57 protein-coding genes and 2 tRNA genes (2 of these 59 cut by a window edge) are annotated in these 57,210 nt (G+C 68.1%); 27 read left to right on the top strand and 32 right to left on the bottom strand.

Annotated elements, in window-relative coordinates; all coding sequences use genetic code 11:
- From RWH45_RS10230 to RWH45_RS10245, 4 genes are all read right to left on the bottom strand, one after another.
- Positions 1-515, bottom strand: the beginning of a protein-coding gene (locus tag RWH45_RS10230; protein WP_315994799.1) for an FUSC family protein. 595 nt of this gene lie to the left of the window's left edge; the window shows 515 of its 1,110 coding nt (coding positions 1-515); the start codon lies at positions 513-515; the stop codon falls past the left edge of the window.
- A complete protein-coding gene (ygfZ, locus tag RWH45_RS10235; protein ID WP_315994800.1) occupies positions 512-1,600 on the bottom strand; it encodes a CAF17-like 4Fe-4S cluster assembly/insertion protein YgfZ in 1,089 nt (362 codons plus the stop codon). The genes RWH45_RS10230 and ygfZ overlap by 4 nt, the downstream gene beginning before the upstream one ends.
- 1 nt (position 1,601) lies before the next feature.
- The gene (locus RWH45_RS10240; RefSeq protein ID WP_315994801.1) at positions 1,602-2,201 is read right to left on the bottom strand and encodes a heme-binding beta-barrel domain-containing protein; all 600 of its coding nucleotides are present in this window, start codon (positions 2,199-2,201) and stop codon (positions 1,602-1,604) included.
- A 131-nt stretch (positions 2,202-2,332) separates the two neighbouring features.
- The gene (locus RWH45_RS10245; RefSeq protein WP_315994802.1) at positions 2,333-2,623 is read right to left on the bottom strand and encodes a hypothetical protein; all 291 of its coding nucleotides are present in this window, start codon (positions 2,621-2,623) and stop codon (positions 2,333-2,335) included.
- A gap of 117 nt (positions 2,624-2,740) precedes the next feature.
- Here RWH45_RS10245 and RWH45_RS10250 point away from each other — a divergent pair, with 117 nt between their 5' ends.
- From RWH45_RS10250 to RWH45_RS10265, 4 genes are read left to right on the top strand one after another with little or no spacing between them, the layout of a single operon-like run.
- Positions 2,741-3,433: a winged helix-turn-helix domain-containing protein gene (locus RWH45_RS10250; RefSeq protein ID WP_315994803.1), complete on the top strand. Its 693-nt coding sequence runs from the start codon at positions 2,741-2,743 to the stop codon at positions 3,431-3,433.
- 56 nt (positions 3,434-3,489) lie between these two features.
- Entirely contained in the window at positions 3,490-5,658 is a 2,169-nt protein-coding gene (locus RWH45_RS10255) for an RNA degradosome polyphosphate kinase (protein ID WP_315994804.1), read from the top strand.
- Positions 5,655-6,593: an NUDIX hydrolase gene (locus RWH45_RS10260; RefSeq protein WP_315994805.1), complete on the top strand. Its 939-nt coding sequence runs from the start codon at positions 5,655-5,657 to the stop codon at positions 6,591-6,593. Before RWH45_RS10255 ends, RWH45_RS10260 begins: the two co-directional genes overlap by 4 nt.
- Complete coding sequence (locus tag RWH45_RS10265; RefSeq protein WP_315994806.1) at positions 6,590-7,108, top strand: 4'-phosphopantetheinyl transferase family protein; 519 nt, start codon at positions 6,590-6,592, stop codon at positions 7,106-7,108. Before RWH45_RS10260 ends, RWH45_RS10265 begins: the two co-directional genes overlap by 4 nt.
- 61 nt (positions 7,109-7,169) lie before the next feature.
- Here RWH45_RS10265 and RWH45_RS10270 read toward each other — a convergent pair whose 3' ends face one another.
- Positions 7,170-8,468, bottom strand: coding sequence for a M1 family metallopeptidase (locus RWH45_RS10270; RefSeq protein WP_315994807.1), 1,299 nt, complete (start codon positions 8,466-8,468; stop codon positions 7,170-7,172).
- On the bottom strand, positions 8,465-12,409 hold the full coding sequence (locus RWH45_RS10275; RefSeq protein ID WP_315994808.1) for a Pls/PosA family non-ribosomal peptide synthetase: 3,945 nt from the start codon (positions 12,407-12,409) through the stop codon (positions 8,465-8,467). Before RWH45_RS10275 ends, RWH45_RS10270 begins: the two co-directional genes overlap by 4 nt.
- 159 nt (positions 12,410-12,568) lie before the next feature.
- Here RWH45_RS10275 and RWH45_RS10280 point away from each other — a divergent pair, with 159 nt between their 5' ends.
- The 4 genes from RWH45_RS10280 to pstB all read left to right on the top strand — a co-directional run bounded on the left by RWH45_RS10280 (position 12,569) and on the right by pstB (position 16,768).
- The gene (locus RWH45_RS10280; RefSeq protein ID WP_315994809.1) at positions 12,569-13,696 is read left to right on the top strand and encodes an extracellular solute-binding protein; all 1,128 of its coding nucleotides are present in this window, start codon (positions 12,569-12,571) and stop codon (positions 13,694-13,696) included.
- 156 nt (positions 13,697-13,852) lie between these two features.
- Entirely contained in the window at positions 13,853-14,890 is a 1,038-nt protein-coding gene (gene pstC / locus RWH45_RS10285; protein ID WP_437127333.1) for a phosphate ABC transporter permease subunit PstC, read from the top strand.
- A complete protein-coding gene (gene pstA, locus RWH45_RS10290) occupies positions 14,887-15,969 on the top strand; it encodes a phosphate ABC transporter permease PstA (protein WP_315994810.1) in 1,083 nt (360 codons plus the stop codon). Before pstC ends, pstA begins: the two co-directional genes overlap by 4 nt.
- Before the next feature lie 19 nt (positions 15,970-15,988).
- A complete protein-coding gene (gene pstB, locus RWH45_RS10295; RefSeq protein ID WP_264631205.1) occupies positions 15,989-16,768 on the top strand; it encodes a phosphate ABC transporter ATP-binding protein PstB in 780 nt (259 codons plus the stop codon).
- A gap of 69 nt (positions 16,769-16,837) precedes the next feature.
- Here the strand turns inward: pstB and RWH45_RS10300 are convergent, their stop codons facing one another.
- The 4 genes from RWH45_RS10300 to sigK form a co-directional block, all read right to left on the bottom strand.
- A complete protein-coding gene (locus tag RWH45_RS10300) occupies positions 16,838-17,722 on the bottom strand; it encodes an aminodeoxychorismate lyase (protein ID WP_315994811.1) in 885 nt (294 codons plus the stop codon).
- A 534-nt stretch (positions 17,723-18,256) separates the two neighbouring features.
- Positions 18,257-18,895 (bottom strand): DNA-directed RNA polymerase subunit beta, encoded by a 639-nt coding sequence (locus RWH45_RS10305; protein WP_315994812.1) that lies wholly within the window; start codon positions 18,893-18,895, stop codon positions 18,257-18,259.
- Between the two features lie 64 nt (positions 18,896-18,959).
- Positions 18,960-19,772, bottom strand: coding sequence for an anti-sigma factor (locus RWH45_RS10310; RefSeq protein ID WP_315994813.1), 813 nt, complete (start codon positions 19,770-19,772; stop codon positions 18,960-18,962).
- Positions 19,769-20,371 (bottom strand): ECF RNA polymerase sigma factor SigK, encoded by a 603-nt coding sequence (gene sigK, locus RWH45_RS10315; RefSeq protein ID WP_315994814.1) that lies wholly within the window; start codon positions 20,369-20,371, stop codon positions 19,769-19,771. The genes RWH45_RS10310 and sigK overlap by 4 nt, the downstream gene beginning before the upstream one ends.
- Positions 20,372-20,670: 299 nt before the next feature.
- Here sigK and RWH45_RS10320 point away from each other — a divergent pair, with 299 nt between their 5' ends.
- Positions 20,671-21,345: a fasciclin domain-containing protein gene (locus RWH45_RS10320; protein ID WP_315994815.1), complete on the top strand. Its 675-nt coding sequence runs from the start codon at positions 20,671-20,673 to the stop codon at positions 21,343-21,345.
- A gap of 110 nt (positions 21,346-21,455) precedes the next feature.
- Here RWH45_RS10320 and RWH45_RS10325 read toward each other — a convergent pair whose 3' ends face one another.
- Positions 21,456-22,484, bottom strand: a complete 1,029-nt coding sequence (locus tag RWH45_RS10325; protein WP_315994816.1) for an ABC transporter substrate-binding protein — start codon at positions 22,482-22,484, stop codon at positions 21,456-21,458.
- A gap of 47 nt (positions 22,485-22,531) precedes the next feature.
- On the opposite strand from RWH45_RS10325, the gene RWH45_RS10330 reads away from it, so the two are divergent.
- The 6 genes from RWH45_RS10330 (at position 22,532) to RWH45_RS10355 (ending at position 25,880) form a co-directional block, all read left to right on the top strand.
- Entirely contained in the window at positions 22,532-23,584 is a 1,053-nt protein-coding gene (locus RWH45_RS10330; RefSeq protein WP_315994817.1) for a FecCD family ABC transporter permease, read from the top strand.
- Positions 23,581-24,579 carry a FecCD family ABC transporter permease gene (locus RWH45_RS10335; RefSeq protein ID WP_315994818.1) on the top strand — a complete coding sequence of 333 codons (999 nt, stop codon included), beginning with the start codon at positions 23,581-23,583 and terminating at the stop codon, positions 24,577-24,579. The genes RWH45_RS10330 and RWH45_RS10335 overlap by 4 nt, the downstream gene beginning before the upstream one ends.
- A gap of 40 nt (positions 24,580-24,619) precedes the next feature.
- A tRNA-Lys gene (locus tag RWH45_RS10340) sits at positions 24,620-24,695 on the top strand.
- A 139-nt stretch (positions 24,696-24,834) separates the two neighbouring features.
- Positions 24,835-25,017, top strand: a complete 183-nt coding sequence (locus RWH45_RS10345) for a hypothetical protein (RefSeq protein ID WP_315994819.1) — start codon at positions 24,835-24,837, stop codon at positions 25,015-25,017.
- A 30-nt stretch (positions 25,018-25,047) separates the two neighbouring features.
- A complete protein-coding gene (locus RWH45_RS10350) occupies positions 25,048-25,539 on the top strand; it encodes a hypothetical protein (RefSeq protein ID WP_315994820.1) in 492 nt (163 codons plus the stop codon).
- A 200-nt stretch (positions 25,540-25,739) separates the two neighbouring features.
- The gene (locus RWH45_RS10355) at positions 25,740-25,880 is read left to right on the top strand and encodes a hypothetical protein (RefSeq protein ID WP_315994821.1); all 141 of its coding nucleotides are present in this window, start codon (positions 25,740-25,742) and stop codon (positions 25,878-25,880) included.
- Positions 25,881-25,973: 93 nt separating this feature from the next.
- Here the strand turns inward: RWH45_RS10355 and RWH45_RS10360 are convergent, their stop codons facing one another.
- Together RWH45_RS10360 and RWH45_RS10365 are read right to left on the bottom strand one after the other, a co-directional pair.
- Entirely contained in the window at positions 25,974-26,786 is an 813-nt protein-coding gene (locus RWH45_RS10360) for a GIY-YIG nuclease family protein (RefSeq protein WP_315994822.1), read from the bottom strand.
- An 11-nt stretch (positions 26,787-26,797) separates the two neighbouring features.
- Positions 26,798-28,108 carry a site-specific DNA-methyltransferase gene (locus RWH45_RS10365; protein WP_315994823.1) on the bottom strand — a complete coding sequence of 437 codons (1,311 nt, stop codon included), beginning with the start codon at positions 28,106-28,108 and terminating at the stop codon, positions 26,798-26,800.
- Between the two features lie 105 nt (positions 28,109-28,213).
- On the opposite strand from RWH45_RS10365, the gene RWH45_RS10370 reads away from it, so the two are divergent.
- From RWH45_RS10370 to RWH45_RS10390, 5 genes are all read left to right on the top strand, one after another.
- Complete coding sequence (locus tag RWH45_RS10370) at positions 28,214-29,113, top strand: DNA adenine methylase (RefSeq protein WP_315994824.1); 900 nt, start codon at positions 28,214-28,216, stop codon at positions 29,111-29,113.
- 3 nt (positions 29,114-29,116) lie between these two features.
- Positions 29,117-30,346 carry an HNH endonuclease gene (locus RWH45_RS10375; protein WP_315994825.1) on the top strand — a complete coding sequence of 410 codons (1,230 nt, stop codon included), beginning with the start codon at positions 29,117-29,119 and terminating at the stop codon, positions 30,344-30,346.
- 82 nt (positions 30,347-30,428) lie between these two features.
- On the top strand, positions 30,429-32,162 hold the full coding sequence (locus RWH45_RS10380; protein WP_367575549.1) for a diadenylate cyclase: 1,734 nt from the start codon (positions 30,429-30,431) through the stop codon (positions 32,160-32,162).
- A gap of 178 nt (positions 32,163-32,340) precedes the next feature.
- A complete protein-coding gene (locus tag RWH45_RS10385) occupies positions 32,341-32,850 on the top strand; it encodes a hypothetical protein (protein WP_315994827.1) in 510 nt (169 codons plus the stop codon).
- Between the two features lie 369 nt (positions 32,851-33,219).
- Complete coding sequence (locus tag RWH45_RS10390; protein WP_315994828.1) at positions 33,220-35,307, top strand: KAP family NTPase; 2,088 nt, start codon at positions 33,220-33,222, stop codon at positions 35,305-35,307.
- 329 nt (positions 35,308-35,636) lie between these two features.
- Here RWH45_RS10390 and RWH45_RS10395 read toward each other — a convergent pair whose 3' ends face one another.
- The 10 genes from RWH45_RS10395 to RWH45_RS10440 all read right to left on the bottom strand — a co-directional run bounded on the left by RWH45_RS10395 (position 35,637) and on the right by RWH45_RS10440 (position 43,944).
- Positions 35,637-36,419 carry a TIR domain-containing protein gene (locus RWH45_RS10395; RefSeq protein ID WP_315994829.1) on the bottom strand — a complete coding sequence of 261 codons (783 nt, stop codon included), beginning with the start codon at positions 36,417-36,419 and terminating at the stop codon, positions 35,637-35,639.
- A 30-nt stretch (positions 36,420-36,449) separates the two neighbouring features.
- Positions 36,450-36,899: a helix-turn-helix domain-containing protein gene (locus tag RWH45_RS10400; RefSeq protein ID WP_315994830.1), complete on the bottom strand. Its 450-nt coding sequence runs from the start codon at positions 36,897-36,899 to the stop codon at positions 36,450-36,452.
- A 142-nt stretch (positions 36,900-37,041) separates the two neighbouring features.
- Positions 37,042-38,235 (bottom strand): low temperature requirement protein A, encoded by a 1,194-nt coding sequence (locus tag RWH45_RS10405; RefSeq protein WP_315994831.1) that lies wholly within the window; start codon positions 38,233-38,235, stop codon positions 37,042-37,044.
- A gap of 93 nt (positions 38,236-38,328) precedes the next feature.
- Positions 38,329-38,865, bottom strand: a complete 537-nt coding sequence (locus tag RWH45_RS10410) for a hypothetical protein (RefSeq protein WP_315994832.1) — start codon at positions 38,863-38,865, stop codon at positions 38,329-38,331.
- A 157-nt stretch (positions 38,866-39,022) separates the two neighbouring features.
- Positions 39,023-39,970 carry a hypothetical protein gene (locus tag RWH45_RS10415; RefSeq protein ID WP_315994833.1) on the bottom strand — a complete coding sequence of 316 codons (948 nt, stop codon included), beginning with the start codon at positions 39,968-39,970 and terminating at the stop codon, positions 39,023-39,025.
- Positions 39,971-40,107: 137 nt separating this feature from the next.
- Complete coding sequence (locus RWH45_RS10420) at positions 40,108-40,713, bottom strand: ATP-binding cassette domain-containing protein (protein ID WP_315994834.1); 606 nt, start codon at positions 40,711-40,713, stop codon at positions 40,108-40,110.
- Positions 40,704-41,816, bottom strand: a complete 1,113-nt coding sequence (locus tag RWH45_RS10425; protein WP_315994835.1) for a peptidoglycan-binding domain-containing protein — start codon at positions 41,814-41,816, stop codon at positions 40,704-40,706. The genes RWH45_RS10420 and RWH45_RS10425 overlap by 10 nt, the downstream gene beginning before the upstream one ends.
- Positions 41,764-42,390: a hypothetical protein gene (locus tag RWH45_RS10430; protein ID WP_315994836.1), complete on the bottom strand. Its 627-nt coding sequence runs from the start codon at positions 42,388-42,390 to the stop codon at positions 41,764-41,766. Before RWH45_RS10430 ends, RWH45_RS10425 begins: the two co-directional genes overlap by 53 nt.
- Before the next feature lie 11 nt (positions 42,391-42,401).
- Complete coding sequence (locus tag RWH45_RS10435) at positions 42,402-42,662, bottom strand: hypothetical protein (RefSeq protein WP_315994837.1); 261 nt, start codon at positions 42,660-42,662, stop codon at positions 42,402-42,404.
- Between the two features lie 340 nt (positions 42,663-43,002).
- A complete protein-coding gene (locus RWH45_RS10440) occupies positions 43,003-43,944 on the bottom strand; it encodes a LysR family transcriptional regulator (RefSeq protein ID WP_315994838.1) in 942 nt (313 codons plus the stop codon).
- Between the two features lie 120 nt (positions 43,945-44,064).
- Between RWH45_RS10440 and RWH45_RS10445 the strand changes: the two genes are divergently transcribed.
- From RWH45_RS10445 to RWH45_RS10460, 4 genes are all read left to right on the top strand, one after another.
- Positions 44,065-45,048, top strand: coding sequence for a putative oxygenase MesX (locus tag RWH45_RS10445; protein WP_315994839.1), 984 nt, complete (start codon positions 44,065-44,067; stop codon positions 45,046-45,048).
- Positions 45,049-45,068: 20 nt separating this feature from the next.
- Positions 45,069-46,097 (top strand): methionine synthase, encoded by a 1,029-nt coding sequence (locus RWH45_RS10450; RefSeq protein WP_315994840.1) that lies wholly within the window; start codon positions 45,069-45,071, stop codon positions 46,095-46,097.
- Positions 46,098-46,233: 136 nt separating this feature from the next.
- Positions 46,234-47,274 (top strand): aldo/keto reductase, encoded by a 1,041-nt coding sequence (locus tag RWH45_RS10455; protein ID WP_315994841.1) that lies wholly within the window; start codon positions 46,234-46,236, stop codon positions 47,272-47,274.
- Positions 47,275-47,366: 92 nt separating this feature from the next.
- On the top strand, positions 47,367-47,552 hold the full coding sequence (locus RWH45_RS10460) for a hypothetical protein (protein ID WP_136586667.1): 186 nt from the start codon (positions 47,367-47,369) through the stop codon (positions 47,550-47,552).
- A gap of 7 nt (positions 47,553-47,559) precedes the next feature.
- On the opposite strand, the gene RWH45_RS10465 is transcribed toward RWH45_RS10460, so the two are convergent.
- Both RWH45_RS10465 and RWH45_RS10470 read right to left on the bottom strand, forming a co-directional pair.
- The gene (locus tag RWH45_RS10465; RefSeq protein ID WP_315994842.1) at positions 47,560-48,258 is read right to left on the bottom strand and encodes a hypothetical protein; all 699 of its coding nucleotides are present in this window, start codon (positions 48,256-48,258) and stop codon (positions 47,560-47,562) included.
- A 76-nt stretch (positions 48,259-48,334) separates the two neighbouring features.
- The gene (locus tag RWH45_RS10470) at positions 48,335-48,823 is read right to left on the bottom strand and encodes an Lrp/AsnC family transcriptional regulator (RefSeq protein WP_315994843.1); all 489 of its coding nucleotides are present in this window, start codon (positions 48,821-48,823) and stop codon (positions 48,335-48,337) included.
- Between the two features lie 80 nt (positions 48,824-48,903).
- On the opposite strand from RWH45_RS10470, the gene RWH45_RS10475 reads away from it, so the two are divergent.
- The 3 genes from RWH45_RS10475 (at position 48,904) to RWH45_RS10485 (ending at position 52,755) form a co-directional block, all read left to right on the top strand.
- Positions 48,904-49,833 (top strand): DMT family transporter, encoded by a 930-nt coding sequence (locus RWH45_RS10475; protein ID WP_315994844.1) that lies wholly within the window; start codon positions 48,904-48,906, stop codon positions 49,831-49,833.
- Positions 49,834-49,927: 94 nt separating this feature from the next.
- Positions 49,928-51,514, top strand: coding sequence for a molybdopterin-dependent oxidoreductase (locus tag RWH45_RS10480; RefSeq protein WP_315994845.1), 1,587 nt, complete (start codon positions 49,928-49,930; stop codon positions 51,512-51,514).
- A 116-nt stretch (positions 51,515-51,630) separates the two neighbouring features.
- Entirely contained in the window at positions 51,631-52,755 is a 1,125-nt protein-coding gene (locus RWH45_RS10485; protein ID WP_315994846.1) for an ATP-binding protein, read from the top strand.
- On the opposite strand, the gene RWH45_RS10490 is transcribed toward RWH45_RS10485, so the two are convergent.
- From RWH45_RS10490 to RWH45_RS10520, 7 genes are all read right to left on the bottom strand, one after another.
- Positions 52,744-53,322, bottom strand: coding sequence for an isochorismatase family protein (locus RWH45_RS10490; protein ID WP_315994847.1), 579 nt, complete (start codon positions 53,320-53,322; stop codon positions 52,744-52,746). The genes RWH45_RS10485 and RWH45_RS10490 overlap by 12 nt on opposite strands.
- 258 nt (positions 53,323-53,580) lie before the next feature.
- Positions 53,581-53,976 (bottom strand): hypothetical protein, encoded by a 396-nt coding sequence (locus tag RWH45_RS10495; RefSeq protein ID WP_315994848.1) that lies wholly within the window; start codon positions 53,974-53,976, stop codon positions 53,581-53,583.
- Between the two features lie 54 nt (positions 53,977-54,030).
- Positions 54,031-54,564 (bottom strand): hypothetical protein, encoded by a 534-nt coding sequence (locus tag RWH45_RS10500; protein ID WP_315994849.1) that lies wholly within the window; start codon positions 54,562-54,564, stop codon positions 54,031-54,033.
- Positions 54,565-54,687: 123 nt separating this feature from the next.
- Positions 54,688-54,760, bottom strand: a tRNA-Thr gene (locus RWH45_RS10505).
- A 65-nt stretch (positions 54,761-54,825) separates the two neighbouring features.
- On the bottom strand, positions 54,826-55,497 hold the full coding sequence (gene deoC, locus RWH45_RS10510; protein ID WP_315994850.1) for a deoxyribose-phosphate aldolase: 672 nt from the start codon (positions 55,495-55,497) through the stop codon (positions 54,826-54,828).
- Positions 55,498-55,553: 56 nt separating this feature from the next.
- Positions 55,554-57,095, bottom strand: a complete 1,542-nt coding sequence (locus tag RWH45_RS10515) for an alpha/beta hydrolase (protein WP_315994851.1) — start codon at positions 57,093-57,095, stop codon at positions 55,554-55,556.
- Positions 57,092-57,210, bottom strand: the end of a protein-coding gene (locus RWH45_RS10520; protein WP_315994852.1) for a DNA polymerase III subunit delta'. The gene runs 1,060 nt beyond the window's last position; 119 of the gene's 1,179 nt are visible here — the last part of the coding sequence; its start codon lies beyond the right edge, outside the window — the gene reads right to left on this strand; the stop codon is at positions 57,092-57,094. Before RWH45_RS10520 ends, RWH45_RS10515 begins: the two co-directional genes overlap by 4 nt.

Here is a 57,210-nt window from a genome sequence, read left to right on the forward strand (position 1 = left end):
CGTGGGATGAGGGCCGTCACCGCCAGCGCCGCGACACCGCCGACCGCCCCGTCCACGAGGCGCAGGAACGGCGCGCCCGAGACGAGCACCAGCGCGATGAGCGACTGCACCACCGCGGCGAGCGCGAACCCCGGCTGCGGCGAGAGGAAACGCGCAACGACGAGTGTGACGGCCATCGCCACCGCGATCTGCCACCACCCGGCGCCCGCCACGAGCAGCACCACCTCGGCGATGAGGATGCCGACGAGCATGCCCAGGACGGTCTCCGCCACTCGCCATGGTCTCGCGTCGCGCACCAGACCGAGGCTCGATACGGTCACGGTGGCGGCGAGCAGGGGCACGGGATGGCCGAGCACGAAGTGCGCGAAGGCGAAAGCGGCCGTCGCGGCGACGACGATCTGCGCGATCGCGGGCACCGACTCGCGTACACGATGCAGCCGGCGCGACAGCGTCGACCGCCAGCGTGAACGAGGGACGACGACCCCGACGGTCGTCGACGACTCGTCGGTGCTCATTCCGTGGCGCGGCGGCGGCCCAGGCGCGGCAGTCGCGGGACCGCGGCGGTCGCTCCGGCATCCGCCGGGACGACCGTCTCGGCGGATGCCGCGAGCGGGCCGTCGGCGGTCATGACGACCAGGGGCACGTCCTCAGGAGCGGTGCGCTTCACGAGGGCGAGGGCGATCGGCCCCTCCTCGTGGTGGACGGCGACCGACGTGATGGTCCCGATCACTGCGTCGCCGGCGCGCACCTCATCGCCCCGAGCGGGCAGGATGTTGTCGCTGCCGTCGAGCTGCAGGGCGACCACACGGCGCGGCGGATGACCGAGGTTATGCACCTTGGCCACCGTCTCCTGCCCGCGGTAGCAGCCCTTCGACAGGTGCACGGCCGTGCGCAGCCAGTCCATCTCGTGCGGCAGCAGCCGCTCGTCGGCGTCGACACCCACGCGCGGGCGCCATGCCGCGACACGCAGCGCCTCGACGGCATCGAGACCGGCCAGCGCGACCTCGCCGCGCACGGCGGCATCCACCAGACGCGCGTACTCCTCGGCATCCAGGATCGCCTCGGACCAGTCGCGCTCGGCACCCGGGTGCGGCTCGACCCGGGCGTAGGCCCACCCGCCGGGAGAGACCTCCGGCCACGGGTCGACCCACACGGGTGCGACCGTCGTCAACGCCGCCACGGCTGCGCGCGTGCCACCCACGACGAACAGGTCGTCGGAGCGATCGCGCACCTCCACGCGCAGGCGGAAGCGCATACGGGTCAGCCACGCCGCGAGGGCCTCGGCGTCCGTCGCGTCCACGAGCAGCCACGTGGTCTCGCCGTCGTCGACCACCGCGGCCGCGTGCTCGACACGACCCTGCGGATCGAGGATGAGCAATTCGGTCGAGACGCCGGGAGCGAGGTGAGTCAGGGCCTGCGACGACAGCGAGTCCAGCCAGCTGCGGCGGTCCTCACCACCGACCGAGATGACGCGACGGTCGCCGAGGGGGGCGAGGGCCTGCCCAGATGCGAGCTTGCGCTGCTCCGTGACGGGCGAGCCGACGTGGCGGAGACCCCGCTCGTCGGCGACGGCACCGGGGACGTCCGTGAGCGCGCTCACGTCACTCCGCCCGCGCGAGACGGGCCGAGGCGTGCGATCCGAGCTCGCGCCCGAGGGCGGCGATGTCCCACGCCCAGAGCAGGTGGTTGTCGACGAGACCGTAGAGGCGCGTGGCGGCCGTGTAGGGCTTGGCGCCGGCGGTGCGCACGACCGCGTCGGTCGCGAGGTCGATCCGCGGGCCCTTCACCTGCCCGACGTAGAGCTCGAGCACGCCGTCGGCGTGCGCCAGGCTGACCTCGATGTCGAAGCCGCCGTCGGCGTTGCGCAGGGCTTCCACGTCGTCGGCGGAGCGCTCGGCAGCTGCGGCGGTCGCCGGCAGCAGCGCAGGGCCCGCATCGGCGTCGGAAGCGGGGCGCGCCAGACGCCAGTACCCGATCTCGGAGACGAGGGGGCGACGTTCGTTTCCGTCGAGCAGCCAGGCGTCGGCCGAGTAGTTGAGGAAGGCGCCTCCGTCGTGGCTGAAGCTCACGCGATGCGCGAACTCACCGGAGAAGGTGCGACCGCCGGCCTCGTAGTCGATGACGCCGGTGCCCTCCCAGACGCCGACGAGCCACGACAGGGGGACGAGGTCGGCCGGGAGGTCTGTCGGGATCTCGATCACGAGAGCGCTCAGCGCTGGCCGCGATAGAGGTTCCAGATGACCGTTCCCGACACGAAGGCGATCGCCAGCGAGGCGAGGCCGAGAAGTCCCACGAAGAACAGTTCGAGCGCGAGGAGGTCCATACGTCGATCTTAGAGGGCGGCGAGCTCGGCCAGCGCGAAACCGGCCGTGATGACGCCGAGGACGACGAGTGCGCCGAGGCTGCTGAGCGCCATCCGCTGGATGAACGCCTGCGACCGGCCGTACCAGAGCTGCACGGCGAAGGCGGCGATGATGCAGCCGCCCAGCGCGACGCTGATCCACTGGGCGCGCCATTCCGCCGGGACGAACAGCCCGATCGCCACGCCGGCCAGAGCGGCCAGCACCCAGATGGCGACGATCCCGCCGAAGGTGCGCCGCGGAGCGAGGTCGGGAGTGGACATGCCCCCCATCATCGCCCAGGAGGCGTCGTCGGCGCACGCGAAGCGCCGGTGACGGTGCGCCGCGGCGCGTCACCCTAAGATGATCGGGTGCGCGGCAGGCCGCGCGGGGAGGTCCACTTGGCTCAGCTTCTCGTTCTCAGCTCCGCCCCCGGCGGCGGTGCGGCGCTGCCCGCGCTCGAATTGCTGAGCCACCGCGTGCGCCAGATCCCCGCCGAGGCAGCGCAGCTGATCAACGCCCCCAGCGCCGACGTCATCTTCATCGACGCCCGCTTCGACCTTGTCGGCGCGAAGTCGCTGTGCAAGATCATGTCGACCACCGGCGTCGAGGCCCCGCTGGTCCTCATCGTGACGGAGGGCGGGCTCACGGCCGTCTCGACCGACTGGGGCATCGACGACGTCGTGCTCGTGGGTGCCGGCCCGGCAGAGATCGACGCGCGCATCCGCCTCGCCATGGGGCGCCGCACCGTCGACCAGGTCTCCACGCGCATCCAGACCTCCGGCATCACGATCGACGAGTCGTCGTACTCGGCGAAGGTGCACGGCAAGCCGCTCGACCTCACCTACAAGGAGTTCCAGCTCCTGCACTTCTTCGCCACGCACCCCTCCCGCGTCTTCACGCGCGAGCAACTGCTCAGCGAGGTGTGGGGCTACGACTACTTCGGCGGCACCCGCACGGTCGACGTGCACGTGCGACGCCTGCGCGCCAAGCTCGGCGATCTCGAGCAGCTCATCGGCACCGTGCGCAACGTCGGCTACCGCTTCAACGTCTATGAGGACGACGCGCCCGCCACGGCATCCGCCCCGGCCTGAGACGCGCGGAACCGCCCGTTCACTCCCGTGTCACCGACCCCTGCAATGATGTGGGGATGATGGAACACGACGCGCTGGATGCCGGACTCGGCGACGCCGACGACGACGACTTCGACGAGGCGGTCGAAGCCGAGGACGACCAGCTCCCCGACCACCGGTACCTCGACCGCGAGGTGAGCTGGCTCGCGTTCAACCAGCGTGTGCTCGAGCTCGCCGAGGACCCGACCGTCCCGGTCCTGGAGCGCGCGAACTTCCTGGCCATCTTCGCCAGCAACCTCGACGAGTTCTTCATGGTGCGCGTCGCGGGTCTCAAGCGCCGCATCGTCACGGGGCTCGCCGTCCCCACCAACGTCGGTCGCGCCCCGCTCGACGTCCTTGCCGACATCTCCGCCGAGGCTCACCGCCTGCAGCTGCGTCACGCCGCCGCATGGACCGAGAAGGTGCGCCCCGCCCTCGCCGGGGCCGGCATCGAGGTCGTGACCTGGGACTCGCTCGACGACGACACCGCCGCGCGCCTGACCGAATACTTCCAGCGCAACGTGTTCCCGGTGCTCATGCCCCTCGCGGTCGACCCGGCGCACCCGTTCCCCTACATCTCGGGGCTCTCGCTCAACCTCGCCATCCGCATCCGCAACGCCCGCACCGGGCGCCAGGAGTTCGCCCGCCTCAAGGTGCCGCCGATGCTGCCGAGGTTCGTCGAGGTCGCCGGCGACGGCCCGGGGGTGCGCTACCTGCCCCTCGAGGAGCTCATCTCGAACCATCTCGGCGACCTCTTCCCGGGAATGGAGGTGCTCGACCACCACGCGTTCCGCCTCACCCGCAACGAGGACATGACGATCGAGGAGGACGAGACCGAGAATCTCATCCAGGCCCTCGAGGCCGAGTTGCTGCGTCGCCGCTTCGGCCCGCCCATCCGTCTCGAGATCACCGAGGACATGGATGACGTGACCCGGGCGCTGCTGCTGAGCGAACTCGACATCACCGAGCAGGAGGTCTACCGCCTGCCCGGGTCGCTCGATCTGCGCGGCCTGTTCGATCTCTCGCGGATCGACCGCCCCGACCTGCACTACCCCCCGCACGTTCCCAAGACCGCCCTGGCCTTCCAGCCGCCGGAGCAGAACGGGCGCGCCGACCTCTTCGGGGCGATCCGCAAGGGCGACGTGCTCGTGCACCACCCCTACGAGTCGTTCGCGACCAGCGTGCAGGCCTTCCTCGAGCAGGCCGCGCGCGACCCGCACGTGCTCGCCATCAAGCAGACGCTGTACCGCACCTCGGGCGACAGCCCGATCGTGCAGGCGCTCATCGACGCCGCGGAGGCCGGCAAGCAGGTGCTCGCGCTGGTCGAGGTGAAGGCGCGCTTCGACGAGGCGAACAACATCGTCTGGGCCCGCAAGCTCGAGAAGGCCGGCGTGCACGTCGTCTACGGACTCGTGGGCCTGAAGACCCACTGCAAGCTCGCCCTCGTCATCCGCGAGGAAGAGGGGCGTCTGCGCCACTACAGCCACGTCGGCACCGGCAACTACAACCCCAAGACGAGCCGCATCTACGAGGACTTCGGTCTGTTCACGGTCGACGACCAGGTCGGGCGCGATCTCACCCGCCTGTTCAACGAGCTGAGCGGCTACGCGATCGAGAAGAAGTTCAAGCGGCTGCTCGTCGCGCCCCTGCACCTGCGCAAGGGCCTGCTGCGCCACATCGAGAAGGAGCGGCAGAACGCCCTCGCCGGCAAGCCGTCGGGCGTGCGCATCAAGGTCAACTCGATGGTCGACGAGCAGATCATCGACGCCCTGTACCGGGCCAGCCAGGCCGGCGTCCCGGTCGAGGTGTGGGTGCGCGGCATCTGCTCGATCCGGCCCGGCGTCCCGGGGATGAGCGAGAACATCACGGTGCGCTCGATCCTCGGCCGTTACCTCGAGCACTCGCGCATCTTCTCGTTCGCGAACGACGGGGATCCGCAGATCTTCATCGGCAGCGCCGACATGATGCACCGCAACCTCGACCGCCGCGTCGAGGCTCTCGTGCGCGTGATCGACGAGAACCAGCTGCGCGAGCTGACGACCCTGTTCGATCTGGCCATGGACGACGGCACCAGCTCGTGGCACTTGGGGTCGGAAGGCGAGTGGACGCGTCACAGCGTCGACGCCGAGGGCGCCCCGCTGATCGACCTGCAGGAGCACACCATGGCGCTCGTGCAGCGCAAACGACGCGCCCGGACGGCCCGGTGACGGAGACGGCCGTCTACGCCGCGGGCGGTGTCGTGTGGCGGGTGGTCGAGGGGAAGCTCCGTGTTCTCCTCATCCACCGCACCAAGTACCGCGACCTGACGCTGCCCAAGGGCAAGGTCGACCCCGGCGAGACCCTCGCCGAGACCGCCGTGCGCGAGATCCGGGAGGAGACCGGCATCCGCGTGGCCCTCGGCGTGCCCGTGGGGGTGTCGCGATACCGGATGCCGAACGGCCGGACGAAGATCGTGCACTACTGGGCGGCCGAGGCGACCGACGCGGCCGTGCGCACCTCCAGCTTCGTGCCGAACAAGGAGGTCGCGGCGATCGAGTGGATGAGCCTGAAGAAGGCACGGAAGAGCCTCAGCTACCCCGTCGATGTCGAGATCCTCGACGAGTTCCAGCGCTTGGTCGACGAGCGTGCTCTGCCGACCTTCCCCATCGTCGTCCTCCGACACGCCAAGGCGCGCTCGCGCGACGACTGGGACGGCGCCGACGACGCGCGTCCCCTCACCCCTCGCGGTCGGCGGCAGTCGCAGGCGATCGTGGGACCGCTGCTCGCGTTCGGCGTGCGGCGGGTCATCTCGAGCCCCGCCGAGCGGTGCGTCCGCACCGCGACGCCCATCGCGCAGGCCATCGGCCAACGCGTGCAGTTCTCCGCGTCGATCAGCCAGGACGCGTGGGAGGAGGGACGCGCCGACGCGCGGTCGGTCATCGGCCAGCGGGTGCGGTCGCGCAAACCCGTCGTGCTCACCAGCCACGGCCCCGTTCTCCCCGACATCCTGCATGAGCTCGCGCTGGCCACCGGCACGATGAGCGGGTCGTACCTGGGCAGCGCCTCGGCGCTCGAGCCGGCCGCGTTCTCGGTCGTGCACGTGCCGGTGGAGCACCCGGGCGCGGGAATCGTGGCGATCGAGACGCACGAGCCGCAGGTGTGACGCTCCCCGCCGGGCTCACCGTCGCCTGGGGCGAGGTCCCCGCGGGCGTCGCCCGTCGCGCGGTGTCGCGGCGCCTCCTAGGCCGGCTCCTGCCCGAGGCGCGCTTCGTCTCGCGGTGCCCGGCCTGCGCGGGCGACCACGGTCGCGTGCACGTGGAGGGGGCGGATGCCACGGTCTCGGTGTCGTACGCACCGGGATGGGCGGTCGTCGCGATCATCCGCGAGCGCACGCGGCTCGGTGTGGACGCTGCTCCCCGTGAGGTGCGCGGGTTGGAGCGGGTGCGACCGGACGCGACGGCGCAGGCCATCGATTGGGCCCGCGTCGAGGCGGTGCTCAAGGCGGACGGCCGAGGACTCGCGGTCGACCCGGCGCGGGTCGAGGTCCGCTCGGACGGCACCGCCTGGACCGCGACCATCCGGCCCGGCGCTCTCGACGGCGCGACGTCGTCCGTCGTCTGGCGCGGCTGGGACCTCGACGCCCCCGATGGACTCGTCGCGGCGGTCTCCCTGTCCTGAGGCGATCGCGCTATCGAGCCCCACGACGTGATCGCCCGAGAGGGCGCGGCGCGCGACCCGCTCAAGGACGAGGGGGAAGCGCCCGGTGGTCGATCCATCGCGACAGCACCGTCGCGGCATCCCCTCCCCCGGCAGCCTCCACGGCGCGGCGAAAGTCGTCGGTCGTCACGAGGCGGTGACGATGCTCGGCCGTCCACGCTCGCAGCAGGTCGAAGAACGCGGCGTCACCGACCTCGCGCCGAACCGCGTGCAGGGCCATCGCGCCACGTTTGTAGACGCGGTCGTCGAACATGTCGTCGGGACCGGGGTCGACCAGCAGCAGGTCGCGGGGCTTCGCCACCAGACCCGCGTAGTTCTCGGCGACGCAGGTCTCGACGTCGGTGCCGCCGGACTCCTCCGACCACAGCCACTCCGCGTAGCAGGCGAAGCCCTCGTTCAGCCAGATGTCGCTCCAGCGCGCGAGTCCGACGCTGTTGCCGAACCACTGGTGGGCGAGTTCGTGGGCGACGAGCCGCTGCGCAGCGGGGACGAGGTGGTTCATGCCGAAAACGGCGAGCCCCTGTGCCTCGAGCGGGATCTCCAGCTCGTCGGCCGTCACGACGAGGCTGCACGCCTCCTGAGGATAGGGGCCGAACAGCCGGTCGAACAGCCGCAGCATGTCGGGCACCGTCGCGAATGCCCGATCCGCGGCCGACGTCAACGCGGGCGGAGCCGTGACCGACACGGGCGGGATGACGCCGTCGCCGCTGCCGACGAGCGGACGCGTCCGGTACCGACCGACGTGGACCGCCGCGAGATAGGTCGCCGTGGGCACGTCGGAGGTGAAAGTCGTCGTCACCCGTCCGCCTCGGCGGGCGGTCGCTCCCGCCACCCCGGTGGCCGCGACCGCGTAGCCGTCGTCGACGGTGATCTCCATCCGCATGCGCGCCCGGGCATCGGGGCGGTCGTTGCACGGGAACCACGTGGGGGCACCGATCGGCTGCCCCGCGACCAGGGCGCCGTCGGTCAGCTCCTCCCAGCCCACCGTGCCCCACCGCGAGCGTCGAGGGGCGGGGGCACCACCGTATGTCACCTCCACCGCGAAGCGCTCCCCCGGCGCGATCGTGCGGCCGGGGGTGACGCGCAGCACGCGCGGTCCCGCGGCGAAACGCGCGGGGGCGCCGTCCATCCGGACGCGTCCGGTCCGCAGGCCGACGAGGTCGAGCTCGAGCGACGACAGGGACTCCCGGGCGATGCCCACGATCGTCGCCACCCCGTCGAGGCGGTTGGTGCGGACGCGATAGGTCAGAGAGAGGTCGTACGACTCGACGTCGTACGACCTGTCTCCGCTCTGCGGGGCGTAGGAATCGGCGCCGCTCACGTCGTCGACTGGTAGGCGCGCACCTTCACCGCGCGCCAGGGGCCGATGGGATTGCCGCTCCACCGCGAGCCGACGGGGACGGTCTCCCCGCGCATGACCAGCGAGGCCGGACCGACGGTCGCGTGCGCGCCCAGGGTCGAGGCGGGCAGCACCACGCTGTGAGGCCCGAGGGTCGCCCCGGGCTCGAGCTCGACGGTGTCCATGCTCATGATTCGATCATGGAAAAGGTGCGTCTGCACCACGCAGCCGCGATTGACCGTCGACGCGTCGCCGAGCGTCACGAGATCGGGCTCCGGCAGCCAATAGCTGTCACACCACACGCCCCGGCCGATGCGCGCGCCCAGGCTGCGCAACCAGACCGCAAGGGCCGGCGTCCCGGCCGCCGCGCGGGCGAACCAGGGTGCGGCGACCATCTCGGTGAAGGCGTCCGACACCTCGGTGCGCCAGACGAAGCTCGACCACAACGGCTGCTCCCCGGCCCGGATGACGCCGACGATGGCCCACTTCGCCGCGGTCGACATCCCGGCCGCCACCGCACCGGCCGCGAGCATCACGACCCCCGACAGCAGCAGCGTCCACACGGGGCCGAGGCCCTCCCACAGCGCGGCGAGCGCGAAGATCACGCCGAGGCCGATGCCGCACGTCACGACCACCGGAACGAAACGGCACAGCTCCCACAGCGTGCGGGCCAGCCGGAGCCGCGCCGTCGGCCGGTACGTGCGCGACTCGTCGCCCTCCGCGGACAACCGTCGCAGGCGCACCGCGGGCGAACCGAGCCACGACGACCCGGCCTTCGCTTTGCGCGGCGCGGCCGACAGCACGGCCACGAGCCCGTCGCGCGGCACGCGGTGGCCCGGAGCCGCCATCCCCGAGTTGCCCAGGAATGCGCGCTTCCCGATGCGCACGGGCCCGAGTCGCAGCCACCCGGCGTGCAGTTCGTAGGAGGCGACCATGGTGTCGTCGGCGAGGAACGCACCGTCCTCGATGCGGGTCATCGACGGGATGAGCAGAACCGTGGACGCCTCGACGTCGCGACCGACGCGCGCGCCCAGCATCCGCAGCCAGACGGGGGTGAACAGCGACGAGTACAGCGGGAAGAGGATCGTGCGCGCGGCATCCAGGAGGCGCTCGATCGTCCAGGCCTGCCACGCGACGCGGCTGCGCACGGGATGCGTCCCCTCTACGAGACCGAGCGAGAGCAGCCGCACGAGCAGCACCACGGATGCCGCGAACACGAGGCCGGTGACCGCGACGGCGGGCACGAGCCACGCGAAGGCCGCTCCCGCGGCGGCGCCGAGGGTCGCGGATCCGCGCACCCCGTGCGCGAGCACGAGCCCGCCGACGGTGAAGGCGGACAACGGTAGGAGGGCGAGCAGCACCGCCGAACCGGCGTAAGCCCAGAGCCACCGCGTCGGTGTGGCCGGGCGCTCCGTCGGCCAGTCCTTGGCGGTGCCGCCGACGCGGACGGCGGGGGAACCGGCCCAGGACTGGTCGGCTTTCACGCGGCCGAAGACGGCCGAACCCGGCGCGATCTCGGCGCGTCGCCCGATGCGCGTTCCCGGCGCGAGGGTGGAGCGCGCCCCCACCGTCGCCTCTGCGCCGATGCGCACCTCGCCGATGCGCACGAGGTCGCCGTCGATCCAGTACCCGGTGAGATCCACCTCCGGTTCGATCGACGCACCGTCGCCGACGACGAGCAGCCCCGTCACCGGCGGCAGCGCGTGCAGATCGACGTCGCGCCCGATCCGCGCGCCGAGCGCGCGCGCGTAGTACGACACCCACGGCGCCCCCGCCAGGCCGACCGCATCCACCTGATCGGAGATCTGCTCGGCGAGCCAGAGTCGGATGTGCACCCAGCCTCCGCGCGGATAGTCGCCCGCGCGGACCCCCGCGAGCAGGAGACGAGCGGATGCCACGGCGATCGCCATGCGCCCGAAGGGCGTCGCGAACACGAGCAGGCCGATCACCAGCACGGGCCACGGGACGCTCGGCAGCACGTCGAATCCGGGCAGGAGCCGCAGGATCGCGGACGCGGTGAGCAGGTACAGGAGCCATCGGATGCCGGAGAGGATGAACAGCGGAGCGCCCAGCACCGTCTGCACCCATTGCGTCGTGCGCGGCGTCGGGGCGGCCCGGTGGAAGGATGCCGGCGTCTCATCGGCCAACTGCGGTCCGAGCGCCTTGGCCATCGCACCCAGCCGCGGCACGTCGTAGATGTCGGCCACCGAGAACTCCGGCACACGGGCGCGGATGCGCGAGACGAGCTGCGCCGCGGCGAGGGACCCGCCCCCGAGGTCGAAGAAGTCGGCCTTGCGATCGGTGACCGGCATTCCCAGCACCGCCTGCCACTGCTCGGCGAGCCAGGACTCGTCGGCCGAGAAGTCGGTGGCGGCGGGGGTTTCCACCCCGGGCAACGGCCACGGCAGCGCCGCGCGATCGACCTTCCCCGAGGTGCGCACGGGCAGCGACTCGACGACACCCAGAAGCGGGATGGTCGCCGCCGGCAGACGCTCGGCCAGCAGCGCGCGGGCCGCGTGCCGGTCGAGCTCACGACCCTCCTCCATCACGAGGTATCCCACGAGCACCGGTACGCCGGCTTCGGTCGTGCGCACGGCGACGGTCGCCGCGCTCACCTGCGGCAGGTCCTGGAGGGCCGACTCGACCTCGCCCAGCTCGATGCGGCGGCCCCCGACCTTCACCTGATCGTCGGCGCGACCCTGGAACACCAGCCCCTCCGTGTCGAAGCGCACGAGATCGCCCGAGCGGTACGCCCGCTCCCAGCCGAGTGTCGGCATCGGCGCGTATTTCTCGGCATCCTTGGCCGGATCGAGATAGCGCGCGAGCCCCACACCCCCGATGATCAGCTCGCCGACCTCTCCCTCGGCCACCGGCCGACCCTCGCCGTCGACCACGGCGAGCGCCCACCCGTCGAGCGGCAGGCCGATGCGCACGGGAAGCGAGCCGTCCAGCGGTGCGGCGCAGGCCACGACGGTGGCCTCGGTCGGGCCGTAGGTGTTCCACACCTCGCGCCCCTCGGCGACGAGGCGGGCGGCGAGCTCGGGCGGACAGGCCTCGCCGCCGAAGATCAGCAGGCGCACGTTCTCGATGGAGTCCGCGGGCCACATCGCGGCGAGGGTGGGCACGGTGGACACGACCGTGATGCCCTGACGCAGCAGCCACGGCGCCAGGTCCTCCCCGGACCGCACGAGAGAGCGAGGGGCGGGGACGAGGCACGCGCCATGCCCCCAGGCGAGCCACATCTCCTCGCACGAGGCGTCGAAGGCGACGGACAGACCGGCCAGCACGCGGTCTCCCGGGCCGAGCGGCTCGTCCTGCACGAAGATGCGTCCCTCGGCTTCGACGAACGCCGCCGCGGATCGGTGCGAGACGGCGACTCCCTTCGGCACCCCCGTCGACCCCGAGGTGAAGATGATCCAGGCGTCGTCGTCGACGGAGGGCGGCGCCACGATCGGCACGGCGCTCGTGCTCGGGTGGGGCGCCTCTCCCTCGTACAACCGCACGAGGTCGCCCGTACCGTCGCCCGAGACGAACTCCCCGTCGCCCGCGACGATCCCGCGCACGCCCGCCTCCCCGAACACCAGCCGCGCGCGCTCGTCGGGGTCGTCGGCATCGACGGGAACATAGGCCGCCCCCGCGGCCATCACCGCGAGGATCGAGACGTAGAGCTCCTTCGACCCCGACGGCATCCGCACCCCCACCCGGTCACCGCGACGTACGCCGGCATCGTGAAGGGCCGCGGCCGTCCGCCAGACGCGCGCCAGCAGCTCGCGGTAGCTGAGGGCGCCCGAACCGTCGTCGATCGCCGATGCTTCCGGATGCCGGGCGGCCACCGCCGACAGCAGATCGATGAGCGTGCGCGCGGGGGCGGCGGCATCCGTTCGATCGAGCGGGCCCTGGGCGGCGAAGGCAGAGGTCGTCACGGGGCTGAACAGTACAAGGCCCAGGCGAACACCCCGGACGGGCCACCCCGGTTCACCTTCCGTTCACCCATGCAACGCACACTCTTAAGAGTCGCTGTTTACCGTTCCCGACGAACCCTGCACCGGGTTCCGTCCCCAAACATGCGAAGGATTCACATCGTGAAGCTCTCCCGACTCGCCCAGCTGGGCACCGTGGCCGCCGTGGCCTCCCTGACTCTCGCCGGCTGCGCCGGCACCTCGGGCTCCGGCGACGCCGCGGGCTCCTCGGCATCCCCCACGTCGTCCGACGTGGCGTTCAGCATCGACCCGAACCTCTCGGGCACGATCACCGCGGGCGGCTCCAGCGCCCAGTCCAACGCGCAGGCCGCGTGGACCAGCGCCTACAACGCGCAGGCCAAGGGCGTCACGATCAACTACGACAAGTCGCAGGGCTCCGGCGGTGGCGTCACCAACTTCCTGAGCGGCGCGTACGACTTCGCCGGCTCCGACGCCCCCCTCAACGCCGACCAGACCACCCAGTCCGAGGCCCTGTGCACCGAGGGCGGCGTCAACATCCCCGTCTACCTCGACGGTGTCGCGATCATCTTCAACATCCCCGGTGTCACCGACCTGAAGCTCTCGGGCGAGACCATCGCGAAGATCTTCGCTCTGCAGATCACCGACTGGTCCGACCCGGCCATCACGAAGGACAACGGCACCGCGCTCCCCGCCGGCGCCATCACCACCGTCGCACGCTCGGACGGCTCGGGCACGACCCAGAACTTCACGAACTACCTCGCCGCGACCCAGTCGTCGGTGTGGACCTCGCCCGCCGGGAAGGACTGGCCGATCGAGGGCAACGTCTCGAAGCAGAAGGGCGGCTCGGGCGTCGTCGAGGCCGTCAAGGCCGGCTCGGGCACGATCGGCTACGCCGACCACTCGGCCATCGGCGACCTCAACGCCGCGTCGATCGTCCAGGACGGCACCGCCGTCGCCTACAGCGCCGAAGCCGTCACCGCGACGTTCGAGGCCGCGGCCGTCGACGCCTCCACCGGTGTCACGGGCGACCTGGCGAAGAAGTTCGACTACTCGAAGCTCACGGCCGAGACCTACCCGATCCCGCTCGTGTCGTACGCGATCACCTGCACCACCTTCAAGGACGCCAAGCAGGCCGAGCTCGTGAAGTCGTACCTCGGCTTCGTCACCAGCTCGCTCGGCCAGCAGGTCGCCGCGAAGAACGCCGGCTCGGCGCCGCTGCCCGACTCGGTGCTCGAGGCCGCGGCCGAGACGCTCGCCGCCATCAAGTAAACATCTCTTCGGTTTCGGCCCGGCCCGCACCTTTCGTGCGGGTCGGGCCGGGCTGATCGGAACGTTCGACCCGGGTCGAACGCTCCGCTGAGCCGAATCCTCAGAGAACACCCGACCGAGGAGCACCCATGACCCGTGCCGAGCGTGAGGTCCCCCGTGACTGACACCGTCTCCGACACCGAGACCGCCCCGTCCGCACCGACCGATCCGACCACGTCGACCCCGGCCCGCACGAGCATCGTGGGCAAGCGCCGGGTCGGCGACTCCGTCTTCCTGGGTCTGTCGACCACCGCCGCGGTGTCGATCATGATCATCCTCGCGGGTGTCGCGATCTTCCTCATCCTGCGCGGTCTCCCCGCGATCACGGCCAACTGGAGCGAGGGCGACCTCGCCGGCTACCAGAACGGCCAGTGGTCGAACTTCTGGGAGTACGTCGGCCCGCTGCTCTTCGGCAGCGTGTGGGCGGCCTTCATCGCCATGATCATCGGCACCCCCGTGGCCATCGGCATCGCGCTGTTCATCTCGCACTACGCGCCGCGCCGCATCGCCGGCGCCCTGGGATACGTCGTCGACCTGCTCGCCGCGGTCCCCTCGATCGTGTTCGGCCTGTGGGGCATCATCGTCATGCGCCCGCTGCTCCTGCCCGTCGGCGAGTTCCTGAACGAGTACCTCGGCTGGATCCCGCTGTTCCAGGGCCCCGTGTCGTCGACAGGCTCCACGATGCTCACCGGTGGGGTGGTGCTCGCGGTGATGATCCTCCCGATCGTCACTTCGATCACCCGCGAGATCTTCCTGCAGACCCCGCGTCTGCACGAAGAAGCCGCACTGGCCCTCGGCGCGACGCGCTGGGAGATGATCCGCCTGTCGGTGTTCCCCTACGCCCGCAGCGGCATGGTCTCGGCCACTCTGCTCGGGCTCGGTCGGGCCCTCGGCGAGACCATGGCCATCGCGCTGATCATCTCGCCGAGCCTCATCTACTCGGTGCTGTTGCTGACCGACGGTTACAACTCGCAGACCATCGCGGCCAACATCGCGCTGAACTTCCCCATCGCGACCGACCTGCAGCGCTCGGCGCTCATCGGGACCGGTCTGATGCTGTTCGTCATCTCGCTGGCGGTCAACATGTTCGCCCGCTACATCATCGGCGCGACGGGCCCCGGCGCCAAGGGTCGCAAGAAGGGCAAGCGCTCATGACCGTCACGGCTCCCTCCGCGCCGCTGGCCCTCACCAGCGGCCAGCTGCCCCGCTTCATCGAGCCGATGGTGCTCGCGGGCGTCGCGATCGTCGTCGCCGTGCTGCAGCTGCTGTTCGGCGGTTTCAACCTCGCGGCGTGGCTCATCCTCACCGCGCTGCTATACCTGATCGCCATCGGCATCGGCTCGGCCATCGTCGAGAACCGCCGCAAGGCCGTCGACCGGGTCATCCGCGGCCTCGTCACGGCGGCCTTCCTGCTCGCCGTGGCGCCCCTCATCTCGACGCTCTACACGGTCGTGTCCAAGGGCCTCGCCGTAGTGAACCTGCCGTTCATCACGCAGGTCGGCGGCTCGGCATTCGACCCCGACACCCTCGAGGTCGTGGCGACCGCGGGTGCCTGGCAGGCGATCACCGGAACGCTCATCATCACGGGTATCGCCGCCCTCATCTCGGTCCCGATCGGCATCCTCGCGGCCGTCTACCTGGTCGAGTACGCCCAGCCGAACAACCCGCTGCGCCGCGCGATCACCTTCCTCGTCGACGTCATGACGGGCATCCCCTCCATCGTCGCCGGTCTGTTCGCGTTCTCGCTGTTCAGCCTGATCGTCGGCCCGAAGGCGTTCAGCGGGTTCTCGGCATCCATCGCCCTGTCGGTGCTGATGATCCCGATCGTGATCCGCTCCACCGAGGAGATGCTGCGTCTGGTGCCCGCCGACCTGCGCGAGGCCTCCCTCGCGCTGGGTGTGCCGCGGTCGGCGACCATCATCAAGGTCGTGCTGCGCACGGCCGCCTCGGGCATCATCACCGGTGTCGTGCTCGCGGTCGCCCGCGTCGTCGGCGAGACCGCTCCGATCTTCATCGCGGCGAGCTTCACCGACAACTTCAACGCCAACCCGTTCGAAGGCCCGATGCAGACGCTGCCCGTCATGGCGTACACCGCCTACAGCTTCCCCGGACAGGACATCGACGCGTCGCAGGCCAACGCCTGGGGCGCCGCGTTCCTCCTCGTCGTCCTCGTCGTCATCTTCAACCTGATCGCCCGTATCGTGGCGGCGGTGTTCGCGCCCAAGGCGCGCTGAGCCCAGAAAGGCACCTCTCGTGTCCAAGAGCATCGAGGTCCAGGACCTCAACGTCTACTACAGCGACTTCCTCGCGGTCGAGGGCGTCTCGATCGACATCGAGCCCCGCTCCGTCACCGCCTTCATCGGTCCCTCCGGCTGCGGCAAGTCCACGTTCCTGCGGACGCTGAACCGTATGCACGAAGTCATCCCCGGTGGTCACGTCAAAGGCCGCGTGCTGATCGACGGCGACGACCTCTACGGACCGGGCGTCGACCCCGTCCTCGTCCGTCGTCACGTCGGCATGGTGTTCCAGCGGCCGAACCCGTTCCCCACGATGTCGATCCGCGAGAACGTCCTCGCCGGCGCGCGCCTGAACAACAAGCGCCTGTCGAAGAGCGACGGCGACGCGCTCGTCGAGAAGTCGCTGCAGGGCGCCAACCTCTGGAACGAGGTCAAGGACCGTCTCGACAAGCCCGGCGGCGGCCTCTCGGGCGGTCAGCAGCAGCGTCTGTGCATCGCCCGCGCGATCGCCGTCTCCCCCGACGTCCTGCTGATGGACGAGCCCTGCTCGGCCCTCGACCCGATCTCGACGTTCGCGATCGAGGAGCTCATCTCCGAACTCAAGAACGAGTACACGATCGTCATCGTCACGCACAACATGCAGCAGGCGTCTCGCGTGAGCGACAAGACCGCCTTCTTCAACATCGCGGGTACCGGCAAGCCCGGCAAGCTCATCGAGTACAACGACACCTCCACGATCTTCACGGCACCCACCGTGCAGGCCACCGAGGACTACGTCTCGGGACGCTTCGGATAAGCACTCGCCCCCGCGAGAACGAAGGCCCCCGCTGTTGCGGGGGCCTTCGTCGTTCTCGAACGGGACGGATCAGTCGCGGCGACCGAGCAGGAAAGTGTTCAGCTCGTCGGTGAGCCCCCGGTCGACGGCGACGGCGCGGCCGTCGACGGCGGAGATGGGAGCCGCGAGGCGCACGCTCGACAGCAGCCAGGCGGCATCCGCCCGCTCGAGATCACCCACGGGGACGTTCTCGTACCCGGTCTCGAAGCCGCGCTGCCCGAGGTGCGCGAACACGCTCAGCTGCGTCGTGCCGTGCAGGATCCCGGCGCTCGGCGACGGAGTGACGAACCGGCCGTCGATGCGGAGGAGAAGGGACGCCGTGGGCGCCTCGAGGAGGAACCCGTCGGTCGTGACGAAAACGGCATCGTCGGCACCCCGTCGCTTCGCCTCGCGGATCGCGGCCATGTTGACGCCGTACGAGAGCGTCTTGGCTCCCAGGAGCAGCCAGGGCGCGCGGGCGGGCACGTCGAGGGGGTACCCGCGATCGAGCGTCACGACGCGCACGCCGTCGCGTCGGGCCGCGGAGTTGTCGGGGGCCGTCGCGAGAGTGACCCAGGCGGTCGGTATCGCGCCGCCCTCGATTCCGCGACTCAGGATGAGCTTGATGACGCTCTCCCCCGGCCCCGCCTCGGCGCTGACGCGCTGGATCGCCGCGCGCCACTGCGCGAGATCGGGTGCCGGCAGATCACACAGGGATGCCGAGTGCGCGAGTCGTTCGAGGTGCGGGCCGACCTCGTGCGGGTGCCCGTCGACGACCCCGATGGACTCGAAGACGCCGTCACCGCGCTGCGCGCTCAGGTCGCCGAGTTCGAGGGCGGGAGCAGACGGGTCGATCACGCGGAGCGTGCTTCGCAGATCGCCGCCCTTCTCGAGGGATGCCACGGGGTCGATCATGAGAGCGAAGCGCAGAACCATGACGTGAGCCTACGGGGAGACCCCGACACGCCCGGGTCTTGTCAACGGGGGTCGCGGAGGGAATGTCTCGGGGCTGGCCTTGTTACACTTTTCTAGCCGGGCCGCAGTAACCCCGGGCTCCATCTTCTGCCGCTCTGAGCGGCCTTGCGCCGAGAGGCGTTCTGCGGTCCGGCACTTATCTTTTCCGGCGTTCATCATCGATGCGGCGTGCAGTCCTCCCGCCCGTCGACCGCCTCGTTCTCCCCCGACCGCCGCGCTCTCCCATGCGTCCGTGCTCTGCGCCCTCCTGGGTCGCGTGTCCACGACGCGCCGCGACCGGCGCGTGCCTTCGGCGTGTCCTGGACAGTCGACGGAAGAAGGCGCCGCCGCGTGACCCGATGTCGGTCTCTGCGCCGCGCGGTGCCGAAGAAGCACGCGCCGCGGCATCCTGAGACGAGTGTCCGGGACACGCCGCGACCGCCGTGCGGATGCGGCGCGTCCTGGACACTCGAGGAGAAAGCGGCCGGGGTTGCGCGGAAAGGAGGCGGGGGCGGCTCAGGTGAGGGCGTCGCGGCGCCAGAGCGACGCGGAGGCCGACAGGTCGTCGGCATAGGTGGCGAGACGGAGGGCGCGGGTGGTGAGCGCCGTCGCGCGCTCCGACTCGGTGTTCTCGTAATCGTCGGCCAGATGCGTCGAGCCGGCCGCCTGGACGCGGCAGAAAGCGGCGGCGCGGTCGAGAGCCACCGCGAAATCGCCGTCGAAAAGCCCGCGGAGGATGGTGTCGATGAGCTGCACGAGCTCCTCCGGGCCGGCCGGGGCGGGCGCCCCCGCGACCACCGCATCGACGGTGGCCATCTCCACCCGTCCCCGCTCGTACAGCAGCGCCGCCGTCGCCGCGTCGTCGTGGATCATCAGCTGCAGGAGGTAGAGACGCCACAGGGCACCGGGGAGCGACCGGGCAGGCGAGCGCGACCAGAGTTCGGCGATGTCGTCGATCCCGTGATCATCGGTGAAGGCGACGAGGCGTTCCACCACGTCGACACTCGGGTCGGCGCGAACCCGCGACAGCAGCGCCTGAGCCGTGCTGTGGGCGACGCGCGACACCTCGGCGGGATCCTCCGCCGAGAACAGGCGGTCGAAGAGTTCGGCGGGACGCCGGACCGGCTTGTGGAATTCGCGGGGTGAGTCGCTCATCGTTCCAGGCTAGAGCGTGCCCCGCCGCGGGCGGGCCGCGGACGACCCGCTCACCGGCCGTGGGTCACGCCGTGGCGACGGCGACGACCGGAGCAGAGCTGGGCGTTCCGTCGGGCGACCCGCCCGCCGGCTCGATCGTCACGGCGATGACATCGCCGCTGTGCATCTCGCCCTGCAGGACCGCCGTGGCCTTGCCATCGGCATCCGGTTCGAAGGTGCCCGCGGCGATCGGCGTCTCGCCGCGCACGAACCACAGCTCGTAGGTCTTCCCCTGCTCGGGGGCCGGCATGCCGTCGGTGACCAGGACGCTCTGCCCCGTCGACGGCGACCAGTGCGCGGTCGCCACGGTGCCGTCGGGCATCGTCGCGGTCGCCGACTGCGCGTCGGGGGCGTCTTCGATCTGCTGGAGCGCCACGACGGCGGCCGGGGGAGCGAAGATCTGGCTGACGGTCACGGCACCGAAGCCGAGCACGAGCACGGCCGCGAACGAGGCCGCCAGCGTGAACCACCGACGCGGTCCCCATCCGGATGCTGCGGACGGACCGATGGTGACGCTCTCGCGCTCGGGTGCGACCGGAGCGGCACCCACGGCCGCGAAGTCCTCCTCATCGAGACGCGAGGAGGACTCGTCGACCGGTGAGGCCGAGTCCTGCGGGAGCTCCGAGATACGCGCGAACAGGGATGCGCGGACGGAGGGCGGGGGCTCGACGGGCTCGACGGAGGCGCTGATCGCCGTCACGATGTCGCTCGCGTCGCGCACGTGGTGGTCCCAATGCGGATTTCCCGCCAAAGCCTCCTGGTACGCGCGCTCATCTGCCTCTGACAACGCGTTCAACGCGTGTCCGACGGCGAGGTCGGCGAAATCCCTCTCGTTCACTTGTCCACCCCCATCTCCATCCTCAAGCGCGACAACCCGTCGCGCATTCTGGTCTTGACTGTTCCGAGCGGCGCCCCGACGAGGGTCGCGATCTCACTTTGGCTATACCCGCCGAAATAGGCGAGCGTGAGGGCTTCCTTCTGGGCGTCGGGAAGCGCCGCCAATGCATCGACGACGCGCCGCCCTTCCATTTTCAGTTCTACTCTCTCGGAAACATCGTCATAAGCGACGTCCATATCGCGGAATCCCGCGCGCACATCTCGATCCGTACTCGACTGCGACGACCGGACCCGGTCCACCGCTCGCCGGTGCGCGATCGTGAGCACCCACGATCTTCCCTGACCTCTGTTCGGAGTGAACCGTGAAGCGGATTGCCAGACTTCGAGGAAGACTTCCTGCAGGACCTCCTCGCTCTGCGCGCGGTCGACGAGCACGCGCAGAATCAGACCGAAGGCCCGCGCGGAGAGAGCGTCGTACACGCCCGCGAATGCGGCACGGTCGCCGGCGGCGACGCGCACCAGAAGGGCGCCGATCTGGTCGACCGATCCCGTCCCGTCGTCGGGGAGGTCTAAGCCGTCGATCACCATGTCATCCATCATTGCCTACCGGCCTGGAGAGTCCCACGCATACGCGCGCGCGTCGCGGTTGAGCTAGGGAGGGCGGGAACGAACCCCCACGGGGTGCTCGAAAAATATTCGGAAGAATATTTATTTACCTCTGATCTGGGCTTTTCCTTCAACTCGGACGGCGTTTCGGGGTCCGTGCGCAACATTCCGCAATCCGATCCCCGGGGGGTCCCGAAGACCCTGTGTAAGCCGCTCCACGGCGAACCGCCCCTCGCACCGGGGTGTCCCTGCCGGGTCGCAGACCGCGATCCGAACGATTTCGGAGGAATGTCATGCTCACCAACAAGAAGCCTGTCGTCGCCGGTCTCGCCCTCGTTCTGGGTTCGGCCTTCGCTCTCACCGCATGTTCGGGTGGCACCACCTCGGGCAGCACCGCCGAGGAGAGCTCGTCGGCCCCCTCGATGGCCGCTTCGCCCTCCGCGTCGGCGTCGTCGTCGATGATGGACCCGGCCGCCAACCTCGTGGGCCCCGGTTGCGCCGACTACGCCGCCGCCGTTCCCTCGGGTGCCGGTTCGGTCGAGGGCATGGCCGCTGACCCGGTCGCCGTCGCCGCCTCGAACAACCCCCTCCTCACCACGCTCACCGCGGCCGTCAGCGGTCAGCTGAACCCCAACGTGAACCTGGTCGACACCCTCAACGGCGGCGAGTTCACCGTCTTCGCTCCGGTCGACGACGCCTTCGCCAAGATCGACGCTGCGACGATCGACTCGCTGAAGACCGACACCGACACCCTGACCAAGATCCTCACGTACCACGTGGTTCAGGGTCAGCTCTCGCCCGACGAGATCGACGGCACGCACACCACCGTCGAGGGCCAGGACGTCACCGTCGCCGGCTCCGGCGACGCGATCACGGTCAACGGCTCGACCAACGTCATCTGCGGTGGCGTCCAGACCGCCAACGCGACCGTGTACCTCATCGACTCGGTGCTGATGCCCCCGATGTAAGTCCTCGGAGCGTGAGCGATCACGCATCCGACCGATCGACGACCGATCGGACCTGACGGCGAGCGCCGGACCCCAGGCGAGGGGGTCCGGCGCTCGCTTTCGTCTGCCGGTCAGCCGGCATCGACCTCGCTGATGATCTCGTCCTGCACGAGCCGGGCTGCCGTGGGTCCGGCATTCATGAACCACGGGTCGTAGTCCACCGGTACGGCCCGCCCGTCGGTGACCGCTCCGAGCGTCGTCCACAGCGGAGCGCTCTCGATGAACGCGACGCCCTCCCCCGTGCCCGCGTAGAACACGTGGTCGGCGTCGGCGAGATCGATCTGCTCCGCGCTGATCTCCTGCGACGTCTCGTCGAACTGCTGCGACGAGGGGCGACCGAGGCCGAGATCCTGCGCGAGACCGCCGGCGAAAGACGGCACACCCATGATGCGCGTGCGGTCACCCGTCGACTGCAGGAACGACACGGTCGTCGCTTCCGCCTCGCGTCCGGCGGCGAACGCCGCGCTGTCACCCTGGAGCGAGTCGAGAACGCCCCGCGCCGCGCCCTCGTCGCCGAGCGCGTCGGCGATGAGGAGGAAGTCGCTCTTCCAATTGACCCCGTTTCCCTTGGTGACGACCGTCGGCGCGATTGCCGACAGAGCGTCGTAGAGCTCGGCGCCGCGCGTGGCGTTGACGAGGATGAGGTCGGGGGCGGCTTGCGCGATCGCCTCGAGGTCGGGCTCCGTGCGCTGGCCGATGTCGGTCATGGCGTCCAGGGCCGCAGCATCCTGGGGGAAAGCCTCGCGAAGGTAGGCGGGCACGAGTCCGCTGTTCTCGGCGCGGGTGGCGGCGGTGGGCACCCGGCCCAGAGTGAGCAGGGCGTCGAGCTGGCCCGTCGACACCACGGCGATGCGGGTGGGGGCCGCGGGGATCTCGGTCACACCCGCGAAGTGGGTCACCGAGCGGGGGAAGACCCCGTCGCCCTCGGTCGAGCCCATCCCTGGCTCGAGGTCGCGCGCGACGACCCACTCCCCGGTCGAACCGGCCTCGGAGTCGATGGATGCCGCGGGGGCGGCCGTTCCGGCGCACCCGGTGAGGGCCAGGATGGTCGCGGCGGCAAGGATGCCGAGCAGGCGTCGGGGACGGAAACGGTCGGTCACGGACGAAGAACGAAAGACGATCACCCAGTTAGGTTATCCTTACCTGTGTGCCCGACGTGACCGCCGCCGTTCTCCCGACGGCCGTCGCGGAGCGCGTGATCGCGCGGCGTCGTCGCGCACGCGCGCGCGCCCTCGTCTTGACCCTCGTGATGCTCGGGGCCGTGGCCCTGCTGGTGATCGCGAGTCTCGCCGTCGGGTCTCGCCCTCTCGCCCCCGGCGATGTCGTCGCCGCCCTCTTCTCGGATTCGCGGGATGCCGCGGGCGTCATCGTGCACGAGCTGCGAGCGCCGCGGACGCTCACGGCACTGCTGACGGGCGCGTGCCTCGGCGTGGCCGGAGTGCTCATGCAGGCCGTGACGCGCAACCCCCTCGCCGATCCGGGCCTGCTGGGCGTGAACGCGGGGGCCGCGGTGGGAGTGGTCACCGCGATCGCCATCTTCGGCGTCGGTACGGCGAGCGGATACGTGTGGTTCGCCTTCGCGGGAGCCGCGGGTGCGGCGTTGCTGGTGACGGCCGCAGCACAATCGGGTCGGCGGGGCGACACCGTGGGTCTCGTGCTGGCGGGGGTGGCGCTGAGCGCGTGCCTCGGGGCGCTCGTGCGGATCATCACGCTCGTGGACGACGACACCTTCGAGTCCTTCCGCTTCTGGGCGGTCGGCTCGTTCGAGCGCCGGGATCCCGACGTCGCCCTGCAGTTGCTGCCGTTCGCCCTCGCGGGTGTGATCCTCGCCGTCATCGTCTCGCGCGGTCTCGATCAGCTCCGCCTCGGCGCCGACCTGGCGCGCGCGCTCGGGGTGTCCCCCGTCCTCGTGGTCCTCGGCGCAGGCGCGGCCATCACGTTACTGTGCGCGACGGCCACCTCCGCCGCGGGACCGCTCGCATTCATCGGACTGCTCGTCGCTCATCTCGTGCGCGGGATCGTCGGCGTCGGCGTCCGCTCGTCGCTTCCGGTCGCCGCGGTGACCGGCGCCGCCCTCACGGTCGCGAGCGACGTCATCGGGAGGGTCATCGCTCCCCCCGGGGAGATCGAGGCGGGGATCGTCGCCGCGTTCCTGGGCGCCCCGCTCCTGCTGTGGCTCGTCATCCGGAGGGCCTCGTGAGCTCCGTCGCGGCCGTCGCCCGACGACGTCGGTACGCCCTGGTCACGGCGGCGATCGTCACCGTCGCCCTCGGCTCCGCCCTCGTGGGGGTGACCACGGGGTCCTTCCAGACGTCGCTGAGCGATGTGGCGTCCGTCTTCTCCGGCGGCGCCGATGCGCGCACGAGCGTCGTGGTGCTCGGGCTGCGCGTGCCCCGCGTGCTCGCGGCGCTGCTGATCGGCACGGCACTGGGTCTGGCGGGCGCCGTCTTCCAGACTCTCGCCCGCAACCCGCTGGCGAGCCCCGACATCGTCGGCTTCACGGCCGGCTCGGCCACCGGCGCGCTCGTCGGCCTGATCGTCGTGGCGCCCACGGCGTCGCCGGCCGCGGGGGCGTGGATGGGCGGACTGCTCACAGTGGCCGTCGTCATGCTCATCGCGCGCAGCGTCGGCGTCTCCCGCGAACGCACGATCCTGGCCGGCATCGCCCTGTCGATGCTGCTGGCCGCGGTGAACGACTACCTGCTGACGCGCGCGCCGATCGAGATCGCCCGCAACGCCGACCAGTGGCTCCACGGCAGTCTCGCCGCCACCTCGATGGATGACGTCGCCCTGCTCGCCTGGGCGACCGGCATCCTGAGTGTCGTGCTCATCCTGCGCCGGCGGGATCTGCGCGCCCTCGAACTCGGCGACGACACCGCCCGGTCGCTGGGGGTGCGCACCCCGCGGGTACGGCTCGTGCTGCTCGTCGTCGCCGCACTGCTGACCGGCACGGCGACCGCGGTGTCGGGTCCGATCGGCTTCGTCGCCCTCGCGGCTCCCCAGCTCGCCCGGCGCCTCTTCGGCACGAGCGGAATCCCGTTGCTCGGGTCGGCCCTGACCGGCGCGGCCGTCCTCGTGATCGCCGACGTCGTCGCGCAGCGCGCGCTCGCGCCGCTGCAGATCCCCGTCGGTCTCCTCACCGGCGTCGTCGGCGGGGCCTATCTGTTCTGGATCGTCGCGCGCTCGCGCCGGTGAGCACGTCGGGCTCGGGCGTCCCGGTAGGCTGGAGTCATCAGGGCCTGTAGCTCAGTTGGCAGAGCATCGGACTTTTAATCCGCGGGTCGAGGGTTCGAGCCCCTCCGGGCCCACCAGACTTGTCTTACTCGAACAAATTGCCTTGAGATAAAGGTTGCTCGGGGTGGAGTCCAGAGCGTCAGCGGTATCGCTGGCGCTCTTTGCGTGTGTGTCCGCCCATTCGGCGGCGGCTTCTCGGATCAGAGCGATCGGCTCGTGCACCTGGCCCTGAGCGCGCACCTGGTGGGACTCATCCTCGATCCAGAGGACCGAGAAGAAGGCCTCGAGGATGCGCCGCTTGATCGGTTCGGATGCGGAGACGTAGAAGCTGTAAGGGCGCTCGAGCAGGTCGAGGTACGCCAGCACCACGTCCGCGTGACGCTGGATCTGTTCATCTGAGCGAGCGAGTTTGTCGACGATCGTCCGGCGTTGCACTGCAAGACTACGCAGCCGAGCTTTGACCGCATCCGCGGAAAGTTCTCCGTCCGCAGCGATATCGAGCAGATTCGACTCCTGCACCTCGAGCTTCTTCAACTGCCCTGCCAGCCGAGCTCGCGCTTCCCTCTCCCCCTGTTGCTGCACAGTGAGGGCTTCGTGCACATGGCGCTTCATCTCGGCCGCGAAGCCGGGATCGAGGGTGAGCCCACGCACTTCGCGAGCAACGGCGCGCTCAAGGTCCTTGACCGGGAGGTGCGGGAGATCGCACGTAGCATCCTGACGACCGCGACACAGGAAGTATCCATAGATTCCACCTTTTCCGTTGTTCGTTTCGGTGTAGATCATGCGGCGCTCTCGCCCCGCTTCGTGACACCGATCGCAGCACATCAAGCCCCGCAGGAAGTGCGCATGCACCTGGTCTCGCTGGGTTGGCCTCTTGCGAACGGCGAGCACCTCTTGGACGCGTTCGAAGGTCTCCGCTGAAACGAGTGCTTCGTGGCGTCCATCGAACACCTGCCCCTTGTAGGTCACCATGCCCAGGTAATAGGGGTCACGGAGCACCAGGGAGAGCTGATTGACTGACCGACAACGAGGGTGAGAGTACAGACCTGCCGAGCGAGCTCGGGCGGCGGCTGCTAGAGCCCGGCATCTATCGGGTACGGACCCGCGAACTTGGTAGAAGCATGTGGAACGAGGAGCCGATAGACCGCGACGACTACATTGAAACGGTCATCTGGGCGGCGCTCCTGCTGGAGATGTCAACCGGTGTGGAGGTGCAGATCGAGCGCGTCGGAGGTGTCGAAGGCGAGAGGAATCAACCTTGACGAGGACGGTGGTCATCATTGATGGCCACCGTCTCTTCACCTTCAAGCTCCGACCGCCGCCGGCCGGTGCGTATTCGGGAGCAGAACAGCCCTTCAGTTCCGGTTAAGCCCGTGGACGATCGAGTCCAATGCTCTCTTGAAGTGGCTCTCCGCTGCGTTGATTTCGGACGTTGGAGTGGATGGGTCAAAGACGCGCAGGATAGCGAACCGAAAACGCGCAGGATCGAGACTACGGAGCTCCACATTGCCCCCGTGACCGTTCGTCGCGTAGGCGCTCCAGCGTTGCCGGATGCTTTCCTCACCGTCTGCCTTGCCGACGTAGTGGCGACCATTCACGGTATTCGTGATCAAGTAGATCCCCACCACTGAGGACAGCGCCGTTCGCCATGCGGCGTAGCGGTGTTCTCTCATGACCGCCTGAAGCTCGGTATGGCTAAGGATTAGGCGGTCGAAGCCCGGAAACGGAACAGGTTCTGCGTCGCTGATGCCTACCACTGGATACGCGCCAGCTGCGGTGCCGCTCATGCGCCATGAACGCGGAGACTTCCACGCAATCACGAGACGGTTGCGAAGGTCAGCCATGTGACTCGTCTGGACGACGTCAAAGGTACGCAGGATCCCGTTGTTACCTATCTCACCGCGGTTCTCGATTACCGACCACAGCCTGGCTCGATCACCGCCCTCACGGATGAAGACAACCCACAGCCGCGGAGCCGCGGCGGGAAACTTCCGCGCTTCCGAAGACTGATTGCGCGTGTACTCCAGTATCTGTTCGTGCGTCGAATGCGCATGGAGGCCGACCAGCCCCGAGTCTTCGTGTTCCCGCACGTAGGCGTGACGAATGACGAGCGCTAACGCCGGATCAATGCCAGCATCCCGTAACAACGGAGCAAGGGTCAGAGTCACCAGGCACCGCCTTACGCGCCTTGCGCGATTATGTTCCGTCTTCCAGCTTCTGCGAGCTTGGCAATTCGTGTTCTGGCGGCACCCAGTCCCGCTACTCCGAAGCGAGGTGAGACGTTGACGACCTCAAAGGCTCCCCCGCCGACCCATGCGAGCGTTGACGTCACACCGCCGGGATCCTCCCCCTGAACAACCGCGTTCAGGCGAGGAAGGGTGAAATCCGCAACAGTCTGGGCGTTTCGCTCTACTGTCACCCAGCGTCGCCGCATCTTGTGTGCGGTCGCAGCCGTCGTCCCGCTTCCGGCGAAGATGTCGACGACGAGCTCGCCTGGGTTCGTTGCGATGTGGATGATCTGCTCGAGGAGCGACTCCGGCTTCGGGGTGTCAAAGACCTCGATGTCTGGGAACAGAGCCAGCAGGTGCCGCTTGGCATCGTCATTTGTACCAGTGTCGCTGGATCCCCATACGGTGAATGGGACCAGGCCTCGGAGTTGGTGTGCAAACAACTTGAGACGAGGTGACCCATCCCCACCCTTCGGAAACCAGATGCGATCCTCAGCGAGAAGATCCTTGAAGGTCGGTTCGGTCGCATACCAAGAACGTCCGCGCGGCGGCCTCAGCACCGCGCCAGTCGGTGTGACGATGTCGTACTGCTGCGCGCGGCGGTACCCCGGAGCCGTAAACGGAGCGTCTGCCCATGGGCCGCGGGGATCGTCGTCGCGGTTGCGAAGCAGCGCATCATCCTTGACGAGCAGGTTCCGTGACGTCTTCCACTTCTTCGGGCCGCTCGGTGCATAGACCAGGATCGTGTCGTGGTTGGAGGAGAAGGCCGCACGGGAATCTCGGGTTGTCTTCTTCTGCCAAATGACGGACGCGACGAACGCCTGCTCCCCGAAGACCTCGTCCATGACGGCCCGAGCGCGGTGGACCTCGGCATCGTCGAGGTGCACCCAGACGGATGCGTCTGCCGCAAGGTGGTCACGCAGGGCGAGCAGTCGGTCGCGCATCATTGATAGCCACTTCGCCCGTTGCATCGAGTCGTTGTACTGACGGAAGTTGACCTGCGTGTTGAACGGCGGATCGATGTACACGAGTCGGATGCCGCCCTGAAATACAGGGGTGGATGCGAGTGCTTCGAGGACGTCGAGGCCGTCGCCGATCGCGAGCACGTTCGAGGCTGCGGTGAGCGGTCCGACGCTGATCGGATCTACCCGCGCTGGCTTCGCAAGCCGAGTATCCGCCGGAGACAGCCACTCGTAGCTCGTCGCGCCGGACGCACGCAGCGTGAGGTGCTTGTTCGGCCATACGAGCTGGACGTCGGACATTGCTTCGGTTACCTCGCTTGGCTAGGACGGCGAGCCCGCCCATGTCGGTGGTTGCCTGTTCAATACGATGACACGTACCAACGACACCAAGAGCGAGGCGCGACCATGACCACGATACTCGGCACGGTTGATGCACCAGCTGGGGGCTCAGGGCCAGGCGGGGCACCCGTTCGACCCTTTGTTCGCTGGGCAGGAGGAAAGTCGCGCCTCCTCCCGCAGATCCTGCCCCACATCCCGGAACGCATCGAGAACTACTTCGAGCCGTTCCTCGGGGGCGGTGCCGTCTTCCTCGCCGCCCACGAACGAATCAACGGTGTCGCCACGCTCGCCGACCTCAACGAGCATCTAGTCGCAGCGTGGGTCGCTATGCGGGACCACCAGGACTCACTTGTGCCGCTGCTCAATCAGTACAAGGAGCGCGACTCTAAGGAGTTCTACTACGAGGTGCGTGCGGCAGCGCCGACCGATCTCGTGGAACGCGCGGCACGCTTCTTGTACCTCAATGGCACATCTTGGAATCACTTGTGGCGCGAAAACTCTCGCACTGGCGCTATGAACACACCTTGGGGCGACCGGCCATTCAAGGGGTTTAACGACGAAACGCTCGCTCAGATCAAGCAGGTTCTACGGAAGGCGACCATCCAGGCGGCGGATTTCCGCACGGTCCTTGCTGAAGCCCGCGCGGGTGACTTTGTCTACCTTGACCCGCCCTACCTGCCGATCTACAGCAAGCCGGGGGTCGAGAAAGAACCAACCTCGAAATTCAATAAGTACACCGCCAAGGTGTTTGAGCTTGCCGACCTGACGGAGCTGGCTGAGCTCTGCAATGAGCTGTCAGATCGCGGCGTGAAGTGGGTGATGTCGAACCGAGACACCGAGGGTGTCCGCGAACTCTTTTCCGGCGCGCGGGTGGTGGGCTTCACCACACGCCGTTCGCTAGCAGCCCAGAGTCGGCGCGAGGTCGAGTCGCGCGAATCTCCCGAGGCGATTGTCATTGGTGAATAGGCCATGGTTCTGAAGGAAGTCGATGCCGTTTGGGTGTGGCAATTTGGCCTAAGCGCTCAAAAAGCCACGTACGGACGATTCACCGACAATCCACGAGATCGCAGCTTCACTAAGGACTACCTGCAGACGTCGGGACCGAACGCTTCGCTGTTATCAGCCAAATTTCCACCCTCCGCGGGAACGGGTCGGTCGACCTTTAACTATCAGTGGCCGGGCGGATCAACACCCGGGTTCACGGTGTGGTCGAATGACCGCCTGCACCTGTCCTGGACGACCGGGCTCCGCGGGCCAGCTCCATGGCGGCTAACGCCAGACCCGACGGAGGCTGGCCCCGGCACGTTCCCTGGCGATCCAAACGCGACGAAGCAAGCCGACGCCTACACGGCGTTAAGAGCATTCACGGCACGCAGGATCAGTGGCGTTCTCGTGGGCGTGAAGCTGGTCGGCGAGGACGACGTTCTTCACGCTCGTGCATACATCATAAATCCTCCGCCTTCCCTCGCTTTCGCCGCGACCTCACTAATGCCCCCTACCGTCGAGGCGTTAACCACCGGCTTTACCAAGCGGAAGGCGTGCCAGTCGGCCGACTTTACGACTGCTGGAGCGTCCCCCGTCTATTTCGACGCCGACCGGAATCACGACGCCTGGAGCACGTCACCACCAGCCCCACCGACGGCACGGATCGCCCCTCTGACGACGATGAATGGGACGAACGCCTCTTACGCGAGCCTCGGCCCGGACCTCGGCACCGACGACAGCTTTGCTGAAGCCGCACCCTTCAGCCAGACCGTTGTTGATCAGATCCTCAAGAAGATCGATTCCGGTGATTTCTCGGTCCGCGACAACTACTCCACCATTCGGACGAGAGGCAGTGCCCAGCGCGCCTTCGCCAAGGTTGTTAAGGACAACTACGGCTGGAAGTGCGCGATCACGGGGATCGCCACAAGGGAATTTCTCGTCGCTTCCCACATCGTTCCCTGGGCCGATGACGCCTCGATCCGCACCGATCCCGCCAACGGAATCTGCCTCTCCACTCTTGTTGACAAGGCATTTGATGCTGGTTACCTGACGATCGGCACCGACCTAATCGTTCACGTGAATGGTGCGAAGCTGATGAACGATCCAGCGCTGCTTGCGCAACTGGCCCCCCACGACGGAGTAACGCTAGCGACGCCATTAGTGGCTCCGCCGGACGCCGGGTACCTTCAGCGCCGACTGGACAAGACCCCGTGAGTTCGGTCCGTGGCGTTCACCGAAGCACGACCGCTTCAACATTGAGAGGCGTCCACTAATGCGCGCATACATCGATCAATTCATGTGGGGATTTCAATCCCATTTCAGACACAGCCTTCAATCTGTGGCTGAGCACGCATTCCAATCCATAGGGGTATATGCTGCACCCGAAGCGCTCTTGATTGGATTCCAAGAGGAGGGCGAGTCCGATTGGCCGATCTGCATCGAACCAGAGAACCGGGAATACCACCCCGAAATATTGAAGAACGTGCTAGCGATTGCCGATCAGCTGTTTGCAAATCATCCGGACGCGGGGCTGATCTATAGCGACACAGCGTCGTTCGAGCGGATGATAAAAAATCGCGAAGAGGAGTGCCGACGCGACGCTATCGCCCAGGCGCTCTCCAGCTCATCTGCAGGAGCAGGTCGCCTGTTCTACGTGGGCTATCCCCGCCGAGTCCGTCAGTATCGCGTCTACCCTGTTATTTCAGTCGTAAGCTCCGCGTGGGAACGACTTCCGCATTTAGCTCACGAACATCGGGACGGTCGGCTTACTACGATCGAGTCCCTCCAGTATGCCGTCGCGGAGGAGGTTGTACGGACCGCCAGCGCGGAACTGAACCGTCTCACACCGCCGGAAGATTGGTCGGACTGGCCACACGTCATCGCCAGTGACGTGATTCGTCGCGCTTCGCAACGTTTCCTCAGTGTATTGGTGGCTGTTCACGGCTCGTGGGAGGGCACGGAATTCATGACCGCCATGGACGCAGTCGCGGCCCAGCCCTATGAGGGCCGCACCGCGCTCGGTTCGATTATTCTGACGAAACGGACGCATGAAGCGCTCTCATTCGACCTGATGTTTGATCCACCTCTGAGCGTGCGTCGATCGCGCGTATTCAGGAAGGCGCTGGAGATGTCCAGCGTGGACATGGCGCTGATCACCGATGGCATGGATATCTTTGGACTGGGTCGACTCCTTGAGAGCTATGACCCGGACGCCGAAAATGCGTACGACGTCACAGTCACTTCGCGAGGCACGTGGGAGATATCCCATAACAATGCGGGCCTGATGCGAGTCGACAACGGACGAGTGCTACTGCCAAAAGAACGTATATCTCGAGAAGTGTTCATCGACACAGCACGGCGCGTACTGGGAGAAGACGTAGACCCTGCGGAGCTGTGGTCCCAGGTAAGGGGGGCCGCCGACCAGCAGCACGGGACGATGCTGGTAGTCCATCGCAACGCCGACACTGAAGCCGACCGCCTTAGAGCCCAAGCGACCTTGATCGAGCCCCGCAAGCTCAGTGGTAACGCCCTCGCGGCTGTCACGTCCATAGACGGCGCCATTCTGCTAAGGCCCGACGGCACGTGCGTCGCCGTGGGCGTCATCTTGGATGGAGTCGCGGGCCCCGACATCGGCGACGCGGCCCGCGGGGCGCGATACAACTCGGGTGTTCGCTATCAAGCTGCAGCCAACGAGAAAGGGTGCCTGGTCGTCATAGTCAGTGAGGACGGGATGATCAACCTCGTCCCTGAGCTGCCCCGTCAGGTGAAGCGCTCCACGGTGGAACGTGCGGTGCAGATGCTTGAAGCAGCGGCCGAGGCGACGGATGTGGACTTCGAGGTCGCGTCGAATCGGGCCGATCATGTGGCCTCCTTGACGCCCTACCTCACGCCGGCGCAGGGCGCGCGTTATAACGCGGCCCAGCTCCGAATCGCCGCTGCCCGGCGACAGTCTGGAGGAATAATCGAGGTAGGTTGGCGCAAACTCGACGTGGGGGTCGATCCTGACGAATCGCTGTTCTTTGAGGAGTAGATTTCGTCACTCACAAATTTCGCTGCGTCCGCGTCGAAACATGGCGGTCTCGCACGAAGACGCGCGGAGCACCACTGCTTTGGAAACAGGTAGATCCGCGCGAGGCTTGCACCTCTACCACACGTCGACTCGCCGTCGGGATGAGCTAACGCAATACCCGAGCTTCTAATCTGGAGCGATGATCGATCCTGGCTGGGCAGCTGTCATCGCCTCCTTCGTATCGCTCACCCTGGGCGTTGTCGGCATCTGGCTCGCACGGTTGGACTCCAACCGTGGACTGCGACGCGATGACGCCAAGCGGCGCGCGGAAGCTTACATAGAAGTACTGCGAATCGTCGAAACGAGAGGCCTCGTTGTACAAGACCAGATCTGGAACTACACCGACACCCAGGACCCGAGATGGGACATTCATGTGCCCCGTCGCAAGATCATCGTTCCTTCGCGTAACGACAGGGCTGAGGCGCGGGCGCTGCTGGCCGCCTACGGAACGCGCGAAGTGCGGGACTTGTTCGAGGCTTGGCTGAAGGTTGTTGATGCGTGGGATGCAAAAGTAGTCGAGTGGGATTTCGCAGCTCAATATGCCGAACGTCCGGAGCTGGCTCCGGTCGACGGCGAGCCGGAACGCAGTAACGAACTCCGGGCGCGGAGGGCGCTGGGCGATGTCATCAGCCGAGAGGTGGCCGCATGAAATACGCGCATCCAGGTCGCGTGCAGCTTCGCCGAGCCGGCCGATGTCAGAGCCGTGCCGTCTGGTTCCCAGTGGTCCGCACTCTTCCCACCGCTGCAGCCGTATCACGGCACAGTCGCGTGCCGACGAATTCAGGGCGGCGATCTACGCTGACGAGGAATAGTCGCGTAATGGTGGCGCGGCCCTTCCAGCGACGACTCTTCCCAGATACGAAGGCACCGAAACCGGGTCGCTTTCCGCCGCCGTCACGCAGCACTATCGAGCGAGTGCATCTAATCTGGGTGGATAACCCAGACAATTAATGTCTTGGTCCGATCGCTCGATCGAGGCACCCGAGACTGCCAACGACGAACACGGGACGGTCAGATCTTGAAAAAGAACGCTTGGACGGACGAGGCGCTCAGCTCGAAGGACGAGGACGCGCTGGGGCGATCACCATACGCAGAGCGAGCCGCAGCGCTGATCCACGCGACCCACTCGTTCGAGTCGAGCGCCGTTTTCGGGCTCAGCGGACCGTGGGGCAGCGGGAAGACCTCGCTGGTCAACATGATTGTCGAGGAGTTACAGGGACAGCACCCTGAGTGGGCCGTAGCACGATTTACTCCCTGGGCGACTAGTGATATCTCCGGGCTTTTGGGCGAGTTCCACTCATCACTCGCGGAGGTGCTACCTAAGAAGAAGGGAAAGCAGGTGCGGCAAGCTCTTGCCGTGACAGCGTCAGTCGCTGCGCCCGCCGCGAACCTGATCCCATATGCTGGTGGCGCCGCTGCTGAAGGGGCTCGGCTCATCAGCGAGGCATTGGCGAAGTCACCGTCCTGGCAAGTCGCGTTCAGCAAGGCGTCTAAGGAACTTGCGGAACTCAAGAAACCCATACTCGTGGTCGTCGACGACATCGACCGACTCCACGGTGATGAGCTATTGGCATTGCTCAAAGTGGTACGACTGCTCGGCAGGTTCGCAGGAGTTCAATACCTGCTCGCGTACGACGATGAAACCCTTTATCGGAGCATGACTGCATCGAGTGCAGTTAATCCCCATGATGGTTCGGCCGAGCGGTTCATGGAGAAGATTGTTCAATACCCGATTTTTGTGCCCCCGCTGCTGCGCCACCAACAGGTCACGCGATTGAACACCGGGCTTGCTCAGATCTCACGAGAGACCGTCGACGATGGTTTGTCCGGTCAGCGTCTAGGAGCCCTGGTCAAGTGCTTTACGGATCTGTTGACGACTCCCCGAGCGATTGATCGCTATGTCGCTCAGTTGCAGCACCACATCCCACTCCTACCTCCGAACGAGATCGATGACGAGGATGTCCAGCTCCTGACTCTCATCCGCGTCAGCTTCCCCGCTCTCTTCAACGCGATCCCGCTATACAGAAGCGAACTCCTCTCCGGGCACACCGGGGAGATGAAGTTCGACGCCAAATCGATTACATATGAGCCATTCGACATCGAGTCGCTCCTTAAAGTTGTCCCGACGGACCGCCGCGGCACTGCCCGCAAACTGCTCGTCTCATTGTTCCCGAAGAACCAAACGAAGGACCAGCTCTCGGTTCACGCGAGCACTCGTCGCCAAAGCGTCCAACACGAGGAGTACTTTGACCGGTACTTTGCTATGGGCATCCTTGATCATGACGTCAGCGATGCGACGGTCGATGCCGCAGTCAAGGCGGCGACTAGCGGGGACAGCGAGCCATTGACGCGCCTACTCATCGGGACGGCGGATGAGCAGCGAAGCTTGGTTCTTGGGAAGTGTCAGAGCCCGTCGAATCAACCAGCCGGAGACCCCGACAGAGCACAGCTGGCCGAAGTTCTTGCTGAGATCGCGAACCTGCTTCCTTCAGACGACGCCGTGCCGTTCAGCGACCTTGATCAGATCCTCGCTTGGATCGCAGAACTGCTCGTCGCGCTGGGCAAGGACACGCCACCCGAGACCGTCCAAGCCGTGCTGTGGAAAATCGACAACCCAGCACGCCGCATCCGAGCCTGGCGGAGGGTAGAGAACAGCATCGACCACGCGTATCGGTCGGCGAAGCCAACGTGGTACGACACCGCGACGGCAACTTTGGTGGATGACTCGATCGCGGGTTTCCTAAATCACCTCAAACAGGGCGACGACGCGGCGGCTGGTTCGGGCGTCGGATACCAAGTCCATTTCGTCCTGAGACATCGCGCGGAGGATCTCCGGGCCGCTGTCCGCGAGCTCCTCGACGGCAAAGAAGTGCACATCTCGGTCCTGGCATCAAGACTCGTCTCCGCCCAAACCATCACAGGCATCCAGCCAGACTGGAAGCTGTCTGAAGATTTCGATCAGGAGACGTTCAATCAGATTGCGCCTCCGGGGCGCGATCCCTGGTACGACGAACCCATCCAGGACGTTGACGTTCGCGATCTGAGCTGGGCAAACCGCCGCAACTTCGCTGCTGGACGGGTCAGTCCGCCCCCTACGGCCTTGTGAGACGGCGCTGACCGGCGAAACGAAGGAGGCGCATTCGGCAGCGTTCCCACCACATCCCAGAGACTCGGGATGAGCGGGCAAGTGCAAGGACGAGCATCCGCGATTATGTAGCATGAAACTCGTCGCGATGAATGGTGGCGCGTGACGCAAGTTGTCGACGGCCAGGTGCCGTTCCTACCTACGCCAGGGGCAATGGTGGCGCTTGCACAACGCGCATCATGACAACGACCAAGGCGCAGTGACCCGTAAGGGACTCTCAGTAGAGACTGAGTTGGAGCGCTGTTCTCCCGCGGTGCCGGAAAGGGGCCGCGGGAGAACCCATTCGCACCTCACCGAGCCTGTGGCGCCTCGGCGATCGGACGTCTCACACTTTGGCTCACACGCAACCCGTTCGCCCGAAGTTTGGCAGCGAATTGTCGAAGCTCCTGACGCGTGGCGAGGGCGTCCCCGACGGTCAATGTGAAACGCTCGCCCTTGCCACTCTGGAGTCGAAGAACGGTGTCAGAGTTCGCCTTGACTTTCCATCCTTGAGCCAGAGCAGCGCTGCAGATTCGGTCGATCTCGATCGTCAGTGCATGTGGGTGATCACCTTGTCGAGGCGCTTGGCCGTCCGTCGGCTTATCGCGGCGACCAAGCTGCCGAACCCTCTCTATGATCCCGACCACGGCGGCGTTGACGGCCGCCTGAATGTTGCCGTCGGCACGCTCCGCATATGGCAACCAAGTAAGGCCTGCGAGATCAGACGGCAGCTGAAGATCTCGTGACTTGTCCGCGACAATATATGTGCGCTCGCGTCCCAGGACACCGATGAACAGCCCGAGCTCGAAGATCACGTTGTCTCGCGCCACAACGCGCATGGTGCCACGGGACTCCACGGTGTCGTCAGCGGAGGCGATGAGCACTGCGAAATCAGCCCGGCGAGCGGCTTCGACTAGAGACTCCATGGTGTAACCCGAGGCGTGGAAAACTCCTTGGTCCCATCGAGTGACAAGGCAGTCACCAGCCTGCTCTAGCTCAAGTTGCAAGTAGCGACCGATCCTCAACCCCTCGGATGACGAACCAATGAAGACAGTGGGCCGGCGCGTGTCCCCCGAACGTATAGCTGCACTCACGCCGTCATCGTAGTTCTAAAGTGTGCGCGTTCATCGACCAGGACGCGGACGCAGCCTGACACCCTCTGCCTTCAGCACTCGATGCACTGCACCGAAGCTGGAGCCGAGTTTGGCCGCAATTGGCTTTATCGCAAGACCATCTTCGTACAGCTGCACAGCGAGAACTCGTTGCGCCTTCGTCAAGGGCTGACGCCTCATCTGCACGCCACGTTCATGAAGGAGCTCCAACACACTTGGTTTAGAAATACCGAACTGCTCGCAGAGTGCCGGTGTGCCAACACCCGATCGGTACAGCTCGACCAACTCCGCAACCTGTTTGTCGGCGAGACGGCGGCGGATGAGCCATGAGCGACTCGTGTCGTCCTGGTCAGCGGTTGAATCTGCAGGCACGACCGCGGCGAGTTCAGCCAGCTTCTGCAGTTTCTCCAGAGGTGGCAGCAGCCCTCCCGATTTGTTAGAAGCTGGTCCTACCGTGCCCACCACGTCAGCGTTCCCCGCATACCGACCTCGGCGATGCCCAGGGGAGACGCACAGTCCGAGCACTCACACCGCCTTCTTTCCAGAGGCGGTTTTCCGCGTGCGCGAACTCTTCGTCAGTAGCGAGCGGCTCGCGAACGCGGAGTCATCCCCCCGCCCTCCTCCCGCGACGTATCCGCTCGACGGTCTCCCCCGCTGCCACGCCCACGAGAAGGACCGCGGCCGCGATCGACAGCCTGAGCGCGTCGAAGAACGGGAGGAAGAAGGCCACCCCCGCGAGCGCGACCAGACCGACGAGGCCGATCAGCTGAGCTCGCGACCACCGTCTTTCGAGAGTGCGCCGGAAGAGCGCGGTGCCGGCGAGGAAGAGCATGGGTGCGCCGACGATGACGATCGTCGCGGAAACACTTCGCTGGTCGGGATGCGAGAGCATCTCTTTGTCGCCCACGCTCATCAGGACGATTCCCGCGATGATCGGGAGATGCACCCAGGTGTACGCGGTGCGGGCGAGTCGGGCCGGTTCGTCCGACGCCTCGATCGCCTCCGCACCGATGCGCTCGCCGTGGTCGAAGTAGATCCACCATGCGGCCGCGGCGGTGACGAAGGCCGTCACCAGCGACGCGACCGACGACGCCGACGACTCCTTCTCGACGAAGGCGAGGCCGGTGATGAGCAACCCCTCGCCGACGGCGATGAGGACGAAGAGCGAGGTCCGTTCGGCGATGTGAGGGCCGGACAGATCCCACGATCGAAGAAGCACTTTCCCTCGACCCGGTATCGGGTACCCGAGGGTCGTACCGAGCAGTTCGAGAGCGAGAGCCGCGGTCCACAACGGCAGCTGCCACGCATGCGGCAGCACGGCGCCGACGATCCAGAGGGCGCCGCCCGCGGCGGTCCACCCGAGGATCAGAGCGAAATCGTGCGCCACCCGCCGGTCGTGGCGCGCCGTCGCCCACACGATAAACGCCGTTCGACCGACCTGGAGGACGACGTAGGAGAGCGCGAACGCCCACGCCCGATCACCGAATGCTTCAGCGATCGACACGCTCATCACGAGCGCGACGAAACCCAGTGCGACCACCGCGCCCCGAACGGGGAGCTTCACCGGGTCGAGCCAGTTGGTCACCCACGTGGTCGACACCCACGCCCACCACAGGGCGCACACCATGATGATGCCCTCGAGAGCGCCGAGCGGAGTCTGGTTCTCGTACAGGTAGGCCGACAGCTGCGTCAGCGCCAGGACGAACATCAGGTCGAAGAACAGCTCGACGTAGGTCACCCGATCCGCGCGCGAGGAGTCCGAGGGACGGAGGACGTCGCGGGCCATACCGAATGCCATGCCCCATCCTGACACCGGTGCGGGGGGCTCAGGCGGATCTCCGAGGCCGGTCGTGACGGGCCCGCCTCCCACGGTGGGGCCTCACCGGCCGCCTCACCCGCCCGGGCAGTCGCAGGTCCCGCCACTGGCGCACTGGCACGGCAGCGACGGGTAGTCCTCCGCGGTCACCGTGCGGCGCACGTCGAGTCCGTCGATCGACTCCGGCTCCCCGTAGCGCGAGTAGTCGATGACATCGGCGACATCGGCGAGACCGTGGCCGGCGCCGTCGGTGCAGTCGGAGGCGAGGGTGTGGATCTTCCGCTCACCGGCAGGGAAACGCAGCTCGAAGCAGACGGCCGCGCTGCGCTGGTCGTAGAAGAGTCCACCGCCCGTCTCGACCCCCGCCGAGGTCGCGAGCATCAGAGACGTTCCGTCATCGGATGTCGCGAGGCCGAAGAGCTTGTACAACCCCCCGGCCGGGACGACGGCGGGGTCGGCGTACGCGGGTCGCACATCGGAGACGAATCCGATCCGGGCGATCGTCGCCTCCGGGTCGGAGACGATGTCGGCGCGATACGGCCAGAAGGTGTCCTGCGCCCCGTCCACCGAGCGCGCGAGCGCGTCCTCCAGCTCCGCCTCCGGCGAGGGCATCACCCCGCACCCCGCCGCCAGCAACGCAGACAGGCCGATGGCCACCGAACAGATACCGCGTCGTGCTCCCCCGTGCATGCGGGTCAGTGTGCCGCATCCCGCATCACCGCAGCGGCATGCGGGTGCCCCGCACCGTGACCAGAGGCACCGGCCCTGCCTAACGCTCACGAAAATACGAGAGCGCGCGTCCTGCATCGACCGATGCGACCCCCAACAATGCGCCGCAGAGCGCGCCGGCCATTCCCACGGCTGCGGAGAAAACGGAGAACTCCATCGCCGGAGGAAAGGCGCCCCTCGCCTGCACCGCGGATAGCGCAGACGTGGCCACGAGCGAGACCGCCGACGAGACCGTCAGCCAGACGCTCGACTCGAGAAGGAGCATGACGCATTGATGAAAGGGGCGGATGCCGATCAGTCGAGCGGCAGCCAGTTCCAAACGCCTGGACCGCACGGCGAAGAAGCCGAGCGATGCCCCCAGAACCACGAGCGATCCCGGTACAAGCACGCTGGCACGTCCGCGATACTTCGCTTCGCCATTGAAGCTCATTCCCATCGACGCGTTGAGCTGACCTACCGTCGGGGGGCCCTGACCCGCGTCGTCTCCTCCCACCACCGTCGAACTGGCTATGGACTGGATGCGGGGCGACTCCGGCCACACGTCCACCCAACATTGATCGAAGACCCCCGAGACGAGAGCCGTCTCGATGGCGGCATAGCCGAGAATCGCCCTTCGACCGTCGTCCGGGTAGGCGAAGGTGCCTGCCAGATGAGCTTCGCCCGTGACGAGCTCCAACCTGGACCTGTCTGCACCGAGGGCTCTCGCCGCCTCTGCGGACAGGAAGACACCATATGCGTCACCCGTATCGGGCCGCAGCATGGGGAGGAGGCCGGGGGTGACATCGAAGGTGGCAAGCTCCACCCCCGGAGTGATGGTCGGCGTGATCTGTCGCGCGGCGGACCGCAGCGCGCCGGCATGACGGACATTGGGTAGATTCGCGAGATTCGCGCACCGCAAGCCGTCGACGCGACCGGCGGCTTCGACCACGATGATGTTGGCGCCCGCGTCACGGTATGTCGCCGACGCAGCGAGGAGATCGGCGGTCACTGCCGCGTTCCATGCCAAGACGACCGAGAGCAACACGCACCAAACGGCGCCGAGAAGGACCGCTCGGGTCGTTCCCGACACCAGGTTTCGCCCCGCTTCGGAACACAGCACTGTCGGCCGGATCGTCGACCCGTCTCTCACGATTGATACCCGGCCAAGTCCAGGACGTCGGTGCAGGAGTCTCGCGTGCCCGCATCGTGCGTGGCGATGACCACGATGCATCCTCGTTCCGCCAGGCGTCCCAAGGACTCGTTCACAACGGCGGCCGTTCGCACGTCGAGTTGCGCGGTGGGCTCGTCGACCAGCAGAACGCCGGGCGCTGCGGCGATGGCACGCGCCAGCATCAGACGCTGCGCTTCCCCTCCCGAGAGATGGCGAAACCGTTCCTCCGCCACGGAGCCCAATGCGAATTGGTCGAGGAGATCCCGCGCCTTGCCCTCGGCCTCGGCGCGACTGTCGCCACGAGCAAGAAATGCCAACGCGACGTGATCGAGGGCGCGTCTTCCCGGGACCCCGTGGGGATTCTGAAACACCCAGTTCGACGTGGTCGACCTCGCACGGACGACACGCCCTCGGGTCGGTTCGAGATTGCCGGACAGGATGTTCAGAAGAGTGCTCTTCCCGGCACCCGACGGGCCCACGACGGCATAGGTTCGGCCCGGGATCAACTCCACACTGATCGCCGAGAAAAGAGCACGTCCCGTCTCGTATTCATGGCCGACGTCGTCGAGGATCAGGGACATGTCTGCTGATCGTCAGGAGCGATGAGGACCTCCGAGGGGCTCCCCGACGCGAAACTCATCAACGTGTAACCCAGCTCGCTCGTCAGGATCTCTCCCTCGTACGTCTGCACGCCGTCCGAGACGCACCCCTTACCTGTGCGCGTGCCGAAAATGGCGGACGGAGGGATCCGAGAAACCTGGATTGGGGTCGTCAGCTGAACGTCACCTTTGAGTACGACCGTCTTCGGATCCGCCACGTACGCCTCGAAAGAGGGCGTCTCCGAAATCTCCGGCCACGACTGTCGATCGACGTTTCCCTGCTCATCGACTGCCGCCGAGACGCCGTCGATGACGACGGTCCGCGGCAGGTCAGGCATGGCGACCGGCAGAGTGCCGATTCTCAACGCGGAGATACGAGGCGGGAGTTCCGCTAGGACGTCACCCGGATGGACCACGCTTCCCACGGGGACGGGGCAGCTCGCGCCGGTCACCGACTCTTCGGGGAGCCAGACGATGTCGGACGGTGCGATCTCGGTGACAAGGGGAGCATCTGATGCGATCGCGCGCCGCAGACCGTTGAAGAAGGCGATGGTCTGCGGCCCCACGACCCCATCGATCGCTCCGCGAAACCCGAGGCTCGCGAACGAGCGCTGGAGCTCGCGGACGTCTCCCCCCTTCGCATCGGCGCCGAGCGGCCGCCATAGCGGATGCGGGGTGGACAGATCGATGAGCGGCGTGCCGTCGACGGCGAAGACCGAGTCGCCGCTGACGATGGCCGCCTCGGGCGCACAAGAACTCGAGGTCACGATTCCGCTCGTCTGGACGAGCACCCTCCAGCTGGTGTGGAGCGAGACCTCCATCACCACGGTGTGCCGGTCGGAGAAGTCGTTCACCTGAACGTCGGAGCGTTCCACCGCGAACGGGGGCGCGAGGTCGGTGGGCACGGAAAGCCTGCCCTGCACGTATCCGACCGCCGCCCCACAGCCGACCAGAAGGGTCAGCGCGCCAACGAGGATGACGGCCCGCTGGCGCCTCTCCGCTGATCGGCTCTTCATGACTCGATCGCACCTGCTAGGGCGCACCCACGACGCCCAACGGATCTTGGACGCATCGTCGGACGTCATCTGCCGACCAATTCACTCCCGTTTGGTCCGCCAGATCTTTGTCGTATTGCGCCACGGTGTAGGCCACGGCGACGATGTGGTGCCGTTTGAAGCACTCGACCACGATGAGGGTTTCATCTTTGCGCTCGGGATTCCGTCGGATCTGCTCGTAGAGCATCGCGACCGATCCGACGGTCTTCTTCTCACACCCGGGCACCGCGTCGGTCGTCACCTGAGCCTCCGTGAGCTTCCCGTCAGCCCGGACGGAGAACCCGCCATCGGGATCGAGCACGACAGAGACACCGAGGTCCTCCAGGCAGCGGGTGAAATCGTTGCGAAGACCGGCGTACTCGGTGTCGGTGACGATGCCGTCGGCGAGGATGTCCCTCTGTGCGGATGTCGTGTCGGGATTCTCGAAGATGCGTGTGAACCAGTCCGACCACGGTCCGTGGAATGCGGGAGAGGTCGCGACGCGGGGCGGCTCGCCCCGACCACTCGACGCACCTGCGTTCGTATCCGGATCGGCGCACGCCGAGAGGACACTGACGCACACCAATCCAAGAAGTACCGCCCGAAGACGCGACCGCTCCCGCACAGCAGGGTTTCTCACACCGTGTGGAAGGCGTAGGTGTACCACACCACGTTCGCGTAGCTCGCGCTCTGCCACGACGTCTGGCCCGTGGGCGCCCAGCGCGCGTAATGGATTGTGCTGCCCTCCTTCACCTGGCTCTGAACGACCTTGTTCGCACAGAATGACGTGCTGTTGACAGCTCGGGACTCGGAGTAATACCCGCACGAGCCGTTGTCCGCGAAAGCGGCGGGAGCGGCGACGAGAGTCGCTCCACTCACTGCGATTGCGATGGTCATCGCGGCCGCGATTCTCGTCGTTGGCTTGATCATGATCGTTCCTCTCCTCCGTTGATGGCGGACGACGTCGAGTCGTCCACGCGCTCAGAGAAGCACCGGAGGACCATGCGGTGCACGGAATGCGTGCTGCGTCATGCGAAGGTGAAGCCAGCGAGCCTGTCCGCGCTCCCGCGCTGGGCACGAGCTGCACATGCGCCTGAATGAGGAGGCGCGCCGCGACAGATCACCCATCTCATCGATCCCGCGGGAGCGGAGATTCGCCCGCCTCGACCACTTCCCGCACAACCGACGTCCCGGCGCGGAGGTCCTCCCGCATGCGGCGCCAGCCGAAGCCCGCCTCTCAGTCGAGCAGCTCCACCCCGAACTCCGCGACGACCGCGCGCACCTCGCCGAGGTAACGCTGGGCCTGCTCGGTGAGGGGGATGGCGGTGCGGTCGATCCAGCCGATCTCGATCTGCTCGTCGATGTCGAGGGGCACGGCGACGATCTCGGGATCGAGGTCGTCGCTGATGATGCCGGTCGAGATCGTGTAGCCGTCGAGGCCGATCATGAGGTTGAAGATGGTCGCGCGGTCGGACACGCGGATCTCCTGCCGGCTCGACAGCGTCGAAAGGATCTCCTCGGCGAAGTAGAAGGAGTTGTTCGCGCCCTGGTCGAAGGTCAGGCGCGGGAGGTCGACCAGGTCGTCGAGCGTCGCGCGCGGACGGGATGCCAGGGGGTTGCGGCGCGAGACGAAGATGTGCGGCGCCGCGACGAACAGCGGATGGAAGGCCAGGCCCGAGTCGCGCAGCAGCTTGTCGAGCACGTTGCGGTTGAAGTCGTTGCGGAACAGGATGCCGAGCTCGCTGCGGAGGGTGCGGACATCTTCGATGATGTCGAACGTGCGCGTCTCGCGGAGGGAGAACTCGTACTCGGCGGCATCCGTCGCCTTCACCATGCGCACGAACGCGTCGACGACGAACGAGTAGTGCTGCGCCGAGACGCCCAGCAGGCGCCGGGAGGGAGGGCGGCCGAGGTAGCGCTGCTCGAGGAGCTCTGCCTGCTCCACCACCTGCCGGGCGTAGCCGAGGAACTCCACGCCGTCGTTGGTCAGTGTGATGCCCCGGGCCGAACGCGTGAGCAGGTCGCGGCCGACCCGCGTCTCAAGATCTTTCATCGCGGCCGACATGGTGGGCTGTGCCACGTAGAGCAGATCGGCGGCGGCGGAGATGGACCCCTCGGCCGCGACCTCGATGAAGTACTGCAGCTGCTGCAGGGTGATCCCGCTCGCGCGCTTTGCCATAGGTACAAGCTATATCAGTGCATAGTCGACGGGAATTACCCGATGACCCGGGGGGCGGCGCACGATGGAGGACACCACCGTCCGCGGGCTCATCCGGCCCCCGCACCCGATTGGCCCGTCATGGCGAACGACATCGCGTTCAGCATCACCACCACCCGTTTCGACGAGGACTACGCTCCGGCCGAGTCCTCGCGCGTCACGACGAACTTCGCCAACCTCGCGCGGGGCGAGGGTCGTCAGCAGAACCTCCGCAACGCCCTGTCGATGATGAACCACCGTCTGAACGAGCTCGTGCCCGGCGAGGCGGACCAGTACCGCGTCGAGCTCGACATCGTCTCGGTGCACCTGCGCTTCGCAGACGGGGCCGATGACGAGGAGTTCCCCGTCATCGAGGTGCTCGACGTGAGCATCGTCGACACGCGTACCGGCGAGCGCCACCGCGGCATCGTCGGCAACAACTTCTCGTCGTACCTCCGCGACTACGACTTCAGCGTCGTCCTGCCCGCGGCGAATGCCGGCGGCGCCGGGTTCACGGTGCCGGAGGACTTCGGCATCCTGCACGGGAAGATCTTCCAGCACTTCCTCGACTCCGACGCCTACCGCGAGCGCTTCGCACAGGCTCCGGTGATCTGCATCAGCGTCTCGACGAGCCGCACCTACCGGCGCACGGGGGTCGTGCACCCCGTGCTCGGCGTCGAGTACGAGCAGGACTCCTTCTCGCTGACCGACGACTACTTCGGCCGTATGGGCCTGCAGGTGCGGTACTTCATGCCGCGCGGCAGCGTGGCACCGCTGGCGTTCTACTTCCGCGACGACCTCACGGCGGAGTACTCCGACCTGCAACTCGCGGGCACGATCGCCACGATGGAGACGTTCCAGAAGATCTACCGCCCGGAGATCTACAACGCCGTCAGCCCCGCGGGCGAGGTGTACCGCCCGACTCTCGACGAGCCCGACTTCGTGCGCACCGGCATCGACTACGACCGCGAGGAGCGCAGCCAGCTCGCCGTGACGCAGGGCCGCTACGCCGAGGAGCACTTCGTGAAGCCCCACCGTCACATCCTCGACGCGTGGGCCGCCGACTACGCCGCACCCGTCCGATGACCACCGAAGGATCCGCCGCCGTGACCACGCTCCTGCCCACCTCGACCGTCGGCAGCCTCCCGAAACCCGCTTGGCTCGCCAAGCCCGAGGTGCTCTGGTCGCCGTGGGAACTCGAGGGCGACGTCCTCGTCGAGGGCAAGCACGACGCCCTCCGCTCGGCGGTGCAGGAGCAGGAGCGCCGCGGCCTCGACATCATCAGCGACGGAGAGCAGACGCGCCAGCACTTCGTGACCACGTTCATCGAGAACCTCGACGGCGTGGACTTCGAGAACCGCGAGACGGTGCGCATCCGCAACCGCTACGACGCCAGCGTTCCGACCGTCGTCGGCGCCGTGAGCCGTCGCGGTCCGGTCTTCGTGGAGGATGCCGCGTTCCTGCGCGCGCAGACCGACCGGCCGATCAAGTGGGCTCTGCCCGGTCCCATGACGATGATCGACACCCTCTCCGACCGTTACTACGGCAGCCGCGAGAAGCTCGCGTGGGAATTCGCGACCATCCTGAACGACGAGGCGCGCGAGCTCGAGGCCGCCGGCGTCGACATCATCCAGTTCGACGAACCGGCCTTCAACGTCTTCTTCGACGAGATGAAGGACTGGGGTGTCGCCGCCCTCGAGCGCGCCGCCGAGGGACTGCGCGCCGAGACGGCCGTGCACATCTGCTACGGCTATGGCATCAAGGCGAACACCGACTGGAAGGCCACGCTCGGTTCCGAGTGGCGCCAGTACGAGGAGTCGTTCCCCCTGCTGCAGCGCTCGAGCATCGACATCGTCTCGCTCGAGAGCCACCACTCGAACGTGCCGATCGACCTCGTCGAGCTGGTCCGCGGCAAGAAGGTCATGCTCGGCGCCCTCGACGTCGCCAGCGAGCGCATCGAGACGCCCGAAGAGGTCGCCGACACCCTCCGCCGCGCCCTGGAGTTCGTGGATGCCGACAAGCTCATCCCCAGCTCCAACTGCGGCATGGCGCCGCTGCCGCGCCGCGTCGCCTTCGACAAGGTCAGCGCGCTGACCGCGGGAGCCGCACTGCTGCGCGAGGAGCTCGCGGGCTGATTCCGCGACGGGTCGGGAAGCCACGGCATCCCGGCCCGTCTTCGATCGCCCCCACGCGGAGCCGGTTTCGTCGCGAACGCGGATGCCGTGGCAGAGTCGGAACGATCCCTTCCCCGTTCCGAGGAGCAGCAGTCCCATGCCCATCGCCGCCGATGACCCCCGCCTCGTCTCGCCCTTCGACGCCGCCGCGACCCGCTACGACGACGTGCCGTTCCAGCGCGCCGGCGCCAGCGGCATCCCCCTCCCCCGCATCTCGCTCGGCCTGTGGCAGAACTTCGGCACCGGGCGCACGCTCGACAGCCAGCGCGCGATCCTGCGGCACGCGGTCGACCGCGGCGTCGTGCACATCGACCTCGCCAACAACTACGGCCCGCCCTACGGCGCCGCCGAGGCCACGTTCGGCACGGTGCTCGACAGCGACCTGCGGCGCTACCGCGACGAGCTGTTCCTGTCGACGAAGGCCGGCTACGACATGTGGCCCGGGCCCTACGGCGACGGCGGTTCGCGCAAGTACCTGATGCGCTCCCTCGAGCAGAGCCTCACGCGCATGCGCACCGACTACGTCGACGTCTTCTACTCGCACCGCGTCGATCCCGACACGCCGATCGAAGAGACCGTGCACACCCTCGCCGACATCGTCCGCAGCGGTAAGGCCCTCTACGCCGGCATCTCGAACTACCCCGCCGACCTCACGCGCCGCGCCCACGACCTGCTCGCGGCGGAGGGGGTGCGGCTTTTCGTCCACCAGCCGCGATACTCGCTCTTCGACCGCACGCCCGAAGCGGAGCTCTTCCCGACGCTGCGCGAGCTCGCCGTGGGGAGCGCGGTGTTCTCGCCTCTGGCGCAGGGCCTGCTGACCGCCAAGTACCTCGACGGCACCGTGCCCGCCGACTCGCGCGCGGCCGACAGCCGCTTCCTCGACGCATCGGCGCTGACCGACGACTACCTCGAGCGCATCCGCGGCATCGACGGCATCGCTCGCGAGGCCGGGCTGTCGATCCCCCAGCTCGCCGTGGCGTGGGTGCTGCGCGACCCGGTCGTCACCACCGCCATCATCGGCGCCTCGCGCACGAGTCAGATCGACGACGCCGTCGCGGCCAGCACCTCGCCGCTGTCGGACGGCGTGATCGAGGCCCTCGAGCCCTTCGCCGCCGGCGTGGGCGAGCGCATCGCCTGAGCGCACAGCACACCGTCGTCCGCGGCGCAAGCGCCATGGCATCCCCCGGTCCGTCGCGTTGGCTGGGACTCCAGCTGACTGAAGGAGGCGCCATGGGTGTTGCACGATGGATCGGAACCGGAGCCGTGGGACTGGCCGGAGCGGTGATCGCGCGGACGGCGATCGGACGCGCGGTCGCCGCCGGGACCGTGGCCTACCGCGTGTGGACCGACCCGAAGGTGCAGAAGGTGCGTCGTCGGGTGGTGGCGAAGCTCGCGAAGCAGCGCCGCGCGCGCTGACAGCGCCTCACCGCCCGGGAATCAGCCCGAGGATGACGCAGGCGACGCCGGCGACGCCGAGGACCACCGCGTACAGCGCGCGGTGGTCCTTCTCGATCAGCCGCAGGTAGACGCCGTTCACCCGCGCCGCCGTCGTGGGGAAACGCGTCCATGCCGTCGCAAGCAGGACGAAGGGGGCGGCGAGCGCCGCGAGGAACACGGCGTACGCCAGCCACCGCAGGAGCGGGTGATCGCTGACCCCATCGGCCACGCGGCCCGTCATGTACATGATCGGCAGCGTGGTGAATCCCACGATCGAGCAGCTGACGCCCAGCACGTACGAGCTCCAGCCATGGGCGTGCGACGACGCGGTCGTGCGGTGCGATGGGCGCGCGGGTCGTCGGACCCTCCAGATCCCCATGGCGACCGCGCCGGCGAGGAACACCGCACCGGCCGCGAGGTCGACCCGGCGATCGAGCACCGCGTCGGTCGTGCCGCGTTCCGCCGCCGCGACGAACTCGGTCGGGTCGAAGCTCTGCAGCACGAGGTAGAGCACGGTGGCGCCGGTCGCGAGACCCGCGACCATCCACCCGACGCGGGCGCCGACCCGGGTGTTCTGCGCGAGGGCATCCGCCGTCGCGGCGTAGAGCGCCGGGTTGAGGCCGAGAGTCACCCCGAGACCGACCATCGTGGTCAGGGCCGCCGTCCAGCGCGCGAGGTCATCCACGTCGCGGGGCTCCTCTCAGAGGGTCAGGGCCCTGGTGACGCTCGGGCGGGATCGTCACATCGTAGCGAGGCACGCGTCAGTGGCTGTCCGACGAGCGCGCACCCCCGACGGGGAGCGGCGAGAGCGGCTTGGTGACGCCGAAGGCGAACGTGGTGTCGATCGACGAGAGGGAGGGGATCGCGCGCAGGTGCTCGCGCAGCAGGCGTTCGTACGCCTCGAAGGTCGGTGTGACGATGCGGACGAGGTAATCCCAGTCGCCGGCGAGAAGGTGCGCCTCGACGATCGACGGGATCGCGCGCAGTCGCTCCTCCACGGCATCCACCGTCGCCCCTTCGTGCGAGGCCAACCGCAGGCGGACGAACGCCGTGATCTCGAGATCGACGGCCTTCGGTGACACGACCGCGCGGTAGCCCGAGATGACCCCCGCCTCCTCGAGCCGGCGCACACGACGCAGACACGGCGAGGGCGAGAGGCCGACCCTGTCCGCCAGGTCTTGATTGGTGAGGCGGCCGTCGCGCTGCAACTCGGAGAGAATGAGGCGGTCGATCTCGTCGAGGGCGTCCATCCGGCATATTCTGCCAAACCAGACCCGGTACGAGCAATATTCGCAATCCTCTGCGCCCATGTTGTTCCTACGCTCGCAACGTGACCACCTTCGCCCTGCCCCGCCCGTCGGCGCTCTCGCGACGCACTGTGGTCGGGATCGCGGCCGTGACCGCCGTCGTCTGCCTGTGGTCGTCGTTCGCGCTGTCGACACGGGCGCTCGAGGCGACGGGGATGAGCATCGGCGACGCGGCGATCGTGCGATTCGGCGTCCCCACCCTCGTGTTCTCCCCCTGGATCCCCCGCACGCTCCGCCGCCTCCGCGGCGAGCCCACGACGGTCATCGCCCTCGTCCTGCTCGCAGGGCTGCCGCACTTCCTCCTCTTCGCCTGGGGCGCGCACCTCACCTCGGCCGCTCTGACCGGCCTCCTCGTCCCCGGCACGGTCCCCCTCTTCGTGACGATCCTGCTCTTCCTGCACCGGCGGACGACGGTGTCTCGGACCCGGCTCATCGCCCTCGCGGCGATCGTCGCGGGAGTCGCGGCGAGCGCCGTCCTCATGGGAGGGGTGGCGGATGCCGGGGGCATCGCGGTTCTGCTCGCGGCCGGTCTCGTGTGGGCGGCGTACACGCTCGGGCTGGGGCGGACGCGACTCGACCCGGTCGGGGTCATCGCGCTCGTCTCCGTCGTGTCGCTCGTCGCCGCTCTCGCGCTCACCGCCACCGGTGCGATGCCGTCGAACCTGTTCGACGGACGCGTCGACGTCTCCGCCTGGGTGGCCTACGGCCTCGTGCAGGGCGTCGGAACGGGGCTCCTCTCGACCGCCTGCTACGTCGTCGCGGTGAAGAACCTCGGCAGCAGCATCCCCGCCGCCGCCGGGGCCCTGAGCCCCGTGCTGACCGCCCTCGTCGCGGTCCCCCTCCTCGGCGAGCAGATCGCCCCCGGGCTCGTCGTCGCGCTGGTGCTGATCGTCACCGGGGTGGCCGCTTTCGCCCTCGCCCCCGCACGGACGACCTCGCCGCCGCCGCCCTGACGGCACCCGGCCCCGGCGGCATCCGATTCCGCTCCCGCTCCGAACAAAGGACGAGGCAGGCTCGCGCGTGCGCGGTGCCGGAAACGAGGATGCCATGACCACCGACACCACGGCACGCACCACCGAGACCACGAAGGTGCGCCGGCCGCACGCCTGGATCTGGGCCGCCCTGGCCGGAATCGTGTCGGCGGCGACGTTGCTGGCGGTCGCCGAACTGTTCGCCGCCCTCGTGGCGCGCTCCGCGAGCCCCGTGCTGGCCGTCGGCTCGTTCATCGTCGACGTCGTGCCGCGCCCCCTGAAGGAGCTCGCGATCACGCTGTTCGGCGAGACCGACAAGATCGCGCTGCTCGTGGGCGTCGGCCTCGGTGCGGTCGTCGCCGCCGCCGTGGCCGGGGTGCTGCAGTACCGGTTCCGGCCGGTGGGCGCCGTGCTGCTCGGGATCGGCGGCGTGCTCGCCACCGCCGCGATCATCACCCGCGCAGGCGCCGGAGCCCTCTCGTGGCTGCCGCCGGTGCTCGGCACCGTGGCCGGTGTCGTCATCCTCATCCTCACGATCGCTCGCCTGAAGCGCTGGGTCGCCGCGGCCGATGACCGCGACCTCGACGGGGTGCGCGCCGGGCGTCGTCAGTTCCTCCTGCTCACCGGATTGACCGCCGTCGGCGCCGTCGTCGTGGGTGTGGGCTCCCGTATCCTCAACGCCACGACCTCCTCCGTCGCCGCTGCGCGCGACGCTCTGCGCCTGCCCGCGCCGCGCACCACGGTCACCGTGCCGGAGGGCGCGAACTGGGAGGTCGATGGACTGAGCCCGATCATCACGCCCAACAGCGACTTCTACCGCGTGGACACCGCTCTGACGGTCCCCAACGTCGACCCCACCACCTGGCGCCTGCAGATCGACGGCATGGTCGACACCCCTGTCGAGCTCAGCTTCGACGATCTCGTGAACATGGGCCTGAACGAGTACGGCGTCACCCTGACCTGCGTCTCGAACGAGGTCGGCGGAAATCTCGTCGGCAACGCGATCTGGACCGGCGTTCCGATCCGCGACGTGCTGCGTATGGCGGGCGTCCAGTCGGACGCCGACATGGTGCTCTCCGAGAGCGTCGACGGGTACACGGCATCCACTCCCCTCAGCTCACTGACCGACGACAACCTCGACGCCATCTTCGCGGTCGCCATGAACGGCGAGCCCCTGCCGTTCGAGCACGGCTTCCCCGTGCGCATGGTGGTGCCGGGCCTGTACGGCTACGTCTCGGCGACGAAGTGGGTCACGAAGCTGACGGTGACCCGCTTCGACAAGGACGAGGCGTACTGGACGCCCCGTGGCTATGCGGCGCAGGCGCCCATCAAGATGTCGTCGCGCGTGGACACGCCCAAGATCGGCGCGCCCGTGCCCGCCGGCACCGTGGTCATCGCGGGGATGGCATGGGCCCAGCCCATCGGCGTGCAGAAGGTCGAGGTGCAGATCGACAACGGCGACTGGCAGGAGACGCAGCTCTCGACGCCGATCAACGATCAGTCGTGGGTGCAGTGGCGCCTCGAGTGGACCGCCGAGGCCGGCAGCCACTACATCGCCGTGCGCGCGACCGACAAGCAGGGCAACGTGCAGATCCAGGAGCAGGCTCCCATCGCGCCCGACGGCTCGAGCGGATGGCAGCGCACGCTCGTGACCGTCTCGTGACCGTCTCGTGATCGGGCGGAGTCGGCGAGCGGATGTCAATCGCTGTCGCTCCCGGCCGGTGACGGGCATGATCGAGCCATGCCTTCAGCAAGCATCCCCGCCCGCTTCCGTGCCGCATGAGCACCGTGCCCGATGAGCCGTCGACCCTGCCCGCCACCCCGGGGGTGATCCCCGACCACCCGCTGACGAGCATCCGTCGCTCGATCCCGCGCGACTGGGACGAGCAGGTCGACCTGTTCGCGATCGTCAAGCTGGACAGCGGCGGGTTCGTCCGCGGGTGGAACCTCGGTGCGGAGCTCATCAAGGGCTACACCGAGGACGAGATCCTCGGCTCCCATTTCTCGCGCTTCTACCGCGAGGAGGCTCAGCGGCGCGGTGTGCCCGATCAACTGCTCGCCGCCGCTCAGCGCGACGGCCACGTCGAGGACACGGGCTGGCGCGTGCGCAGCGACGGCACCGAATTCTGGGCGCGCGTGACCATCTCGGCCATCCGCAACGATCAGGGTCAGGTCCTCGGTTTCGTCAAGATCGTGCGCGACCTCACGAGCGAGAAGCAGGCGGCCGACGAGCGCGCCTCCCTCCAGAGGACCTTCGCCCACGACCTCCTCTCCCCCGTCACCGCGCTCCGCGGCTACCTCGACCTCATCGCCGAGGAACTGCCGCCGGATCACCGCCTCCTGCGGCTCGCCGGCGACGCGAGCGACCACATCGTCGCCATGGCCCAGGCGCTCATGGCCGACGTCACCTCGTCCACCGAGCGCGGTCGCCGCCGGGCGACCCTCGACCTCGTCGCGCGCGGCGCCGTCGCCCTCGTGCTCCCGGGCGAGCTCGGCCGCGTCCGGTTCGGCACCATGGATGCCATCCCCGTCCGCGCCGACGTGTTGGGACTGCGACGCGCGATCGCCAACGTGCTCGAGAACGCGGCGAAGTACTCCGACGACGTCATCGAGCTCGACGCCTTCGAGACCGACGAGGGCGCGGCCGTCCGCGTGCGCGACCACGGTCGTGGCATCCATCCCGACGATCTCGCGACGATCGTCGAGGAAGGCCGCCGAGGGCGCTTCGCGGTCACGACGGACGGCGGCCAGGGGATCGGCCTGTCGAGCGTGCACCGCGTCGTCGCCGAGCACGGGGGGAGCCTGCGCATCACGAGCACCCCGGGCGAGGGCACGACGGTGACCCTGACGATCCCCCGCGCCGACGACGACGAACCCGTCGTCCGCGACGACTCAATCGACTGAGCGGGCCAGCACCGCGCCGGCGGCCTCGATCTCGCGGAGGGCCTCGGCACTCGAATCGGGGTGCACCCCGGCGATCAGGTCGGTGAGCACCCGCACGCCGCGACCCGCCGCGACCGCGTCGAGAGCGGAGGCGCGGACGCAGTAATCGGTCGCGATGCCGACGATGTCGATGTCGCGGATGCCGTGCGACTCGAGGATCTGCGCGGCGGTCTCGCCGTCGTCGGACACCCCCTCGAACAGCGAATAGGCGGGCTTGCCCTGCCCCTTCTTCAGGTGGTGGGTGACGCGTTCGGTGTCGAACACCTCGTCGTAGTCGGCGCCGTACGTGCCGCCCACGCAGTGCACCGGCCAGGTGTCGACGAAGTCGGGGGTCGCGGAGAAGTGCCCGCCGTTGTCGTCGTCGCCGTGGTGCCAGTCGCGCGAGGCCACCACCACCGCGTAGTCGTCGGCGTGCGCCTCGAGATAGCGCGAGATGCGGGCGGCGACCTCGTCACCGCCCTCCACGCCCAGCGCCCCACGCTCCGTGAAGTCGTTCTGGACGTCGACGATGAACAGGGCGCGGCTCATGAGGCGAGCCTACGCGCGTCGGGTGGGCCGCGGATCGCGTGCGGCGTGGCTCCGTGAGGTGCGGCGCGAGCTGCCGACGGGCGCGGGCGGGCGCGGCCGGCCACGGCCGGGCGCGGGCGGGCGCGGGCGGGCGCGGGCGGTCGAGGCCGGGCGCGGGCGGTCACGGGACGAGCCCGGGTGGCCGGGCCTCCCGGAGGGGTCGCGTCATCCGCGAGTGGTCCTGGGGCGCGCCCGATGACCGGGCGGGGAGGAGTCGGGTCACCCGCGGGCGAACAGCAGCACGATCGAGACGACGAACGCCACCGCGCCCAGTGTCAGGACGCCGGCGGAGAGCAGCGAGAGGAACCGCACCACGGGCGAGGACCGCGTGAGCCGCATGCGGTGCGACGCACCGCGGCGGTAGAAGATGTCGGCCATGTCGGCCGCGCCGATCTTCGCGTCGTCGTGCGCCGACAGGGGCGCCTCGTTGACGCCGCCGCCGTCGTCGAACCAGCGCACGACACGTCCGCCGTCGACCGGTTCGACCACGGCCCGAGCCGGAGACCACGTGCCGTCGAGCAGAAGGAGGACCACCGCCGCGAAGGCCAGGACGAGCCCCCCGCCCAGCCCGACCCACGTGAAGATCTCGATGAGGGCATCGAGGGCGTTCGACACGGGTGCTCCTGCAGGCTGACGACGCGTCACGCGGACGCGGAACGGCTCTTCAGCCTATCGGCCCGTGACGGGCGCTCTTCGGCCTTCCAGGGCCTCCAGACGGCGCGTGGCGACGAAGGCGACGATGAACGGTACGGCGGCCACCAGGCCGAACGAGATGTCGATCAGCTGCCAACCGAGCGGCAGCCCGCGCAGCGCCCCCGCGATGAGGGCGAGGGGCACGATGCCGGCGCACGCGATCAGCCCCCACACCGTGATCCAGACGTTGCGCACGGGGTCGAAGAGCGGCCCCACGAACGCGACGGCGATGAGCAGGTGCGCGAACGCCAGCCAATCGGTGCCGTAGGCGATGAACGGGAACGCCGCAGCTGTGGCATCCAACCCCTCCCCCACCCGGTCCACCCAGCCCGTGAAGGCGGGGGCGGATGCCGCGACACCCGTGGATCGCAGGACCTCTCGAGCGAGGGCGAGTTCCTCCCGCAGCGGGAACGCGGTGACACCGCTGACTACGAGACCCGCGATGACCACGCCGAGACACAGACGGATGACGCGACGCAGACCCCTCGCGTCCGAGACGAGTGCGGTCACGGTGCCCCCTTCGGGGCGCGTCGCCCCTGCGCCGACCATACGGCCGCGGCCGACAGCCCACGCGCACTCGTCTCGACGACGAAGAAAGGCCCCCACCCGGTGGAAGCGGGTGGGGGCCTTCGGAGCCGCCTAAGGGAATCGAACCCTTGACCTATTCATTACGAGTGAATCGCTCTGCCGTCTGAGCTAAGGCGGCATGTGCGCGCTGTCGCGTGCACGATCATCGATCTTACATGCTCCAGCGGCCCTCGCGGTACGCGGTCAGTAGTCGCCCGTCGCGGAGCGGTCGGCGAGGATGTCCCGGCTCGACGACAGGCCGAGACGCGAGGCGCCCGCGGCGATCATCTCTTCGGCCGCGGCGCGCGTGCGGACGCCGCCGGAGGCCTTGACTTCGGCGCGGTCTCCGACCGTGCGCTTCATCAGCTGCACCGCGTGAACGGTCGCGCCGCCGGCGGGGTGGAAGCCCGTCGAGGTCTTGACGAAGTCGGCTCCCGCCGCGACCGCGGCCTCGCACACGGCCACGATCGCCTCGTCCGACAGGGCGGCGGACTCGATGATGACCTTCAGGACGGTGGGCGCCGGCGCCGCGGCGCGGACGGCGCGGATCTCGGCCTCGACGACCTCGTAACGCCCCTCGATGGCGGCGCCGATGTCGATGACCATGTCGATCTCGTGCGCGCCCTGGGCGACCGACAGCGCCGCCTCGGCGGCCTTGACCTCGGCGTGGTGCTTGCCGCTGGGGAAGCCGCACACGACGGCCAGTTTGAGACCCTCCGGCAGCTGGACCGGGAGGAACGACGGCGAGAGGCACACGCTGTAGGTCCCGAGCTCGGCGCCCTCGGCGATGATGCGCTCGACGTCGGCGCGGGTGGCCTCGGGCTTGAGCAGCGTGTGGTCGATGTAGCTCGCCAGGTCGGCGATGGGCGCGGTCATAGGGGTCTCCTCCGGATGTGACGGATCAAGCGTAGGCGCACGACGTCGCCATGGGGCTACTCGCAGCGCAGATCGGGGCCGGGCACGGTGCCGTCGACGAGGTAGTCGTCGACCGCGCCGTTCACGCAGTCATCGCCCTTGTTGTAGGCCAGGTGGCCCTCGCCGACGTAGGTGACGAGGACACCCTGCGAGAGCTGATCTGCGAGCGCCTGGGCCTCGGCGTAGGGCGTGGCCGGGTCTCCTGTCGTGCCGAGCACCAGGATGGGCGGCGACCCCGGGGCCGTGATGGCCGCCGGCCGGCCCGTCGACGGCGCCGGCCAGGCCGCGCACGCGTCGGGCCCCACCCAGTAGGGCGCGACGACCGGAGCCTTCTGCTCCAGCTGCTGCTGCAACGCCGTCTCATCGGTGTCGTCCTCGCGGGGGTAGTCGACGCAGTTGTAGGCGCGCAGGGCCTGCATGGTGTTGTCGGTGTACTGCCCGTCGACGCGGCCGTTGTAGAAGTCGGCGAGCTGGAAGGCGACGGAGGCGTCGCCGTTCTGCACGTCGGCGAGGGCCACGCGCAGATACGGCCAGTTTTGGTCGCTGTACAGCGCGGCGACGATGGCCGTCAGAAGCGTGTCGGCGCCGAGGAGGCGTCCGTCGGAGCCCGCGAGAGGGCGGGCGTCGGCGCGGGCGAGCAGCGAGGCCACGTCATCCATCGCATCGTCGACCGACCCCGAGAACGGGCACTCCGAGGTGCGCAGGCAATCGGCCATGAACGCACGCAGCGCGTTCTCGAAGCCGACCGCCTGGGCGATTCCGCTCTCGCTCCCGGCAAGGCTCGGATCGATACCGCCGTCGAGCACCATGCGCCCCACGCGCTCCGGGAAGAGCCCGGCGTAAGTCGCACCGAGCAGGGAACCATACGAGAAGCCGAGGTAGCTGAGCTTCTCATCGCCGAGGACGGCGCGCAGCAGATCCATGTCGCGCGCGGCGTTCTCCGTGGAGATGTAGGGCAGGATGCCGTCGCTCCCCGCCTCGCAGGCCTTCGCGAAGTCCGCCTGCCGCTGCTCGAGGGCCGCGTTGCGCTCGTCGCTGCCGCGCGCGCCCGGCGGGACGTCGTACAGGTAGGCATCCATTCCGGCGGCGTCGTAGCACGACACCGCCGTCGACCGGCCCACGCCGCGGGGGTCGAACCCGATCACGTCGAAGGATCGCGTCAGCGCCTCGTCGGCGACGAGCGACAACGAGTCGCGGACGGTGTCGACGCCGCTCACCCCCGGGCCGCCCGGGTTGGTCAACAGCGACCCGAGCGGTTCGCCGGAGGTCGCGCGGTGCCGGATGACCGCGAGCTGCAACTCACCCGCAGAGGGGTCGGAGTAGTCGCGCGGGGCGGTGACGGTGGTGCAGTCGAAGCCGGCGCTGCCGCACGCGGTCCAGGTCAGTGTCTGGCCGTAGTAGGGCAGCAGAGCGGCATCGATGCCCTCCGTCTGAGGGGCGAGGGAGCGACCGCCGTCGGGGGCCATGGGCGGGATCTGCGCATAGAGGCAGCCCGTCAGTGCCAGCGCGACGCCCACGAGACCCGCGACCAGCGCGGTCAGGCGCCGTCGCACGCTCACGGGGCCGAACCGTTCGCCACGGTGATCATGAGACTCTCCAGGGCGAGCAGCGGCGCGGCGTTCTGCTCGAGGTTGCGGCGGGTCGCCGAGATGCGATCGAGGACGCCGAGGCTGC

The organism is Microbacterium galbum (assembly GCF_032464915.1).
Classification (GTDB): domain Bacteria; phylum Actinomycetota; class Actinomycetes; order Actinomycetales; family Microbacteriaceae; genus Microbacterium; species Microbacterium galbum.

What these genes read in the sequence shown, in the direction of transcription:
- RWH45_RS10245 (WP_315994802.1), bottom strand. Translation starts at nt 2,623, where the DNA reads ATGTCCACTCCCGACCTCGCTCCGCGGCGCACCTTCGGCGGGATCGTC.
- RWH45_RS10255 (WP_315994804.1), top strand. Translation starts at nt 3,490, where the DNA reads ATGATGGAACACGACGCGCTGGATGCCGGACTCGGCGACGCCGACGAC.
- pstA (WP_315994810.1), top strand. Translation starts at nt 14,887, where the DNA reads ATGACCGTCACGGCTCCCTCCGCGCCGCTGGCCCTCACCAGCGGCCAG.
- RWH45_RS10300 (WP_315994811.1), bottom strand. Translation starts at nt 17,722, where the DNA reads ATGGTTCTGCGCTTCGCTCTCATGATCGACCCCGTGGCATCCCTCGAG.
- RWH45_RS10305 (WP_315994812.1), bottom strand. Translation starts at nt 18,895, where the DNA reads ATGAGCGACTCACCCCGCGAATTCCACAAGCCGGTCCGGCGTCCCGCC.
- sigK (WP_315994814.1), bottom strand. Translation starts at nt 20,371, where the DNA reads ATGATGGATGACATGGTGATCGACGGCTTAGACCTCCCCGACGACGGG.
- RWH45_RS10320 (WP_315994815.1), top strand. Translation starts at nt 20,671, where the DNA reads ATGCTCACCAACAAGAAGCCTGTCGTCGCCGGTCTCGCCCTCGTTCTG.
- RWH45_RS10355 (WP_315994821.1), top strand. Translation starts at nt 25,740, where the DNA reads ATGTGGAACGAGGAGCCGATAGACCGCGACGACTACATTGAAACGGTC.
- RWH45_RS10365 (WP_315994823.1), bottom strand. Translation starts at nt 28,108, where the DNA reads ATGTCCGACGTCCAGCTCGTATGGCCGAACAAGCACCTCACGCTGCGT.
- RWH45_RS10370 (WP_315994824.1), top strand. Translation starts at nt 28,214, where the DNA reads ATGACCACGATACTCGGCACGGTTGATGCACCAGCTGGGGGCTCAGGG.
- RWH45_RS10375 (WP_315994825.1), top strand. Translation starts at nt 29,117, where the DNA reads ATGGTTCTGAAGGAAGTCGATGCCGTTTGGGTGTGGCAATTTGGCCTA.
- RWH45_RS10380 (WP_367575549.1), top strand. Translation starts at nt 30,429, where the DNA reads ATGTGGGGATTTCAATCCCATTTCAGACACAGCCTTCAATCTGTGGCT.
- RWH45_RS10385 (WP_315994827.1), top strand. Translation starts at nt 32,341, where the DNA reads ATGATCGATCCTGGCTGGGCAGCTGTCATCGCCTCCTTCGTATCGCTC.
- RWH45_RS10405 (WP_315994831.1), bottom strand. Translation starts at nt 38,235, where the DNA reads ATGGCATTCGGTATGGCCCGCGACGTCCTCCGTCCCTCGGACTCCTCG.
- RWH45_RS10410 (WP_315994832.1), bottom strand. Translation starts at nt 38,865, where the DNA reads ATGCCCTCGCCGGAGGCGGAGCTGGAGGACGCGCTCGCGCGCTCGGTG.
- RWH45_RS10420 (WP_315994834.1), bottom strand. Translation starts at nt 40,713, where the DNA reads ATGTCCCTGATCCTCGACGACGTCGGCCATGAATACGAGACGGGACGT.
- RWH45_RS10425 (WP_315994835.1), bottom strand. Translation starts at nt 41,816, where the DNA reads ATGACGTCCGACGATGCGTCCAAGATCCGTTGGGCGTCGTGGGTGCGC.
- RWH45_RS10435 (WP_315994837.1), bottom strand. Translation starts at nt 42,662, where the DNA reads ATGACCATCGCAATCGCAGTGAGTGGAGCGACTCTCGTCGCCGCTCCC.
- RWH45_RS10440 (WP_315994838.1), bottom strand. Translation starts at nt 43,944, where the DNA reads ATGGCAAAGCGCGCGAGCGGGATCACCCTGCAGCAGCTGCAGTACTTC.
- RWH45_RS10445 (WP_315994839.1), top strand. Translation starts at nt 44,065, where the DNA reads ATGGCGAACGACATCGCGTTCAGCATCACCACCACCCGTTTCGACGAG.
- RWH45_RS10455 (WP_315994841.1), top strand. Translation starts at nt 46,234, where the DNA reads ATGCCCATCGCCGCCGATGACCCCCGCCTCGTCTCGCCCTTCGACGCC.
- RWH45_RS10460 (WP_136586667.1), top strand. Translation starts at nt 47,367, where the DNA reads ATGGGTGTTGCACGATGGATCGGAACCGGAGCCGTGGGACTGGCCGGA.
- RWH45_RS10470 (WP_315994843.1), bottom strand. Translation starts at nt 48,823, where the DNA reads ATGGACGCCCTCGACGAGATCGACCGCCTCATTCTCTCCGAGTTGCAG.
- RWH45_RS10480 (WP_315994845.1), top strand. Translation starts at nt 49,928, where the DNA reads ATGACCACCGACACCACGGCACGCACCACCGAGACCACGAAGGTGCGC.
- RWH45_RS10485 (WP_315994846.1), top strand. Translation starts at nt 51,631, where the DNA reads ATGAGCACCGTGCCCGATGAGCCGTCGACCCTGCCCGCCACCCCGGGG.
- RWH45_RS10490 (WP_315994847.1), bottom strand. Translation starts at nt 53,322, where the DNA reads ATGAGCCGCGCCCTGTTCATCGTCGACGTCCAGAACGACTTCACGGAG.
- deoC (WP_315994850.1), bottom strand. Translation starts at nt 55,497, where the DNA reads ATGACCGCGCCCATCGCCGACCTGGCGAGCTACATCGACCACACGCTG.